Raw genomic sequence first — 57,671 nt, 5'->3', positions numbered from 1 at the left:
AACCAGATATTGCCTTGTTCATGGATTATTGCCCTGCTCCAGTTTCCAAAACTCAAAGAGATTTAACAAACCTTGCCGGAAAATTGGTAAAAACCCCGTCCACCCCCATATCTTTTAAATACCTTCCATCTTCCAGCTCATTCACGGTGAATACTAAAAATTTATACCCCTTTTCATGTGCAGACCGGACAAATTCAGAAGTGGTATTATCAATTTTCAAATTCAATGCCCAAAGATCCAATTTATCCGCCGGGATAACATCTGCATAATCCAACGGTGTGTGGGCCATCAGGGCTGCCAGACGGCACTGTTTATTGAATTTTCTAAAATTGAGCAGCTCATGATGATTAAAGGAACTGATCACAAAATCATCAAAGGTATACTTTCCCTTTTGAACATATCGGTTCAAAAGCTCTGCTGTTTTTTCACCGGTCCCTGCACTTTTTAATTCAATGTGAATGTCAATGCGATTATCCACCAGATCAAGCACCTCCCCAAGGGTGGGAATTTTTTCTTTATCTCCGGCATCAAGGAAACGCAGTTGAGATAAACTCATCCCGGAAACCAATCCATGGCCATTTGTGGTGCGATCCACCCGCATGTCATGTATGACAACCGGCTCGCCTGTTTTGCAAACCTGGACATCCAGTTCCAGGGCATCTGCCCCGGACAATACCGCTTCTTCAAAAGACTTAAGGGTGTTTTCCGGTGATGTTCCGGCAGACCCTCTATGACCGATTATCAGCATATCACATCCTTATTGAAGGGATAAGCACGAAATAACATTCCCATCTTAAAATCTACATGTTCCGTGGTTCAACAGATCTGTATTCTGAAATGGGTACGTTATTTAAGACCCATTCCTAAATCAGGCACCATGGCCTTATCTCTGCCATGAACGCACATCGGCATACAGATCATACCGGTAACTCTGCGCCGGGGGGCTTCCTTTTGAATCTTTAATTTAAGGAGGACTCGTAGGTATTGAGTTTTACATCAAAAACACCGCTACCATTGACACAATTAATAATTTAATAATTTAAATCCGTTTGAAAAACAATGTTTTTATAACTATCAAGACAAAAAAACACTTGACAGGCATATTGTGTGTAATATATCACATTCATAAAGCATTAAAAATTAGAGAGCCTTAATATTGCCTTAAAGGCCCGCTTATCTCCAGATTGGAAGAAAAGGCTGTCTCCAAGTTTATCTAAGGGGAGGGGCGGCGGTATAATACCATTTGGCTCCGCGTCTACGACCCTATATTTGTTGTGTCCGACAGTACATGCCCGTTTATATGAAACACGTCGCAGATCAGGAATGTATTTTAAGCTTTGTTGTGGGTAGAACGGGATAAAAATAATTCTGCCTGCGGCAGTTACAAACCGGCAAGGAAAACCCATGCTGAACGTTACGCCTTTAAATCAACCGGAATCCCTTTCAAAAATGGCTTACAATGCCATCCGACGATCCATTTTGTCCGGTGACATTAAAATCGACGAAATATACTATGAAGTTCATATAGCGAAAAACCTGGGCATTTCACGAACTCCTGTACGGGAAGCCCTTTTAGAGTTATCTTCCCAGGGACTGATATCTCTGCTGCCGCGTAAGGGATTTATTGTTAAAACATTTTCCAGAAAAGATATTGAAGAAATATTTGAAATCCGCAGTGCCATTGAACTTGCAACGGTGGAAAAAATCTCTCAAACATCTTCACTCCTTGAATTTAATACCCTGGACGACATTCTGACATCCCAGTGCCGTGCAGCAGCGGATAAAGCCCACAGTAAGTTTGTGAAACTTGATCGCTCATTCCATGTGGCTCTGGGTAAACTGACAAATAACAGCCGCATTGAAATTATCATGCAGAACATCAGAGATTTCATGCATCTCATGGGCTTACACGCAGTGGAACTCAGGGGACGTATGGATGCAGTGGTCAATGAACACAAAATGCTGCTGCACGCTGTTCGACAGGGTATGATCATGGAATCCAGGGTCTTGATGAACTATCATTTACAACAAAGTAGAAATGCTGTGCTGCAGACCTACGTCACTCCGTCTTCCCACAGCAAAGCATGAAAAAAGCAGTGCCTGCTCCACCAAGGGCATTAAACGGGGTACACATTTTAAAAAAGGAGAAGAAAAATGGGAAAATCGATTAAAACTTTTTTGGCAGGTTTATTGATTTTATTTTTCACCATACCGGCATTTGGCGAACATTTCAGAGTGGTGGGGAGCTGGGGTTTTCTTTCCATTCATAAAAATATTGAAGGCCCTTTCTGGTCCCAGGGCATTAAAGACCAAACCGATGGTAAACTGACTGCGGAAATTGTTTCCACCCTGGGGCAGATCAACGTCAACGGTGTTGGTTTGTTACGACAGATGGACAATGGTATTTTTGATGTGGGCCACACCTTAACCAATTATATTGTTTCCGATTGCCCAGAGCTGGCAGGCCTGGATATGCCGGCATTGTCATGGAATCTGGAAACCGCAAATAAGGTGGTCCAGGCGTATACACCGGTTATGGAGGAGGCTTTTAAACGCTGTTTCAATGTAAAATTACTGGGTATTACACCTTTTCCCGCCCAGATGGTTTTTTCCAAAGTCCCCATAAACGGCCTTGCAGATCTCAAGGGAAAAAAGGTGCGCGGCAGTGGTTGGACAACAGCGGCGTTTCTGGATGCACTGGGGGCAACCGGTGTTACTACAGAATTTTCAGAAGTTGTTCAAGCATTGAATCGCGGCGTTATTGATGCTGCCATTGCCGGGAGTTTGCCTGGTTATAATGCCGGATGGGGTGAGGTCACCGAATTTTTACAACCCATTCCTGTTGGCGGTTGGGCCCTCATGGCAGCCGTCATGAACATGGACACCTGGAATGGACTTGGGGATGAAAAACAGAAAATGTTCATGGAAATGTATGAAAAAAGTGTGATTAAACCGGCCTGGGCCGTGGCCGAAGCAGAAACCACAGAAGGCATTGAACGACTCACCGCCACCGGCGCATTTAAAGGAACAACCGCCCAGATGAAGGCCATTGCCGTTTCTGATGAAGACGTGGCCCTTTCCAAAAAAATATTAGAAGATTATGTCCTGCCCAAATATGCTGAACAGGTGGGCCCAAAAGCAGCTGAACGCTGGAACAACACCATTGGAAAGGTGGTTGGATTAAAGGCAGTGCCTAAAAAATAATGTACAAATGACAAATTGAGTTGTTTGTGCTGCAACAGGGTAATGGGGACTATGCAAGAGCCTCAGTTCATTATTGGCCCCCCATTACCCCACACATGCTTTGCAAAGTCCGAATGTGGCGGTTATCAGAAATAGATTGGTCTGCGCTATTTCTGCCCAGGTTATTTCATTTGCAGTTCTAAGAAGCGTAAAAAGGACATTTATGATGGGAATTGTAAAAAATCTTGAAAAAGTGTCGCATGGCTCTGTCATTGTATGCGGTTTTTTGTTGATGGGTATGTCTTTGTTCATTGCCCTTGAGGTTGTTTTAAGAAAATTTTTTTCCGTTTCAACCAAGGGGGCTGACGAATTATCCGCATATACATTTGCCATCATATGCGCATGGTCACTGTCCTATACGCTCATCAAAAAAGGACACATCCGAATTGATTTTTTATACACAAAACTGTCGTTGGGGCTCCAGCGACTTCTTGATGTGATCTCTTTTCTGGCCCTTGCCGCATTTGTATCCCCCATGACGTATTACACATTCAAAACCCTGAAAACATCAATAATAAGGCTCTCCAGGGCCAACACCCCCCTTCAGACCCCCATGTGGATACCCCAGATATTCTGGTTCTCGGGAATTTTGTTCTTTTTCATCGTGGTTATTGTGTTTACGGTGATACTTCTGAAAATGTCCTGGCAGCGACAATTTAAAGAAATTGCTGATTTTGCAGGTTGCCCGGTTCTGGATGAAGAGATCAAAGAAGAAAGCGGAATTGATATTAAAAAAGCTCAAGATCAGGGAGAGAACAAAAAATGATTTGGATTGTTACGCTTACCGTATTGATTCTGTTTTTACTTGCCAGTATGACGGTGGGAGCGGCAATGGGGAACCTGGGTTTTGTACTGACAAAGACATTTTCAACCCTGCCCTTTCATCGAGCCATGGGAGAGGTTATCTGGAATGTCAGCTCAAATTACAACCTTTTTGCCATTCCACTATATATAATGCTGGGACAGCTCCTGGTGAAATCGGGAATTGCCCAGAGAACATACAGAGCCATGGATAAATGGTTGTCATGGTTACCGGGGGGGCTTTTACACGCCAATATTGCATCCTCGGCTATATTTGCAGCCACATCAGGCTCAAGTGTGGCCACCGCTGCCACCATGGGAACCATCTCATTTCCCGAATGCAGACGATTTGGATACAATGAAGGCTTTTTTGCAGCATCCATTGCCGCCGGGGGAACCTTGGGTATTTTAATTCCCCCTTCAATAAATCTCATTGTATACGGTTTCTTGACCAACACCTCCATTCCAAAATTATTCGTGGCCGGAATTGTTCCCGGTGTCCTTCTTGCCGTTCTTTTCATGGTCATTATCTTTGTGGTCTGTATTCTCAACCCTTCCATAGGCAGCGACAGTACAAAAGCCACCATGGCAGAACGTCTGGAAAGCCTTAAAGACCTGATTCCCATTTTCATGGTTTTTATTGTTGTACTGGGCTCCATTTATACAGGACTTGCAACACCCACAGAATCAGCAGCCCTGGGGGTGCTTGTTTCAACCGCCATCACCGCTTATTACAAAAAATTAAATTGGAAAACATTTGTTGAGGCCACCGAAGGTACCGTAAGAACCACCGGTATGATAATGCTGATCTTATTTGCCGCATACTTTTTAAATTTTATTTTTCTCTCCCTTGGGGTCACCAAACAAATTACAGATTTCATTGACGCCCTTGGTTTTTCGCCATCCAACACACTGTTTGCCATTATCTGCATGTACATCATTCTGGGGGTTTTTATTGAAACCCTCTCCATGATGGCATTAACCATTCCTGTGGTTCACCCCATCATTGTAAGCCTGGGATACGATCCCATCTGGTTTGGTGTGGTGATGATTCTTTTGGTTGAAATGGCATTGATTACGCCCCCTGTGGGGTTAAATTTATATGTCACCCAGGGAGTTCGTGCAGGTGGGAGTATTAGAGATATTATTGTGTGGATTGTTCCCTTTGTGGTGGCAATTGTTTTAATGATTATGCTGTTAATTAAATTCCCGGCACTGGCTCTTATCCTGACTTGATTTTCTATTTTTTTTTATAAAATTGCCTTGACAGAGTGTATGTATGTAATATATCACTAATGAATATAATATATCACCAAGTTTTAGATTGGAGATGGCCAGACAGTACAATTTTTCAAGTTCTTTTCCCCAATGGTATAGGAACTGCTCCGCAGAACAGGGGCCTATTTCAAGCTTGGTTGTGGGCAAAATCGGGTCAGAATAAGGTTTGCCCCATGGCAGTTTATATGGAATACTCCGCAGACCCGGGGAATATTTTTGCCTTTTTTTGTGGATGGAACGAGGCCAGAATACGATTCGCCCGTGGCGGTTTATATACAATGCAGCCTCCAAGGCAACCTAAGCCCCCCGGGCAATAGGAACCGGACAATTGAGCTGTGTCCAGTTCCGGTCTGGACCCATTGTCCGTCGGGGGGCGGCGGTATAATACTATTTTCAATATTCGTTGTGTCCACCGGGGCATATGGGTTTATAAAAAAATGAAAAGACGACAAATGATTTTCCAACAATAAAATATAAGCAACGGAGCAACCGTTATGAAACCTTCCATAAGCTACTTGTCGCAAGAGGAAATCCTTTATATTCATAACCAATCCCTTTTAATGCTCAGGGAAATCGGTATGAAAATGCCCCACAAAGAAACATTGGCGCTCTTAAAAAGTGCCGGTGCAGAAATCGTGGACAATGATATCGTAAAAATACCGGAAAAAATGGTTGAGTCGGCCCTTGCCACCGTTCCTAAGCGAAATGAAGTGGTGCTCTATGCACGTGATCCATCACAGGATGTCACCTTTAACAAGCACGAACCCGGCCTTGCCTGCATGACCATGGCGGTGAACGTCATGGACCCCCTCACACAAGAAAAACGACCCGCCACCAATGAAGATCTTGCCGTTCTCACCCGCATGGCAGACCAGCTTGAAAACGTAACTGTAAACGGCGGACTGGTAACCCCCCAGGAAGTTCCCGGAGCCTATAACGACTGGTATACCTGGGCCACCACCATTAAAAATACCACAAAGCACATCACCGGCGGAATGTTTGGTGCAAAATGTGTTCAGGATGCCGCAAAAATGGCTTCCATTGCCGTGGGGGGAGAAGCTGAATTTCGTAAACGTCCCTTTATATCCGGATGGGTACTGACCCTGCCCCCCTTTGGCATCAGCACGGAAACCCTTGACTCCCTGGTGGAAATGAACAAATGGAATATCCCCTCCATCGTCAGTTCCGGTCCCATACTGGGCACCTCCTCTCCCATCACCATTGCCGGGACCGTTGCCCAGGCCCATGCGGAGATCCTGGCATGCATCGTGATCTCCCAGCTTGTGAATCCCGGCTGTCCCATTATCTATACCAGCTTTGCCCGGGGTATTGACATGAAAACCGGTAACATATCCATGGCATGCCCGGAATTTGGCATTCTTAAGGTGGCCATGTCCCAGATGGGCCGTCATTTTGATCTTCCCGTTCGCATGCCGTCTCTATTGAGGGATGCCAAGGTGATGGATGCCCAGGCAGGTTTTGAAACAGGCATGATCGGAACCATGGGGGGCATGGCTGCGGATCTCCTGGACTCCATGCAGCTGGATATGGACATGGTGGTGGACTTTGCAGATCTTGTTTTCTGTGATGACTGCATGGCGGGCATCAAGCGCGCCACAAGAGAACTTGTGGTGGATACGTCAACCATTGCCATGGATGTCATGAAAAATGTGGGACCCGGCGGTAACTTTCTGGCCCAGCCCCACACCTTTCAAAATTTTAGAAAAGAGCTGTGGCTTCCCGGCCTGCTGGAACGCCGCAACTGGGATCTCTGGGAACAGGACGGTGCCAAAGATATTTATACGGTGGCCCGGGAACGCATGCTGGAGATGATCCAGAAAACACCTGAAAATCGCCTCTCCCCATCTGCGGAAAAAGAGATTGATACCATTGTAGAGCAAGCACAGGTTTGAAATTAACTAATCTAAACCATTAAGAATTAATATTTAAAACGGTAAATATTCGTAAATATTCTGCCTGGGAATGTAAATGTTTGGGCAATGTCACATATTTGCCTGTTTGGGACTGCGTAGCATAACTATTGCCAAAACAGGTAAAGATGGGGTAGTGACCGAATATTTACCCCCAATGCGTCCTTTTAGAATGAATCATTTCAGTAAATCATGATTACTTTTGGTAAATTCTCAAGAAATCCGGGTATTCAGTGTTTTTTTGAATACCCAGCGGCGATCAAAGCTTTAAAAAGCTTTGAACACCCCGGATTATTGAAAACTTACTGCTTTTGATCCCTGACAAAAAAATTGTTATGGTCAAAAAAATATTGAACCCAATATAAGGAGGTAACAGTGGCAAACGAACAAAAAACTACATCAACGGGCATTGACTGGCCCGTGTTTGGATGGAGTGGGGGCATTGTGCTGGCATTTGTCGTGGCAGCCCTTGTAAACATTGATTTTGTATCGGGAATGGTCAATAAATCCTTTGGTTTTTCATGTAAATACTTTGGAGCCTACTGGCAGGTGCTGTTACTGCTGACATTTTTGATCAGCGTTGTACTGGCATGCACCAAATACGGCAGCATCAAACTGGGCAAAATTGACGAACCGGAAATGAGCACATTTCGCTGGATCGCCATCATCATGTGTACCCTGCTTGCCGGCGGCGGCGTATTTTGGTCAGCAGCTGAGCCCATGTATCACTTCACTTCCACGCCCCCGCTTTTCCAGGGCGTTGAATCTGCAACAAAAGCTGCTGTGGCACCGGCCCTGGCCCAAAGTTATCTTCACTGGGGTTTTCTTGCCTGGGCCATCCTTGGCACCTTAAGCGCTGTTGTGCTGATGTACAGCCATTACCACAAAGGGGTGGAGTTAAAACCAAGAGCCCTTCTCTATCCCCTTTTCGGTGAAAAAATCATGAACAACGGACTGGGGGTTGCCGTGGATGCCGCGTCCATCATTGCCGTGGCCGCCGGCACCATCGGTCCCATCGGTTTTCTGGGATTGCAGCTGAGTTTTTCCCTTCAGCAGCTTTTTGGTATTCCCGATGTTTACATGACCCAGCTGTGCATCATCATCGGTCTTGTGATCATCTACACCATTTCCGCTGTCAGCGGCCTTCAAAAAGGTATTCAAATATTAAGTCGGTTCAACGTCATTCTCACCATTATCCTCATCGCCATTATTCTGATTCTGGGACCCGGCGGATTTATCATGGACTCCTTTCTTACGGGGTTTGGTACCTATATCAAAGAATTTCCCCTGTTGACCCTTTACCGTGGGGATACGGGCTGGCTTGGCTGGTGGACGGTTTTTTTCTGGGGATGGTTTCTGGGATACGGTCCCATGATGGCTGTGTTCATCTCCCGAATTTCCCGGGGACGCTCCATTCGTGAAATCGTAATGGCCGTGGGTGTCATTGCGCCCATCGTCACCAATTTCTGGTTTTCCGTACTGGGCGGCTCAGGCATTTTTTATGAGCTTGCCAACCCCGGCTCTGTGTCCAAGGCTTTGAGTGATGCCGGTCTGCCAGCTGCCCTTCTTGCCATTGTCCAGCAGCTGCCATTGTCCTTTATCATGGTACCGGCGTTTCTGGTGCTCATTGTGATATTTCTCACCACCACCGGCGATTCCATGGCCCTGACCATCTCCATTGCCGTCACAGGTGAAGATGATCCCCCAACGGGAATGCGGGTATTCTGGGCCATCATGATGGGTGCTGTGGCCGCCGTACTCCTGGCCATCGGTCAGGGGGGCATCTCTGCCCTGCAGTCTTTTATCGTGGTAACGGCCGTGCCCGTTGGCTTTATTCTTCTGCCAAGCCTGTGGCTGGGTCCCCAGGTGGCAGCAAAACTTTATAAAGAACAGTTTCCAACTGAGAAATAACATATTATCATAACATAAACGAATAAAGGCCATGTCACCCCGGGTGACATGGCTTTTTCATCTAAAACGGACATCTCCTCACAAACACAACGAATGTTGAAAATGGAATAAAATTTCTATTTCCCAAATCCACAAATGGGAAATCTGCAATTTTTGCAATTGGAACAATAACCGCCATGGCCCATGCCTGCAATGGTCATGCGATCCACATTTTCCCCTGCCAGGAGCCGCGGCACAATGAGATCAAAAATGCTGGCCCTGTGGTACATGACACACCCGGGAAGACCAATGACGGGTATTTTGTCAAGAAAAGAGATCATGAACATGGCACCCGGAAGCACAGGCGCACCATAGGTGACCACATCTCCCCCGGCTGCACGGATGGAAGCGGGGGTCTGATCATCGGGATCAACGGACATACCGCCGGTGAGAGCAATCATCTGGGCACCATCCGCCACCAGCTCATGGATGGCGTTAACGGTCATTTCACGATCATCTGATACCAGAATTTCACGAAACACATCACTTCCCAGATCCTTGAATTTTTTCTTTACCACCGGACCGAATTTATCTTTTATTCTGCCACTGAACACCTCGCTGCCGGTGATGATCATTCCCACCTTAAGCGGGGCAAAGGGTTTTATTTCAATGATGGGAAAATGAGTCCGGCAGATCTCTTCCACTGCTTTTATTTTTTCATCTTCAATGGCCAGGGGAATAATGCGTGTACCTGCCAGATCCTGTTTTTCTTTAACAGTCTGGAGGGTATGAAGCGTTGCAAACATCACTTCATCAATGGCATTAATTTTTTCAAGGGCTTCAACGTTTATTTTTAAAAGTCCTTGATGCTGTGCCACAAAGGTGACCTTCCCCTCCACGGGTTGTGTCAATTCAATACCGCTTCCACTGGCTGCCAAAGCAATGCGCCGGGCCGCATCGTTTTCGTGTACCCGACCTTCAAAATCAGACACATAAATATGCCGTTTTCCAATATCCAGCATACGGGGAATATCTGCCGCCGTAATTACGTGGCCCTTTTTAAAGGCAGGACCTTTAAAGATATCAGGAACAATCTCCGTGATGTCATGGCACAGAATCATTCCAACTGCCTTTTCAACGGGAATACTTTTCATTTATTTTTTTCCTTTATGGATATCAATGTAACTGCCACGGGCGACCAAGTTCTGACCTTGGTCCACCCGCAACAAATATTGAAAATGCATGATGATCACAGGCAGGTCATATTCAGTTGCCCACAAAAAAATGATAATGGGAAATTACCGGGAATGGGGAACCGCTTGATGACTGACAGCAGCTTTACTTTGACTTAAATGATCTGAAAGAAGGGTTAATGCGGTGTCAACATCCCCTGCTTTAACAGCTTTTAGAATATTTTCATGTTCCAGCACCACCTGGTTCATGCGCCCTTCAACCACAAGGGCATAGCTGCCCATGATGTGAAGAATATCCCTGATGTTATCCATGATGGCAATAAGGCGCCGGTTTCCGGTCTGCCGGGCAAAAGCCATGTGAAAGGCACGATCTATCTCCATGAATTTGGCAATATCAGCGGATTCCATGGCAATACGGCGTTGATCGGCAAGACATTGGTCAATTTCAGTGAAATCAATTGTGGCGGATTGTGTACACACCATTTTAAACGTGTGGGTTTCAATAATTTGACGAAGTTCAAAAATCTCGTTGATATCCTGGGGTTTAAAACTATTTACCACCACCCCTTTTCGGGGGAGAAACTCAATGAGTCCCTGGGAAGAAAGCTCCAGCAGTGCCTCTCTCACCGGGGTTCGGGATATCCCAAGCTGCTGGGCCAGATTTTTTTCATTATAAATTGTACCGCTGGTAAGGGTGTTGGATAAAATTGACCCACGAAGGGCATTGTATGCCATTTTGGCCAGCGGTTCCGGTTTATTTAACTCAGTTAATTCCATCTTGCTCCTGATTCATCTTAATATTTTTTATATAATATATTGCACGTAACTTTAAATAGTGTCAAGACATAAGCCGTCACCGGACACAGAACAAAGCATAATATGGTTTAAAATCAATAGTTTATCGCTCCATCTTACGTTATCTTATACAGACAAATCACGCAACGCCACCCGGTCATCACCGGGCGTATCACTATATATCAGCCATAAAAAACTTGAACAAGCAATTAAAATCACTTGACATGGTTAATTACACATGTAATATATCACATTAAACATGCTAACAAAGGACAAACTCTGATATGGTACTGACAGATTTAGAGGGATTGGCTGAATTAAAAAAACCGGTACCTCTCACAAAAATGGCCTACGATGCCCTTCGCAGATCCATACTGACCAACCAATTGACGTCCGATGTGATTTACAATGAAAAAGGGCTTGCCCAGCAGCTTGGGATATCCCGAACCCCGGTGAGGGAAGCGTTGCTGGAACTTTCTTCCCAGGGACTGGTCTCCTTTTTGCCCCGAAAAGGGGTGGTGGTGAACAAGTTCACCCGGAAAGACATTGAAGAGATTTTTGAGCTTCGTTATCTCATTGAACTGGCATCGGTGAAAAAGATATGCCGCACCTGGACCGCCGACGATCTTTCCGGCATTGAACAATGCCTTGAAAAGCAGAAACAGCTTTTAAACCAGGCGGAAAATCCCATCACTTTCATGGAGATAGATCGTGACTTCCACGTGGCCATCAGCCAACTGACCGGTAACAAACGTCTGGTATCAATCATTCAAAATATCAGAGATATCCTGCAACTCATGGGCATTCGGGCACTTACCACCCGGGGACGAATGGAGAAAGTCATTCTTGAACACGCCAATATCCTTGGGGCAATAAAAAAACGAGATGTTGAAGAGGCACTTTTGCAGATGAGGGTCCACCTGGACCAGAGCAAAGATGCCGTTAAAATAATAAAATCTAAACAATAAAGGAAGGTTGTCATGGCAAAACCGGAAATAGAATTTATTGATTACGACACCGAGTATGAATGGAGACCAGTGGAAGGGGATACATTGGGTATCAAAGAAAAGATTTTAAGTCTTGACCCTGAAACCGGGGATTATACCCGAATGTTAAAATTTCCTCCGGGCATTGAGACCTCTGAAACCCTGGTCCACGAATTCTGGGAAGAGGTCCTTCTCATTGAAGGTACCCTCACCGACATCGCCAAAAAAGAGACCTATCTACCGGGATATTATGCCTGCCGTCCTCCGGGAATGCTCCACGGACCCTACAAAATCCCCAATGGCTGCGTCACCTTTGAGATCAGGTATCATAAAAAATAGACCTGAGCCCATGGCCCGTTTATGAACCGCCGTTCCCACGTTTTTGCCATCTATCCGGGAACGGTGGCAATATCAAGCCTGATTTTGTTGTTCAGGCTATTGAAACAAAAAGATAGCCTTACCTCCGGACATATTTTCATACTTTGTTGTGGGTGGAACCGAATCAAAATACGATCTGCCCGTGGCAGTTATTCAACATGAAATCGCCGGACAAAGATTTTACCGTCCATTGATCTGAATGCGATGGTTATAACTGCCATGGGCAGACCGTATGCTGATCCGGCTCTGCCCGCAACGAAACTTGAAATACGCTCCTGATTTCCGGCGTATTTCATATAAACTCTTTTTCACAGGGAGGACATTAATATTGGAAATAGATCTTACACTTGAAACCAAAGAAGGCACCGGGCCGTTGAAATTCAGCTACACCAAAATGGTCAATGCCGGTTTTACAGGAAAAAACCAGGAAGAAGTACGACACCATCTCACAGAACTTGCAGAAAAAGGTATTGAAGTACCGGACAGCACCCCGACCCTGTATCCGGTGGTGAGCCGTGCATTGTCCACGGAGGATGCCATGGAAGTGTTTGGCGACGAAACCTCCGGAGAACTTGAGTATGTATTGTTCATAAAAAATGAATCAGAAGTGTATGTGGGCGTGGGAAGTGACCACACCGATCGTAATCTGGAAGAATTTCATATTCCCCGATCCAAACAGATATGCCCCAATATCACATCTAAAACCGTGTGGCCCCTGGAAGAAATTAAAGAGCACTGGGACACATTAAGCATGCGATGCTCGGTGGTAAAAGATGGAGACACCATACTATACCAGGAAGGTGAGCTGGGCCTTCTTCTTAATCCGTCTGAATTAATGACCTTTGTTAAAGAAAAAATAGACGGTCCCCTGGACGGCACAGTGATCTATTCCGGTACCTTTAAAATGCTCACCGATGATTTTGTCTTTGCAGACAGTTTCTCAGGGGAGCTGGTGGACAGCAAACTAAATCGCAAGATTGAGTTTGCCTACGATGTCAAGCCCCTTGATTACATGGAAATCTAAATTGATGAAGTAAATATTCGATCAGCACCCCATCTTCACCTGTTTTGGATGACTCACCTGACACGTAGCATGCCACACAACCCACACAGACGAATGTGAGGCATGCCACAGACAGTTGCATTGCAAAACCGAATATTTACTTGATGAATCAGAGGAGAAAAAAATGAAAATCGCCTCCATTCAGATGTCGGTCATTGAAGGAGACAAGGCTGCAACCATTGAAAAGGCGGCAGCCCGGATTCAAACATGTGCAGATGCCGATCTTATCATGCTCCCGGAGATGTGGAATCTGGGTTTTCTAAGCTTTGACGCCTATGCAACAGAAGCCGAGGAAAAAAACGGTCCCACCCTGACCATGCTTTGTTCCATGGCTGAAAAAACAAATTCCTGGCTCCATTCCGGCAGTTTTGTGGAAAAAGAAGGCGCAAATCTTTACAACTCCAGTTATCTCATTTCTCCCCAGGGAAAAATCGCAGGCAGTTATCGTAAAATTCATCTGTTTGGATTCAATTCCAAAGAGACCCAGATTCTCACCCCCGGAGACGCCGTTTCCGTGGTGGATACCCCCCTGGGAAAAATAGGCATGGCCACCTGCTTTGACCTTCGATTTCCCGAACTGTTTCGAAAAATGGTGGACAAAGGAGCAGAACTTTTTCTGGTCTGTTCGGCATGGCCCTATCCAAGACTGGAAGCCTGGCAGATGCTAAACCGGGTCCGGGCCATGGAAAATCAATGTTTCCTTGTCTCCTCCAATTCTGTGGGCATGAACCGGGGTGTTCAATTTGTGGGCCACAGCATGGTGGCCGACCCATGGGGTGTTGTCATGGCTGGCGGCGGAGATGAAGAAACCGTTATCCGCACCGAGATTGATATTAAAAAAGTTGCCGCAGCCAGGGAAACATTCCCCGGTCTTGCTGGCAGGGTGGACTGGCTCAACTGACTCAATTGTCCCCCATTAAACCAGAAATCCAAAATGGAATTTTTTGGTTAAAACCCGACCTGGACAAACCGGAAGCAAAAAAAATTCCCGATTTTTTTGTCCCCAAAGTACAAAAATCGGGAACAAGATACAAAAATAAAAACCAACTATTTTAAGGATTATGAATAATGGCAAATTTAGGAATTGATTTTTGTGGTGTTCACTTTAAAAATCCCGTGGCTGCCGCATCGGCAGAACCCACATTGAACGCTGCAAACATGAAAAAATGTATTGATGCCGGAGCCGGTTCCGTTATAGCAAAAACCATGACAGACTCTTCGGACATGCGGGAGCTCACCACCCGGGCCAAATGGCGATTTCTCAACGAAAAACACGAAGTTTGCCATGGGAAAGTGCCCCGGGCCTTCAGCCTTTACAGCCGCAGCGGCCTTGCCCTGGAAACACCCAAAGAATTCATGAAGGAAATCCGGGAAACGGTGAAATATGCGGAACAAAATGACGCCGTGGTCATCGGCAGCATCGGCTCCACAGAGATAGACGGCTGGGTGGATCTGGGAAAACAGATGGAAGACGGCGGTGTTCCTCTCATTGAGTTGAATTTTGGCTGCCCCCATCCCAAACTGATGCCCGGAGTTCGCACAGGTATGAACGTTGGACAAGATTTCAACTATGCCAGCGAAATCACCAATGCCGTTGCCAATGCCGTAAAGGTTCCCATCATTATTAAGGTCACCCCCCAGGTCACCGATCTGGTCCAATTTTCCGGCATGCTCAAAGACGCCGGTGCCGGCGCTGTTACCCTGACCAACCGATTCATCGGATTTGTACCGGACATTGAAACAGGCAAGCCCCTGATTTACGGCAAAGCAGGCATTGGCGGTCCCTGGGTAAAACCCCTGACCCTGAGATGGATCAACGAAGTGCGCACCGCATTTGGTAAAGAACTTCCCATCACAGGTACCAACGGTGCCTATGACTGGCGCGACATTGTCATGTTCATCATGAGCGGTGCCAGTGTGGTTCAGATCTGTTCCGCCGTCATGTGTTATGGATATGAGTGGCTGGGCAAACAGGTGCGGGGTCTTGAAAAATTCATGGACGAAAAAGGCTATGCCACCATTGACGACATGCTGGGCATTGCCACGGACGCAGCCATTGAATATTCCCAGATGCCCCCGGAAAAAGCCCATGTTAATGAGGATATCTGCAAAGACTGCGGCATGTGCCTCAAAGCCTGTTTTTCCGATGCCATGCAGCAGGGCGACGGCCATGTATATGTTAAACAGGAAAATTGTGTGGGATGCGGCGGCTGTCTCTCTGTGTGCCCTGTGGACGGCTCCATAGAAATTGCACCCAACAAGTAAAATCCTGCAAGTGTGCCCATGGCAATGTTCATGAAAAATTAACAATGCAGGGGCAGAATCTCTTTCTACCCCCAGTTTTGCCCCTTGCCATGGTCACCATACAACCGCCACGGACGGACCGTGTTCTGATCCGGTTCCGCCCGCAACAAATCTTGAAGTACACCCCTGATCTGCGGAGTATTTCATATGAAAAAATGGGCCTTGAAGGGTTCGTTTTTCAATTTGCACAAAGGATGAGGAGGATAGTGTGGAAAACAGAGAAACAAGGTTAATTTCAGGAAAGGGCCAGTATGCCGATGACCTTGATTTTCCCGGCATGGCCCATCTGGTGTTTGTAGGGAGTCCCCACGCCCATGCCGTGATTAAACGGCTGGAAGTGGACAAGGCCCTCAAGGTTCCCGGTGTACTCACCGTGATCACTGGCCAAGAGATGGTGAAATACACCAACCCGCTGCCGGTGCAGGCCAATTTTAAAAGCAAGGGATGGACCTGGCGACTGGCCCATGTCTATGCCATGCCAAAGGATAAGGTCCGCTGGTATGGCGAGCCTGTGGCTGCGGTGGTGGCTGAAGATGAAAAAACAGCCCGGAAAGCCGCAGATCTTGTGGAAGTTGAATATGAACCCCTGGCAGTGACGGGCAATGCCCTGGAAGCCCTGGAACCGGATGCACCCAAACTTTACGATGACTGGGAAGACAACAAGCAGGTGCATCTGAAATTTGATTTTGGAGAGCCGGAGACAGCCTTTGAAGAAGCTGACCAGGTGATGCACATCAAAACACGGGAAGGACGTGTCACAGGTCTTCCCATTGAGGGCCGGGGCTGTGTGGCCAATTATAATCTTAAAAAAGATACCCTGGAAATGTGGGGATCGTTCCAGACCCCTTACCTTGCCCGGCACAACATTGCCGCCACACTGGGCATGCCCGAGGTAAAGGTAAAAATCAATGCCGTGGACATCGGCGGTGCATTTGGCCTTAAAATCCATGCCTGGAAAGAAAATGTGGTGGCCCTGGCATCCAAGCTCACCGGCCGCCATGTGAAATGGTTTGAACCCCAGAAGGATTTCATTGTCACAGGTCCCCACCAGCGGGATGTTTTCTGGGAAGGGGATGTGGCCTTTAAAAATGATGGCACCCTTTTGGGGGTAAAAGCCACTGTCACCCATGACCTGGGGGTGGAAAGTACCAACAAAGGTATTGCCGCATTAAGTATCTTTCCCGCCTGTTCTGCTGTACCCAACATGTACCGTTGGAAGGGGATGCACATTGAAGGGGTGGGCGCTGCCACCAACAAATCCTTTTATTGCGCCTACCGGGGTTATGGCAAAGACAAGGGCATCAAGTTCATTGAGCACGCCCTGAATCAGATCGCCCGGAAGCTTGGCATGACGCCTGAAGCCATTCGCCTGAAAAACTACATCCAGCCCGACGAATTTCCCTATCATCAGATTAACAGTTATGTCTACGACAGCGGCGATTATCCGGGCACCTTGAAAAAGGCCCTGGACATGGCCAATGTGGATGAAGTCCGGGCAAAAAAAGAGCAATATCTTAAAGAAGGAAAATATATCGGCGTGGGTGTCATATCCGCCATAGAACCGGCCGGCGTGGCTGTTCCCAATTGTCAGATGGGCGGCATCACCCAGGCCCGGGTACAGATCACCGCCGACGGCACCATTGAGGTACACAGCGATCGCACTGAAATCGGCCAGGGCAGTGAAGCAAGCCATGCCATTATTGTTTCCAATATTCTGGGATGTAACCGGGAGGATGTGCTTGTCAAACCGGTGACTTCAGATTACATCGGCCAGGGCCCCCTGTCCAGCCGTGGCGCTGTCTATCCGGCCAGTGCCGTTGCCAAGGCAGCCAAAATCTTAAAGAAAAAGGTATCCCAGTGTGCAGCGGCCTTTCTCAAGGTCGATGAAGCCAGCCTTGTTATGGAAGGCGGCTTGATTTTTTCCAGCAACAATCCCGACGAAAAACTCACCTACAAAGAACTTGCGGAAAAATCCTACTTTTTTCCCGGTCCCCGGGGACTTCCTCCGGAAATATTGAAAAACCATGATCATCTTTTGGACGTCACCACCACCTGGTACAGCCCCACCACCCCGGATTCAGGATCATCCTACACCAGTTTCTGCACCTCGGCGGACGTGGCCGTGGTGGAGGTGGACATTGACACCGGTGCCACAAAAATCATCAAATATGCCCATGTCCACGATGCCGGAACCATCATTGACAAACAGATTGTGGACGGACAGATCCACGGCGGTATTGTCCAGGGCATTGGCGAAGCCCTGTCAGAACGGCTGGATTACAACGAAAAAGGACAACTGATGACCTCGTCCTTTTCCACCTATCTCATTCCCACGGCAGTGGAGGCCCCGGACATTGAAGTGGCCCACCTGGAAACCCCGTCACCGTTTACGGAAACGGGCAGCAAAGGCATGGGGGAAGCCCCCATCATTGGCAGCAAAGCCGTGATTCTGGCAGCCATTGAAGATGCTCTGACCCCCTTTAACATAGAAGTAAATGAATCGCCTGCAACACCGGAACGGGTCAGAAGCTGGATTGTGGCAGCCCGCAAGGAACAGGAGGAATCCAAATGAAAATGCCGGTTACATTGAACATAAACAACACCACCTGGAACCTTGACATTGATGCCAATGCCACCCTGCTTGAGGTACTGCGAAACAACGTCCTTAACCAACAAAGTGTCCATAGAAGCTGTGAAGAAGGAGAGTGCGGTGCCTGCACCGTTCTCATGGACGGTAAGCCTGTGAACAGCTGTCTTGTCATGGCGGCATCGGCCCAGGGCTCAACCATTATCACCTCGGAAGGACTCATGAGAGGAGATGAACTGCATCCCCTGATGAAGGCATTTGTGGATGAACTGGGACTTCAATGCGGATTCTGCACCCCGGGTATGGTGATGTCTGCCTATGCCCTGATAAACCAGTGGGAAGACGAGGAACTTTCCGACATGGATATTCGCAAAGCCATTGAGGGGAACCTGTGTCGCTGCACTGGATATGTCAACATCGTTAACTCCATCCGCCGGGCCAAACAAGCCAAAGATGCAGGCAACTGGTGGTAATCCGGAATCCGGGATAAGGGCTTTTACGCAGGGTCAACCATCTTGCGGCGGTTGCCGATAAATGGGTTGAGAATCCCGTGCAAAAGCCCATGATAAAAAAAGGGGTATCACATGAAAAATTTTGTAGGTTCAAGGGCGCTGCCCGACCTGGTATACCATTGTCCTGAAAATATGAACGCGCTCATGGCGCTGTTTGACACCATCCAGGGGGAGTACAAAATCGTTGCCGGATGTACCGATTTTATTCCTGCTGTCCGGGGGGGGAGATGGTCTTTCAACGACGGCTTGTCGCTCATTGATATAAAAAAAATTGATGAATTAAATTTTATTAAAGAAACCGACGGCATCGTCACCATTGGTGCGGTGACCCCATTGTCCACCATCATGTCATCGGATATTGTTCAAAAACATGCCCCCGGGCTTTGCCATGCCATGTCCACCATGGCCTCACCCCAGGTGAGAAATGTGGGCACCATGGGGGGCAACATTGCCATGTCTTCTCCGGCCGGAGATACGGTTCCCTCCCTTCTTGCCCTGGGTGCATCCGTGATCATCAAAGGCAAACAAGAAGAAAAAAAAGTGGCTCTGGATCAATTTTTCACAGGTCCGGGGAAAAATATCATGGCATCCAACGAGGTGCTCAAAGCCATTGAGTTCCCCGCCCTTAAAGCTGATGAATCGGTTCATTTTCAAAAAATCGGTACCCGGGATGCCGTGATCATTTCCATTGTATCGGCAGCATCCTTTCTCAAGGTGGAAAACGGTGTATGTAAAGCGGCCCGCATTGCACTGGGCTCGGTGGCCCCCACACCCATAAGGGTTCCCAAGGCTGAAGCGTTTCTTAAAAATAAACCCGCCACCCGGGAAGTATTGGCACAATGTGCCGAACTGGTGGCCCGGGAAATTTCTCCCATCACCGACTTGAGAGCCAGTGCCGATTATCGAAGGGATCTGTCTGAAACCCTTTCCCGGCGTACACTCATGGCGTGCCTGGATGATTTAAACCCATAACGTCAACCTCTCCTCTTGAATCATGTATTCAAAAGGGGACACACTGATGAAAAACTTTAGCAGACTGTGGTCAGAACACGGTCTGCCCGTGGCAGTTATTTTAATCAACCGCTTTGATAAAGGAGAGTTCTATGAAGTATGCAAAAGCAGTCAAATGTATGATCGTTGCCATATCGTTTATTGCACTTTGCGGATTTATCTCGACCAGTGCAGTGGCCGCAGACAAAGTTTACAAATGGCGTGCCCAGACCTATGCCGTTCCCGGAAGTGTTGGATACAAAGCCCTTGAAACGTCCTTAAAAGATTTAAAAGCGGCATCCAACGGACGACTGGATATCAAACTTTACGGTGTCGGTTCCCTTGTGGGGCCCTTTGAGCAGCTGGATGCCATGGGCATGGGTATTTTTGAATGCGGTTTCAACGCCCCTGCCTATTATGCCGGTAAAGATCCCGCATTTGCCGCATTGTTCAGCCTCATGAGTATCTGGGAAAGTACAAGTGATGTTAAAATCTGGAGTTACTACTTTGGCGGTCTGGAACTTGCCCGGGAACTCTATGGAAAATATAAAGTTCACTATGTGGGACCGGCCCTTGTGGGTGCAGAACCCATCATGTCCAAAGTTCCCCTGAAACAACTGTCCGATTTCAACGGTATTAAAATCAGAACCGCCGGTGGGCTTACCTCGGAACTGTTTAAAAAACTGGGGGCATCTCCGGTAAAAATGGGCGGTGGAGAACTTTACACAGGCCTTGACACAGGGGTTGTGGATGCAGCAGAGTTTGTAAGTCTTGCAGAAAACCATGACATCGGTCTGCAAGAAGTAACAGAATATGTTCTTTATCCCTCCTTCCACGGCAATACTGCCACCTGCGATTTCACCGTTAATCAGAAAGCCTGGAACAAATTACCGGATGACCTTAAAGCCTTAATGGAATCCTGGGTGTTTGAACTGGATGCCCGGTTTGATTATCAGTCCGCAGCAGAAAGCGCCCGGGCACTACAGAAAATGAAAAAGAAAGGACTTGTTCACACCCAGCTTTCCAGTGAAGACATGGCCAAAGCAAGGCAAATTTCCCTTGACGTTGCCAATGAGTGGAAAAAGAAGAGCCCCATGTCTGCAAAAGTCATTGATTCTATCCTGGATTACCTTAAATTAACAGGCTCCATTAAATAAAATAAATCTCATCACAACATCGCCCCAGGGGATGATGTTGTGATGCAATTAAACCTCTCACCGTATCAAGTTTGGATGTGGCAATAATTTAGGCAATTGGCGGATAAAAATATATCGGGATGCGCAGAATTTTTATTCGTATTCAAGGCGGATCTTGCCATGCATAGTGGTTCTATGTATGCCAAAACCCAACGCAGAAAACGGATAAAAACACAAACAGGCCGGTATATTCTTTGACACAAATAGCCTTATGCCATGAACATATTAAGGAGATCTTATGGAGCCAGGATTATTAACCATATTGATGTTCAGTTCTTTTTTCGCGCTGCTGGCCCTGGGAATTCCCCTGGCATGGACCACCGGAAGTCTGGGACTGATATTTGCCTTTTTCCTGTGGGGACCGGATGCCATGTCCGTTGTGGTGCTTCGGGTATGGGATGTCATGGGAAGTTTCAGCATGATCGCCATCCCCCTTTTCGTCTTCATGGGCAACATGCTGCAAAAGTCCGGCATTGCCCATGATCTGTTCAAGGCCATCCAGGTCTGGGTGGGGGGGCTCCGGGGGGGCATTGCCGCAGCCACCATTTTACTTTGTACCGTACTGGCCGCCATGATTGGTACTGTGGGAGCAGATGTGACCATCACCGGCCTCATTGCCCTGCCCTTTATGTTCCAGCGGGGATATGACCGCCACATGGCCCTGGGCTCCATTGTGGCAGGCGGTGCACTGGGGGTATTGGTTCCCCCCAGCATCATGTTCATTGTTTACGGCGTCACCGTGGGAGAATCCATTGGTAAGCTGTTCATGGGCGGTGTGGGACCGGGATTGTTGTTTGGCGGTCTTTACATTGCTTATATCCTTATTAAATGTTATCTGGACCCGTCTGCCGGACCGGCGGCCCCTGAGGAAGAGCGCAATGTGCCGCTGATTCAGAAAATTGCTTTGTTCAAATCCCTTATTCTCCCCATTGGCTTGATTCTCGGGGTGATGGGTTCCATCTTCGGCGGCATTGCCACCCCGGGTGAAGCAGCCGGTGTGGGGGCCCTGGGTGCCATTTTATGTGCAGGCGTAAGAAAACAGTTAGACTGGAACAACTTAAGCGATTCCCTGTATGAAACCATGAAAACCGTGGGATTGATACTATGGATTGTCTTTGGTGCCATGGTGTTCATTGCCACCTATACACTGGGCGGCGGCGCTGAATTTGTAAAAACCGCTCTGGTGGCCCTGCCCCTTAACCCCTGGCTGGTGTTGATCATCATCCAGGTTATTCTGCTTTTCCTTGGCATGGTGCTGGATATTATCGGTATCACCGTTCTTCTGGCCCCGATCTTTGTACCGGTTATCACAGAGCTGGGGTTTGATCCATTATGGTTCGGCGTCATATTTAATCTTAATCTGCAGATTGCCTATCTCTCTCCGCCCTTTGGATACTCCATATTTTATCTCAAGGCTGTGGCACCGCCCGATGTTACCATGGCGGATCTTTATAAATCCGTCCTGCCCTATATGGCGCTTCAGATTGTGGGCATGATTCTGTGCATGGTGTTTCCCCAGATCATTCTCTGGCTTCCCAACCTGATGGTGCAATAAAAGGAGAAAACAATGACACAACAAAACTCTCAAACCATGGCGCAGGAGGCAGAGTTTGCCTACCTTACAAAAATCGCAGACTCCCTGGATCAAATCAGTGAATGGCAGGGCAAGGCTGTTTCTCTGCTGATCCTGGTGGCCACACTTCAAATCTGCTATGAACTGGTGATGCGGTATTTTTTCAATGCACCCACGGTGTGGGGACTTGAAATGACTGTGTACCTTTGCGGTACCACCTATGTGATGTCCGGGGCCTATGCAGAACGGTATGGTGCCCACATCCGGGTGGATGTTTTTTACAACAACTGGCGTCCCCGGACCCAGGCCTGGTTTGATCTTCTGGTGACAGATCTGTTTCTTTTTTTCTTCAGTGGTGCATTGCTGTGGCACGGCAGCATCTGGTTCTGGGAATCAGTGAACCAGGGATTGACCTCGGGCACCATCTGGGACCCCATCATCTGGCCCATGCGTCTTGTCATTGTGCTGGGTGCTCTGATGCTTATGGTATCTGGTATCCCTAAATTTTTGCGGGATCTGACCCGGGCGGTGTGGAACGTTAAGATTTAATTTTTACCGGTGGATTTCCTTGTTCATTTTTTATTCAGGGGGATTCACCGGCTTTTTATCCCTCTTTATTATCCCCATTCATCTATACATCCCAAATAAGATGAAACAGTTACAATCTGCTGGTTATATTCCAACGACCTGTTTTACCCTTCCCAAGACCTGCTGGACCGATAATTTCTATGCACCACAAGTAGAGGTTCAAAAAGCCTTCCAAAGAAAACATGCAAATAATGATGCCGCCCATGCCTTTATTGAAAACCAAAGGCATGAGCAACGGTTATATGAAAAATATAAAGAATACTATGGATATGTCTTTTATATCGTCAAAAAAAGACAATGATCTGAAATCCATGGTTCAGTGTGCCACCAAAAGCTTCCAGCAGCGGTGAATCTGCTTATGCTTTCGTCTGTAATCCTCGGGTATGGTGAAGCTGGTGATCTCCTTATGATTTTCCAGGGGCAGCAGATCCATGCGCGGGGTGAAATCTTGATGGTTGGTGGAAAAATAGATGACTCCCCCGGGGCGCATGACTTTAATCACCAGGTTGAGCAGATCGGGGTGATCCCTGTCAATATCAAAGTGATCCCCCTTACTTCTCCTTGTAAAAAATGAAGGCGGGTCCACCACGCAGATATCAAACATCTGACCTTCCCGGGCCGCCTCTTTTAAAAAATCAAAGGTGTCTGCCTGGATCAGGTGATTGTTCTCCAGGGAAATCTCATTTAAAATCATGTTTTCCCGGGCCCAGTCAATGGTGCTTTGGGAGCGATCCACAGACGTGGTGGTAACTGCCCCACCCCTGGCACCATAACAGGAAAAAGAAGCTGTATAGCAAAACAGATTCAACAACGCTTTTCCCGATACCGCCTCCCTGACCATCATCCGGGTATTTCGATGATCAGAAAAAAGCCCGGTGTCCACATAATCCCACAAATTAATATAAAAATTCAGGTCACGCTCCTGCATCACAATCTTTTTGTTGGTGGTGTCAAAGCGTTGGTAACGCTTGCCGTCCTGGTGTCCTGCCTGTCTCTGTTTTAAATGAATATGCTCCGGTGCCACACCCAGGGCCCGGCCCACGGCATCCCCCATCATGGGCAGCCACCGGGGATTGGAGTCCCTTCGGGTGTATTCGGCCACCACCACATGGCCCCCATACCAGTCCACAGCGGCCCGGATTTCCGGAATATCGCCGTCATAGAGCCGAAACACCTCAATGTTTTGCTTTGCAAAGCGTTTTTTCAGATGTTTATATTGCTTTTTAACACGGTTGGCCAGCATTTCAGCCTGTTTCACATATTTTGAGTCTGACGTTGTATACATTTATATCTAAAAATCCTTTGGATATTGGGTGCCTGGCAGCAGCTTTTGATCGTTGAATTTTTTTTTATATGAAATACCCCGCAAACCCGGGGAATATTTCCACCTTTGTTGTGGGCGGAACGAGGTCAGAATACGGTCCGCCCATTGCCCATCGGGGGGGGGCGGCGGTATAATACCATTTGGCTCCGCGTCTACGACCCTATATTTATTGTGTCCCACAGGGCATGCCCGGCCTTTTTTTACAACCCCTTCAGCACTTCCGGATTCACAACAGTGGGCATGGTACCGTTACGGTAAAATTCAATGATATTGGTGGCTGCCATAATGGACATGGTGTTTCGGGATTCCACAGTGGCAGAGCCGATGTGGGGCAACACACACACATTTTCCATGGACAGCAGCGAATTATCTTTATCCATGGGCTCGGGGTTGGTGACATCCAGCCCTGCCCCCCATATCTGTCCCGTTTCCAGGGCATGGATTAAATCTGTTTCATTGTGAACCATGCCCCTTGCGGTGTTAATAAAAATGGCAGAAGATTTCATCTTTTCAAAGGCTGCCCGGTTAAACATCTCCCTGGTTTCCGGGGTCAAGGCGCAATGAACAGAAACAATATCACTCTTGGCCAGCAACTGGTCAAATCCTGTCAAACGGGCATTAAATCGCTCCTGGGCCACAGGATTGGGGCTGCGGTTATGGTAAAGGATCTCCATGTCATAGGCCCCCCGACACCGTTTGGCCATTTCCATGCCAATGCGGCCCATTCCCACAATACCAAGGGTTTTATTCATCAGCTCCATACCCAAAAACGCCTTGGGTTGAAAGGTTTTCCACTGGTCTTTGGAGATTGTGTTATGGGTATAAAACATTTTCCGGGCCGTGGCGATCATCAAGCCAAAGGCAATATCTGCCGTGGCTTGGTTCATGGCATTGGGGGTGTATCCCACGGGAATCCCCCGGCGGGTGGCTTCAGAAATATCAATATTATCATACCCCACGGCAAACTGGGAAATAATCTCCAAATGCCTGCACTCGTTTAAAAAATGAGCATCAATCTTTTCCGTCATGGTACAGAAAACGGCGTTGTGCTTTTTTGCTTTTTCAATGAGTTCCGGCTGGGTCATGGGGATTTTACTGTCCCACAAGGTTATGCAAAACCCTTGCTCTTCAAGCATCTTAATACCGGCATCGGGAAAATTCCGGGTGATAAGAATTTTTTTACCTTTCATGAAATGGCTCTCTTTTTTAATCATTTAAAAATTCTCAAATAATACGGAGGACAAATATCGTTCTCCGGCATCGGGTAAAATTGTAACAATGAGTTTTCCCTTATTTTCGGGCAATCCCCCCACTTTCAAGGCACCGGCAACGGCGGCTCCGCTGGAGATACCGCAGGTGATCCCCTCTTCCTGATGAAGCCTTTTTGCCATGTCAATGGCTTCATCGCTGCCCACCGTCACCACCCCGTCAAGCAAATCCATATCCAGAATATCGGGTTTAAATCCCGCCCCAATGCCCTGGATTTTATTCACCCCGGGTCCCGGTGTAAAAGGTTGATTTCTCTTAATGGCACTTAAAACAGCGATGTGGACAGGCTCCACTGCAATGGCTCGGACACCTTGTCCTTTCTTTTCCTTTAAATACCTGGCAACCCCGGTGATGGTACCTCCGGTGCCCACACCGGCCACAAAGATATCAACGTCTGCACCGGTGTCTTCCAATATTTCAGGACCGGTGGTTTTATAATGAACGTCCGGATTGGCCGGATTACCAAACTGATTGGCCATGAGATATTTTTCCGGGGCTTTGGAAACGATCTCCCGGGTGCGGGCAATGGCCCCCTTCATTCCCTTGGCCCCATCGGTTAGGATCAACTGGGCCCCAAAGGCCTGAAGCATACGCCGCCGCTCCATGGACATGGTGTCGGGCATGGCAAGTATCAAGGGATATCCCTTTGCCGCACATACATAGGCAAGACCGATGCCGGTGTTTCCGCTGGTGGCTTCAATGACTGTGACATCCCTGGAGCCGGGAACCAGAATTCCCTTTTCTTCGGCATCCCATATGATGGCGGCCCCCACCCGGCACTTCACAGAATAGGCAGGATTGCGCCCTTCAATTTTGACGGCAACGGTGCAATGAAGGTCCTTTGTCACGCGGTTTAAACGCACCAGGGGAGTCCTGCCGATACTCATGCTGTTATCTTCAAAAATATTTTTCATTTTATCTCCTTCAGGATTCACCATGTTATGGAAAAATTATCTAAATCATTGAAGAATAATTATTTTATGTGCTATCCAGATGGAAATCAACTCTTTTCCCCGGCACAGGAAAGAGAACAAATCAAAATCTAAAGAGGATATGATGAAAATTACAATTCAAAAGAATTCAATGAACATATTATTTGACCTGGATGGCACCCTCACCGACTCTTTTGAAGGTATCACAAAATGTATTTTTCATGCCATGACACAACTTGGAAAACCTGTCCCGCCTCCAGAAACCCTTGGCCGATGCATTGGCCCTCCCCTGAAAAAAAGCTTTGCCCGGCTGCTGGATTCCCAGGATGATGGCCTGGCAGAACAGGCCCTTATCCTTTACCGGGAACGGTTTGCCTCTGTGGGGCTTTTTGAAAACAGGGTATATGATCACATCCCCCAGGTACTGGGGACTTTGAAAGGCAAGGGGCATAACCTCTATGTTGCCACAGCAAAACCAGAGATATATGCAAAGCGCATTATCCGCCATTTTGATCTGGATAAATATTTTAAGCACGTTTATGGCAGCGAGTTGGACGGCACCCGCACAGATAAAACAACCCTGATTGCACATATTCTTGACAAGGAAAGCCTTTCAGCTGATGAATCGGTGATGGTGGGGGATCGGGAACATGATATGGTGGGTGCCGGGAATAATGGTTTGCCCGGGCTTGGGGTGCTCTGGGGATATGGTACCCGGGAGGCTCTGGAAAATTCCGGGGCATATGCGTGCCTTGATGATCCCCGGGAATTGGTTGACAAGATCAGCTATATATAACAGAATAAATTCTCAAAAATTCAGATTACCCGGATCTGGGCCTCATATCCGGGGGAAATGTGCTGAAATTCTGTCTTAGAAAGATATTTTTATATAAACCCACATGTCCCGGCGGACACAACAAATATAGGGTCGTAGATGCGAAGCCAAATGGTATTATACCGCCGCCCCCCCCGATGGGCAATGGGCCCGGACCGGAACTGTAGACAGCTCAATTGTCCGGTTCCTATTACCCATCGGAGGGGCGGCTCTGCCTTAGCTTGCCCGGAAGTTTTATTTTCTAATAAAACAGTAGTTGCTGTGAACATCCAGCACCTAATACCCAGTACCCAGTACCGGCTTTTTCATATAAACCGCCACGGGTGTACCATATTCTGGCCTCGGCTCTGCCCACAACGAATATTGAACCAATCTTAATTTTGCCAATTTTTTCTTATTGAATACAAACATTATTAAATCAGAAATATTTACAATTGTTATGAGGGTCTAATGATTTCCAAACGGCATCATGATAATATCAAAACAAACTATCGAGCCGGAGACCAAGAGCCAACCCGGTTAAAAACAGGCATGAACGTTACAATCGGTATTGCTCTGCTTCTGGGCTTACTAATAGTCAGTCGCCACAATTATCTCCTTTTCCACTCCCTGGCAGAATTCTTTTCCATTGCAGTGGCATTTGCCCTTTTTATCGTGGTTTGGAACTCCCGCCAATTTGTTACAAATACGGCCTTTGTCTATATTGGTATTGCCTATCTGTTTATTGGAAGTCTCGATCTGATACATACCATTTCGTATAAAGGGATGGGGGTGATTAGTGAAACATGGGGGGCCAATCCGGCAACTCAATTGTGGATTGCCGCAAGATATATGGAAAGCATATCACTTTTTCTGTTTTTTGCTTTTTTTAAGAAACGTTTCCAGATTTATAAAACAATCATCATCTATTTTTTTATCAGTGCCTTTATTCTGTTTTCGATATTTTATTGGAAAAATTTCCCCGCCTGTTTTGTTGAGGAGACGGGACTGACGGACTTTAAAAAAATCAGTGAATATTTTATCTGCATCATTCTTTTTGTTACCCTGTCGCTGATATTGAAAAACAGATCTAATTTTGATCAGAAAATTTTAAAATTTTTCATAGCTTCCATTGTTTTAACTATTTTTGGAGAACTGGCATTTACCTTTTATGTCAGCGTTTATGGGCTTTCAAATCTCTTTGGCCATTATTTAAAAATTATCTCCTTTTTCCTTATCTATTCAGCCTTGGTTCGCTCCAGTCTAAAGGAGCCCTATAAAATTTTATTCCAGGATCTCAACTTCGAACGACATTGTTTGAAAAAAAGCAAAGATCTCCTTGATGCCGCCAGCCGCATGGCCAGAATAGGAGGATGGGAGTTGGACATCCATACACGGCAGGTGACCTGGTCCGAGGAAACCTACCGTATCCATGAAATGGATATGACTTACAAGCCATCATTACAAGAGGCTATCAACTTCTTTCATGTCAGGGACAGAGAAAGACTCCAGCTGGCCATTCAAAAATCATTGGACCACGGGGAACCGTACGACATGGAAATCCGTTTTATAACTGCCAAGGGAAATCAGCTATGGACACGCACCATATGCAAGCCGCAAATCGTTAATGGGAAAACCGTGAAACTCACCGGGGTCTTTCAGGACATAACCGAGCGTAAAAAGGCAGAGGAAGAACACGACAGATTGATTTCCGCAATCGAACAGGTTGGCGATGTGGTTGTCATTACCGATATTGACGGTGTTATCCAATATACGAATCCTGCGTTTATGGAAATCACCGGTTTCAGCAAAAAAGAGGCGTGGGGTAAAACACCGCGTTTTCTCAAAAGCGGTCAGCATGACAATCACTTTTATAAAACCCTGTGGAATACGATCCTGTCAGGGGAACAGTGGACCGGGCGTATTGTAAACAAGCGAAAAGATGGCACTTTGTACACGGGAGAATGTTCCATCTCCCCGGTGAACAATCAAGATGGTGATATTGCTAATTTTGTTTGGATCTCACGGGACATCACCAAACAACTGGAGATTGAACACCAGTCCCAACAAAACCAGAAACTCGAATCCATCGGCTCACTGGCCGGGGGCATTGCCCACGATTTTAACAATATTTTATCATCTGTCATTGGTTTCACCGAACTGGCCCTGGATGAAGTTGAAAAAGACACAACCATTGAAGACAGCCTTCAGGAGGTCTATGCGGCCGGAAAACGGGCCAAAGATCTTGTTGGACAAATTCTGGCATTTGCACGGCAATCAGAAGAAGAACTGAAACCTGTCCAGGTCAGTTCAATTGTTAAAGAAGTACTGAAATTTATGAGATCCTCCATACCCACAACAATAGAAATTCATCAATCCATTGAAAGTGACTCACTGATTATGGGCAATGCCACCCGGATTCACCAGGTGATGATGAATCTATGTACCAACGCAGCCCATGCAATGGATGAGATGACCGGGGTGTTGGAGATACGTCTGAAAGATGTTGCAATTAATGGAGATGTCAGCACAAAAACCTCAGAATTAAAGCCCGGGGATTACATTCAAATAACGGTTTCAGATACCGGAACGGGCATTGCCCCTGAAATTATTGGATCAATTTTTGAACCCTATTTCACCACCAAAGGCCCAGGAGAAGGAAGCGGCATGGGGCTTGCCATGGTGCATGGCATTATTGAGACATACGACGGTAAAATTACGGTCAACAGCCGTGTAGGCCAGGGAACTACCTTTACAATCTATCTGCCAATTACCGGGAAACGCCATGAGCGTCCCCCATATGAACAGGGGGATCTCCCTTCAGGTACCGAAAAAATACTATTTGTTGACGACGAGATCCCCATAGCCAAAATGGGAAGTCAGGTACTTGAACGCTTAGGGTATCAGGTAACCATCAAGACCAATAGTATTGAAGCTGTGGCGTTGTTTAAATCAAATCCCAATGCCTTTGATCTGGTTATCACAGATATGACCATGCCTGACATGACCGGTGACAGACTGGCCATTGAGTTAATGAAAATCCGACAGGGTATGCCGGTGATTTTATGCACTGGATACAGCAAGAAGATTTCTGATAAAATAAGCTCAGAAATCGGTATCAAAGCGTTTATATACAAACCGGTTGTCAAGGCGGAACTTGCTGAAACTGTGCGAAAAGTACTGGATGAAGCCGGTTAAGGTAAAACTATATATTCAAGATAATCCAACTTCGGCAAAAAACATATGCTTCAAAAATGGCATCCAGAGTATTGATAATTTTCCAAATCAATATTCATGGTTTCAACACCGTCATCCCAATGTTTGAAAAATCATATCTGGCTGGACAGAAGAATTCTTTACCATTTCAATGGTACTCACTCCAGTTAAAACCAATGCAGAACTATAGCCAAAATTCAAGGCTCCTTGAATATCTGACTTAATAAAGTCACCGGTCATCAGTACCCGCTCCCGGGGAATTTTTTTTCCAGATTTTTCCTCAAGTAGGTCGTGGGTTCTTTGAAATATGGGTGCAAAGGGCTTACCAAGATACAATGGTTTAATAAAAATACCGTAACTCCCCAGTACCCGGGAAATGAAGCGACCCACCCCGCCAGCGCCAATGCACAATTGCCCGGCATGGCCGGGATAATATTCATCCGGGTTGGGTACAATGAGCGGTGCCTGGGGTTTTTTCACAAAAAAATTCACCGCTGCATTGATTGTGGTTTCCCAGTCATACCCCCTTTCCCCCACAATAATGCCCTGGCAATCATTGATTTCCTCAAGGTTTCTCGTGGTTTTAAGGCCTGCTTCCCGGGCAAAGCAGGGAGTGCCCAGGTTACCCATGATAAAAAAAGGTCCTTGGGATATTTCATCTTCCGCAAACAAGCCCATCAGACCGTGGGCACAAGAAACAATTTCCCGGGGATGAACATCAATACCTGCGGTGTTGAGAATTTGTGATTTTTCCCGGGTGGAGTGATCTCCGTCATTGGTGAGAAGATAAAATGGGATCTGCTTCTTTCTAAGCATTGCCAACACATCCCGGCTACCCGATGCTGCCTTTCCTTTAACAAGAAGAACCCCGTCAATGTCAAACACAAGGGCATCCAGGCGGAAAGCATGGGATGAAAGCCATTTTTTAAGTGTGGATATTATTTTTATTTTCTGGGACATTTTATTTAAATTCCAAATTTATGCTTGGTGCAGTATAAGGGACTCAGACCTTATTGATTTACCATTTAACCATACCCAAATTGATATGTTTTATGGATGAGATTTCGGGTAAACGGTAAATTGAAAACTGCTGACACCCTAAATTAATACTTTGGCAAACCATCACCTTTTTTTCAACATGTTTTCATAAGAAACTGTAGCCCTAAACTATCCACAGCAGGCCCACGGCAAGACTCTAAAGCCGTTCTTTGTACTTTCGGTAAAGTCCCCGAAGTTGATCATAGCTAATCCCCAATTGATCTGCCGCCTTTTTCTGGTTGTATCGGTTGGATTCAAGGGCATTTCTGAGCATGAAAAGTTCCAGGGCCTTTCTTGCAGCAATCAATGATGTTTCCCCGGAAGGATCGTAATCTGCTTTAGATACCCTGCTAACACCGTCAAACGCCCCCTCCACTGTTTTCTTATGGGGAATGGCCCCATAGGGAGACACAAAGGGATCAAAAACAATGTCATGAATCACCCTGCCCCGGGCCCGGTAAACTGCGCGTTCCACAACATTTTTTAACTCCCGGACATTTCCATACCAGGGATAATGTTCCAGACCTTCCATGGCCGATGCGCTGAATTCGGGAACCGCATCAATGCCAAGTTCATAGGCCATGCGCATGGCAAAATGCCGGGCCAGCAAAGAAATATCCCCTTTTCGCTCCCGCAACGGAGGGACAAACAACACTTCAAAGGATAGGCGATCCAGCAGATCTTCTTTGAACCTGCCCTGGCGGGCCATGGTGGGAAGATCTGCATTGGTGGCACTGATAATGCGAACATCCACCTCCATGGGCAGCGAACCTCCCACCCGCTCAAACACACCATACTCCACCACCCGTAAAATTTTTTCCTGGACCTCCATGGGCACGGTGCCGATTTCATCCAGAAACAACGTTCCCCGGTGTGCCGCCTCAAACCGTCCGGTGCGACGATGGGCAGCCCCTGTGAACGCACCTTTTTCATGACCGAACAATTCTGTTTCCACCAGGGTGGGGGCAAGGGAGGCACAATTGAGGGTAACCAGCGGTTTTTCCCATCGGTGGGACAAAAAATGCAGCCGGGATGCAGCAAGTTCCTTGCCGGTGCCGCGCTCCCCAAGGATGAGAACAGGGCGCTCTATGGGGGCCACCCGGGACAATCGCTCCTGGAAATCGAGAAACACCTCGGACTGCCCCAGGGCTTCAGGTACAATTGAATGTTGGACACAGGGATGTCGAGCCATGGTTATTTTCACCATTATATGGTTAAATTCCTCAATATATCAGATAAAGACCTAACACGCTTATTTTTTAATTTCAAGGGCTCAAATCATAACCATCTGTTAATATTAATTAAAAAGATTATTATGAACATGGCACAGTTTCTGCAATTCATTTTATCAGAATAGGGACGACCCGTTTTTATATAACCGCCACGGGTGGACCGTATTCTGATCCGGCTCTGCCCACAACGAAGTTTGAAATACTCCCCTGATTGGCGGAGTATTTCATATAAACTGCCATATCCTGTGGGACACAACAAATATAGGGTCGTAGACGCGGAGCCAAATGCTATTATACCGCCGCCCCCCGATGGGCAATGGGCCCGGACCGGAACTGTAGACAGCCCAATTGTCCGGTTCCTATTCCCCATCGGGGGGCGGCTCTGCTGAGGTTGCCTTGGAGGCTACCTTTTCATATAAAAACTGCCACGGGCAGAGCAGGCTCAAAATACACTCTGCCCGTGGCAGTTATAAAATACTCACAAAGGAGAATGATCATGGGTATATTCACACGCTTTAAAGATATCATCACAGCCAACATGAATTCCATGCTGGACAAGGCAGAAGATCCGGAAAAAATGATTAAAATGATGATCCGGGAAATAGAAGACACCCTGGTGGAGCTCAAGACCTCCTGTGCCGGAGCCATTGCCAGCCAGAAAAAAGTTCAGCGTAATCTGGACAATGTACGGGAACGCCTCAATCAATGGAACACCCGGGCCGAACTTGCCGTGATCAAGGGGCGGGATGACCTTGCCCGGGAAGCATTAATGGAAAAAAAACGTTTTTCAGGCAAAATTGACATTCTGGAGGAGGAATTCACCCAACACGGTGCCTTGGTGGAACAATATCAGGAAGAGATCAGACAGCTGGAAGACAAACTGAAAACCTCCCGGGAAAAACAACGCATGCTGGTTCAACGCCAGATCCATGCCCGGCGCAAAAAACAGGCAGGAGAGGATATTCGACGCATGGACAACCACGAAACCCTTGCACGCTTTGATAAAATGGAAAGCCGCATTGAACAGATGGAGGCAGAGGCAGACCTGGTGAACTATGGCGTAAAATCAAGCCTTGACGAACAATTTGAAGAGATTATCATGGATGATGACATTGAACAGGAACTGCAACGGTTAAAGTCCGCCCGTACCAAGGGCGACATCCGGCAGGATTAATCCATCAAAGACCCGGGGATAGAAACAATAAAACCCCGCCCCGGGTATTGATATTAAAGGAGATCGGCTTTTGATGAAAAGCGTTTTTATTGCAGGCATTGTTTTCACCGGCATTTTTCTGGTGCTGCTCGTTGTTGCTGCCATTTTTTTCATGATCTTCAAGATGCGCCAGGGAGGTGCACAGGATCGCAGCAAACAAAATGAGGAGGCCACCATGATACAGGAAATATACACAGGACTATCCAGAATGGAACAACGGGTGGAAGCCCTTGAAACCATTCTCATGGAACAAAAAAAAGGGAATAACACATGAGAAAAGGATATAAACAAAGACAATGGCACCGCCAAAGACATCCCCGGGGATTTCGTGCCGGACACTCTTCCAGATTTGGGAAGGCTGCTTCCCAGGGGATATTTCGTTCCCGCCACGGCATCATCATGGGGGTTTGCAAGGGCATCAGTGAATCCTTTAATTTTTCGGTTTTCTGGGTCCGGGTAATTTTTGTGATTACCTTTTTTTTCAGTGGTCTTTGGCCCGTCATCGGTATCTATCTTGCCGGTGCATTTCTCATGAAACCCCGACCGGTGAAACCCCTTGAAACCGAAGAAGAAAAAGATTTCTATAACAATTATGTCAACTCCAGAGCCGGCGCCGTCAGGACATTAAAAAGCCGGTTTGACTCATTGGAAAGGCGCATTCGGCGCATGGAAGATACAGTGACCACCAGAGAATTTGAATGGGACCGAAAAATGTCCGGCGAACAGTATTGATGGAAAAAGCCATAATTGATTCACCATAAAAATACCGGCATCTTTCATACAACTTCAAAAGTAGTTTACACTTTTCCATCAAGTTTTCCCGGGAAATGGGTATATCTTTTTGCAAAATGTAAACTGGAAAATGAAGCATGCCAAAATACCGTTAATTTTCATCATAGTGCATAATCAAAACTAAGATTTAGGATGATACACCTCCCAGACCAGTACTGCTCTTGCCTGTTCAGGAATAGTTATCCTAAAATTAAGCACTGACATTACAATAGTGCCCCATGGCATACCATAGAAAGAATTAACCTCCGGCCAGGGGCCCAAAAACAGTCACTGTTTCATCTTTATCAAGGGTTGTTCGAAGATCAACTTTTTGATTACCGATGCTCACCATGGGGGCAAGCAGGGGATTGATCCTTTCCATCAAGAGCAACTCCCGAATGGTGGTTCCCTTTTTCACTTTCAGGGTGCTGATCTCCGGTTTAATATTATTCACATCTTTTAATATGCACAAAAGACTTGCGGAAAGTTTTAATTTTATATTGATCATCCCGAGAACCTCGTCAGTCCCAAATTTTCTGTATATTTTTTTTATATGACTCAACTTTCGGTGTTCGCATTTCGTGGTGGGGTCAGGCTTTCGTTATTGACATTATCGAGGCTTTTTTCGTTGGCAAAGGCCTTGGTCGATAACATCAATAACAAAAGCCTGACCCCGTCGGTACATTTTAAAATGCCGGCTTTGAAATGAAGCCCGAAAGTTGAGTATATGAAAAGGCAGCCTCCAAGGCAACCTCAGCAGAGCCGCCCCCCCGATGGGTAATAGGAACCGGACAATTGAGCTGTCTACAGTTCCGGTCCGGGCCCATTGCCCATCGGGGGGGGCGGCGGTATCATACCATTTGGCTCCGCGTCTACGACCCTATATTTGTTGTGTCCCACAGGAGATGCCCGTTATATCAAATGCCTCGCAGATCTGGGATGTATTTCAAGCTTTGTTGCGGGCAGACCGAGGCCAGAATAAGGCCTGCCCATGGCAGTTATACGGTCAAATTATGCTTTTCCAGGGTTGCCTGGGTGGGAATACCGTTTTCATCCCAGCCCCTGGCCTCATAATAGGTATCCAGCATTTCTTCGATAACCCCAAGATCCATCACATGGCCTTTATTGGGACCGTTGGGGATTTTTTCCTCATAAAACCGTGCCGGGGGATAATCATATTTTCTGCCGAAATCGGAAATTTCCCTTTTGTTAAACATCCGGTTCAAATGCCATATTTTCTCAGAAAGAAGCAGCAGATCTTTATTAAAATCCATCTTTTTACCTGTGGCATAATAATAAAGTTCTTCGTAATATTCGGTCTCAAGACCGATCTCCATGTACTGGAGCCGACAGGTACCAAGAATATCAAAGGCAGGTCGTAAATGCTGGGATTTCAACACCAGAGGCACCACATTTTTATGATCTGCCTTGGGAATGGTATCAAAGTCAGAATCACCGGAGATCAGATCATGCACCGTGGCATTTTTATCGCCTCCCACGGCCGTTGCCACATCAGATCCCAACACCCAGCAGCGACCGTGGTGGGCACCAATGTCCGATGTCATGTAACCCAACATCATGCCGGGGGCATTACGGGATTCATAACCGGTCCACTCCAGCCCTTTTACATGGATGGCAAATTTACTGCTGTCATATCCAATCTTTTCAGCAGCGCCCTGTACACCCAGGGCCAAAGTATCGCCAATACCTTCTCTCTTGGCAATGATGTTCAAAATATGGACAATGGAGTCAAGATCCCCCCATTTCACATCCATGCCCATCTCTTCTTTTGAAATATAGCCTTTTTCATAACACTCCAGGGCAAAACTGACAACGGCACCGGCAGAGCAGGTGTCAATGCCCACCTCGTCACAGATATAGTTGGTATAGGCGATGCCGTGGATGTCATCCAGCTCACAGTTACTACCCAGAAGAGACAAGGTCTCATACTCCGGACCTTCCACATACACATTGCCCCGTTTTGTTTTGGCATGGCCGTACTTGCCACAGGGGATGGGACAGGCAAAACAGCCCTTATCTGTGATTTTAAGCTCTTTTAAGATGGCTTTCCCGTTGATCTTATCGGCATAGTCGCAGTGGGAGGTCTGGAAGTTCCGGGTGGGAAGGGCACCCACATCATTACACCAGTTGGTGATACCGGCAGTTCCCTCCGGGGTCCAACCTTTAAAACCGGGTTTTTCCCGGCAGGCGGCATAGGTTTCTTTTCCTTTTTTTAAAAGCCCCTTGGGATCAAACACCGGTATGCTCTTGGTTCCCCTTGCCACAATGGCTTTAATATTTTTAGAACCCAGTACCGCCCCAATGCCGATACGACCGGCCTGGCGACCAAAATCATGGGAAATACAGGCAAAATTAACCAGATTTTCACCAGCTTCACCAATGGTCAGAATCTGGTACTCTTCCCCCAGCTCCTCTTTCATGGCGCTTTCCACCTCTGTGGACCCTTTACCCCAATATTGCCCGGCAGGTCTGATTTCCACAGTATCATTGTCTATGAATATATATGAAGGCTCCTTGGCCTTGCCTTTAATAATGGTCACATCGTAACCGGCGTACTTCATGTTAACACCAAAATGCCCCCCCATATTGCTGTCACCATATCCACCGGTGGCCGGAGATTTGGTGCAGAAATGGGTTTTTCCACTGGCAGGTAGAAACAGACCGCTCAAGGGGCCCATGGCAATGATGAATCTATTTTCAGGGTCAAAGGGTTCTACATTGGGGGGATTCTCATCATATAAAATTTTTGATGTGAATCCACGTCCACCGATGAACTCGTCCACCCACTCTTTTTTCAGGGGTTCTTTCTCTACTTTTCCGGCGCTCAAATCAATTCTGAGGGTGTTGCCTGCATATCCGTATAACATGTTATCCTCCAGACTATTTACATGGAACCCTGATCAACATATTGCATATCATAGGGTTTCAAACTTTATTGTAACAAGTGAGCCTGCCATGGCCACTGTTTAAGTGTGGGTTCAATCACCTGTATTCTTATTGATCGTGAATGGATTTAATTTAATCAACACAGGCAATCTATCAAGGCCACTATTCAAATGTTAACGCATCCCTTGGACAGACAGTGACACACTGTTTGCAATTAATGCATTTATAAGGATACCCATCGTCATCAACCTTCACCAGATTCACCGGGCAGGCAGGCACACATGCCATGCACTTGTCGCATTTATCCTTATTGATGCGATAGGTCTGTCCCTTAAGCTCAATGGCGTCCTGGGGGCAGGCCTCGGCACAGGCTCCGCACTGATCACAGATGTCCACATAATATTTGCCAGGGTCTGGAAATTTTCCATATACATGCAACATTGCCTTGGAAGGATTGATTTCCTTCAGGTTCTGCAGGGTACAGACAAGCTCACAGGCCTTGCAGCCTGAGCAGGTTTCATTGTTGAAAATAAGTCCCATGTTTTATTCCTCATACGGTTACTGTTTGTTTTTAACTGTTACCTGTGTAATTCTGCAAATCCACCATCAATACAAAAAAAGAAGCGCAGTTTCAGTTGTTTGAATTGCAAAATCAGTTGTTATTTTTTGTAAGCCATTGGCAGTATTTTTTAGCAAAAATCGTACCACGATATTATATTATTTCATTTTTCAAATATTCAGAATATCAACAGGACATACCCGTTATTAAGGCAATAAAATTCCATTATTGAAAATCAGTATTAAAAGAAAAATTTTTTTAATTTTAAAAAAATTTTTTCATTTTGCGCCATCAAAATAAATACAAAATTGCAACAGGCATACTTTGCATGCTAATGAGATTTTGGATATGCGGGGACACCTTAAAAAAACATCCCTGTCCATATCAAAAAACCGGATACAAACAGGGATGTCATCTGCTTTAAGCTTACGATTTTATTAGATCCGCAAGATCAACTGACTTTTTCTTTCACCGCCTCAAGGGCCGGAATGATATTCTCAAATCCTCCCTTGCTGTCAATGATTTCCATGGCAAGGGCATTGAGCCCGCCAGGGGTCATACACTCTTTTTTCAGGGTGGCAAGATCGCCGTCTGCCCGGGATTGAGCAATCACAGACAATGCACCAAACATGGAGGCGGTGTAGCTGGCGGCATCCTTACGGTCAATGCCCTGTTTTTCACCCCAGTTCACCACCGTTTCCACCATGGCATAATAGGGAGCAAGCAAGGCCGTAATAATGGCCAGGGTTTCCAGCTTGGCTTCCTCATCCACGGCAATTACCGTTCCCAGAGGATCAAAAAGCGAAGAGACCACCTCATGATCCGGAAAAACAGCAATGGGCCCCACATGTATGGCAGTACAGGGCAAAGGAACAGCCCTGACAATACGCCAGGCCGGTTTTACCAGGGGAACCATCTCCGGAATGGTGGTTCCGGCCAGCAGATGCACAACAATGTGATCCTCCCGAAATACCAGCGAGGGCAAAATCTCCTCTTTGTGCTGGGGAAGGATGGCCAGAAACACCACATCGCAGTTATCCAGCACGGTTTGGTTGGCGTTTGCCACATTCACCACACCACGATAATTTGATGCAAGGCTGTCAGCTTTTTCCCTGTTGCGGGGGGAGACCCATATTTCTCCCGGTGGAGTGGATGATGTGCAAAGACCGGTGACAATGGCCTCTGTAATATTTCCTGTCCCAACAAATCCCAAACGCATGTTCACCTCCATTGTCAATAGTTTTCTACGCTCTTATTTCTGCCGTTATGGCTTTTAAAAATGACCAGATCATAAACAACATCAATATCATAAACGGCAGGGAAAAAATAAAAGAAACCGTCTGAACCGCTTTTAATCCACCGGTTAAGAGCAGCATGGCTGCGATGGTACTGCACAAAATCCCCCAGCCCACTTTAAGACCGTTTTTGGGATTAATATCTCCTCCGGAACTCATGACGCCAATAACATACGTGGCTGAATCCGCAGACGTGATAAAAAAGATGCACACAATAATCATGGTTATCAGGGAAATAATGGAACTTAAAGGAAGATAATCATAGAGCTGAAAAACGGCAGATGTAGGATCTGCAAGGGCCGCCGCAGCAATGCCGGGGCTTTCCACCATGGTCATCTCCATGAACAATGCCGTTCCCCCAAGGATACTGAACCAGACAGCACATAACAAAGTGGGTGCAAGCAAAGATCCAAACACAAATTCCCGGATGGTACGGCCCTTGGAAATCCGGGCAATAAACGCCCCCACAAAAGGAGCCCACACCAACCACCATGCCCAGTAAAAAATGGTCCAGCTGCCCATCCAGTCATATCCCACATGCTCTTCCACCACCTTGGTGGTATCCAGAAAAAAACTGAATTTGATAACACTCTGAAAATAATCGCCCAGGCCTTGGATGAGAGACTCCAGAATAAAAATGGTGGGACCGCAAACAAGTATCAACGCCATGAGCCCAAAGGCCATGACCATATTAATGCTGCTCAGGGTTTTAATGCCTTTATCAACACCGGTCACTGCGGAAAAAATATAAAGAACCGTAACCACAACAATAATAAGTATGGCAACGGTGGTACTGTTGGGAACACCGTAAAGTTTATTTAAGCCGGTGCACACCTGCAAAGCCCCCAGCCCCAGGGAATTGGCCACACCAAAAAGGGTCACCACCACAGCCAGTGCATCAATGGTTTTACCAAGTCCGCCTTTAACCCGCTCTGCGCCAACGAGGGGCTCAAGGGTCCAGCTCAACAACCCGGGTTTATCTTTTCTAAATTGAAAATAGGCCAGCACCATTGCCACCACGGCATACCCTGCCCAGGGATGAAGTCCCCAGTGAAAAAAAGCAATGCGCATGGCATCGGCGGCAGCCTGGGGGGATTTGGGTTCTGCAAAGGGAGGGGTTGCATAATGAAACATGGGTTCTGCCACCCCCCAGAACACCAGGCCAATGCCCATTCCTGCAGCAAATAACATGGAAAACCATGCCGGTAAACTGAACTCCGGGGGCTCATCATCCTTTCCCAGGCGAATATCACCAAATCGAGTCAGGGCCATGGTAAAGCAAAACAGTACAAACCCGGCAACTATGAGCAAATAAGCCCATCCGAAATTACCGATAAAAAACTTAAAAACTTTATCAAACACCTCTTTTACCATGTCTGCTGAAAACAGGGTTGCCACAATAAAAATAGAACAGACAACCACTGATCCAATGGTGATTGACTTATCAATTCCGCCTTTGCTTTCCTCCATGCTACCGCTCCTCAAAAAGTTGATTCATTAATAATTATTTCCGTGAATTAAATCACACCAAACCAGATCCCATTTTCGTGGCACAAACTTGAAAATGAAATATTGATCACGACAACTTTAATGCCCCCTTAACACTTGTTTGAAAACAGATAAATCAGCTGCAATCCCATGGAAACAACCCCTATTTTTTCATTTTTTTCAACAAGCTGTTAAAAAGCTTACCCATGGTGTTCTTTACCACTTCCCATATGGATGTAAGGGAATTAGCAGCTTTCAATTTATCGCTTATCCAATATGCCACTCATAAAATATGGTGGTCTGAGTTTTGTAAATGGTAAATCAATAAGATCTGACTCCCTAAGTCAGATTTACCCACAATGGGATATCGTAAAAAATCGATATTCAAACTTTTCGCAGGGGCATCAAATTTAATTCTTCGCAATCTTTATTATATTTACGCAAACATTGTGCCAGGGGAGGCAAAATCAGCGCATGAGTCGGTTAACCACTTGAAAGAATATATTATTTTGATTTCAACCCCAACCTGTGATATTAAATAAAAGAAAAAAACAACGGGATTTTAAAATTTTCTTTATTTTAATTCAGAAAAAAAAGAAAAAACACCAGAAAACATCACCCCGGGGGAAAAACAATATCCCCCGGATCCAATGGAACAAAAGCGCCGGGAGCGTTCACATGGCAGCAACAACACCGTTTTTCATTGAAAAAGCCCTGGAATTCACAGGCATGGATTTTCTGACAACATTGTCCCAGTTGGACGAAGGGGTATTAATCGTGGATGTCAACGGCACCATCATATTTTACAACAGGCTCCACGGCATCATTGACGGGATCTCTCCCCAACAGGTTCTGGGGAAAAAAATCACTGAAGTGTATAACCTTTCCTCTGAAGAGAGTTTAACTTTAAGATGCTTAAAAAACGGTCGTCCCATCCTCCAGGAATATATCATATATAAACCCCGGAAAGGGGTGGTGGTCAACAGCATCAACAGTGTTTATCCAATCAAAAAAAATGAAAAAATTGTCGCCTGCATCAGTTTTTTGAAAGATTATAAAATTTTAAAAACCCTCATATCACCGGAAGAAACGGCATCACAGCAAAACGCCGTCAAAAAAACAAGACATTACACATTCAATCACATTAAAGGCGCTGCCCAAAAACTGCTCATGGCCGTCACAACGGCCAAGAAGTCCAGTAATTCCCCCTCTCCCATCATGCTTTACGGAGAGACAGGAACAGGCAAGGAGATGTTTGCCCAGTCCATTCATCACAGCAGTCACCGCAGTGATAATCCCTATGTGGCCATCAACTGCGCATCCATTCCAGACAATTTATTTGAAAGTATTTTGTTTGGTACCCGCAAAGGCTCTTTCACCGGGGCCATGGATCAGAAAGGCTTATTTGAACAGGCCAGCGGGGGGACACTTTTTCTGGATGAAATTGACTCCATGCCCCCAGCCTTACAGACAAAAATGTTAAGGGCCCTTCAGGAAAAAAAAATTCGTCGGGTGGGAGATCTGGAGGAAATTCCCGTTAACATCAAAGTGATCAGCTCCACCAGCACTTCCCCCCGGCACTTTCTGAAAAATGAATCACAATTTAGAAAGGATCTTTTCTATCGCCTGGCTGTTGTTCTCATTGAGATTCCCCCTTTAAGAAAAAGAGAACAGGATATCAGCCGGTTAACGCAACATTTTTTGAAAAATTTTAACAGCAGCATGAAAAGAAGGGTCCATTCCGTTTCCAGGGAAGTCATGGCGCTTTTTTATAATTATAACTGGCCCGGCAATGTCAGGGAGCTGGAACATGTTATTGAAGGCGCAATGAATATAGTGGAGAACGACAGCATCATTGATATTTACCATATTGCCCCTTATTTCAAAAATATGTGCCCCTTGTTTCTGGCATCCCAGAGACAGCCCACTCCTGTGTCCCTGTCCTGCGCTGAAAAAAAAGAAGGCAACGGAGAACCAAACATCTCCTTAGAGGATACAAAAAGTCCTGAAAATAACAACAATGAAAAAAAAATGATGGAACAGCTTCTGATGGAGTGTAACGGCAAGGTGACAGTGGCCGCAAAAAAAATGGGCATCTCCCGCCAGCTTTTCCACTATCGCATGAAAAAACATGGACTGGTCAGACAAACCATTGTAAAGCAATGCGAAAAACAAGCCCTTGAACAGGCTTTGGATGCATGCCGGGGGAATTTAACACAAACAGCAAAAAAACTGGGAATTTCATTACAGTTGCTTAACTATAAAATGAAAAATTTTCTTTAACAAAGTCACAGCCTGACAGCAGATTGCCATCCGGCCAAATGGAACCATATGTTTAAATTCAAGCAAATGCAAGCACCCTTGCAAAAACGGATACGATCTTTCATATGGGAGCAAAATCCCCTTGAACTGGGCCTTGTCCACCGGATCGTACTGCGACAAATCCAGACTGTCATCGTTGTGATCCGGGATTTTGACACCAATAATTGCCTGTTGCGGGCATCGGCTTTGACCTACTACACCATGCTCTCCCTGGTGCCCCTGCTGGGGCTGACCTTTGCGCTTCTCAAAGCATTTGGGGTACAAAATCTTCTTCAACCCTGGATCATTGAAAAACTCAATGTGGGGGATGAACAAATAAGCAATGCCATTCTGGGCTATATCAACAACACCCAGATGACCCAGATAGGTGCCTTTGGCCTTATTTTTCTCATCATTGCCGTGGTCTCCCTTTTAACCAATGTTGAAAAAACCTTTAACCATATCTGGGGGGTTGAAACGGTGCGGCCCCTGTTGCGACGTTTTTCCGATTATCTGTCCGTGGTACTCATCGGCCCGGTATTGATTATCAGTGCCATTTCCATGACCTCCTCCCTGGCCAGCAACAATGTGGTTCAAAAACTGATGACACTGCAATGGGTGGGCAATTCCATATTTCTTTTTTTTAAGCTGCTTCCCTTTTTGTTCATGTGGCTGGCATTTACCGGACTCTATGTTTTCATGTCCAACATCAAGGTGGAATGGCAGGCTGCTTTTGTGGGAGGTGTTGTGGGGGGGACTTTGTGGCAGCTTGCCCAGGTGGGGTATATCCATTTTCAGGTGGGCGTTGGTCGCTACAATGCCATATACGGCACCATGGCGGCCCTGCCCATTTTCATGGTGTGGCTCTATATTTCCTGGGTCATTGTTCTGTTTGGTTTAGGGGTCTGCTATGCCCGGCAGAACCTTAGAACCACCGGGCGGGACCTGCGGCTGTCCCAGGTCAGCCGCAGCAGCTTTGAACAGATGGCCCTGGCCCTTATGATCACCCTGGCCGATAATTTCCATAGGGGAAAACCGGCACTGAGCCACACACAACTCTCCCAGCGGCTGGGCATTCCCCCCCGGCTGTGCAGACAGATCATTCATATTCTTGAAAAAATCAACTTTGTGTCGGAACACTGCACCACCGGGGGGCAATGTGTCTATCAACCGGCACGCGATTCTGAAACCCTCACCGTTGCTGAAATCTTTACGAAAATGCATCACATGGGAAACGCGGCAACCCACTTGCCTGCCCATGTTCACAACATGACAGCTATGGATATCTGCCGACAAACCGGCATTTTCATGGAAAAGGGTTTAAAGGGAATGACCCTTAAAGATATCGTCTTAAATTCTCAGAACTCCGGGGAAAACCAATCTCGTAAGGTAACGGATGCCACCCATTGAAATTATCTGGAACCGCCCCCTCCCATTCCTCCTCCTTGACCGCCTCCACCCCCCATACCCCGGCCTCCGCCACCGCCCATACCACGACCACCGCCGGCCATCCCCCGTCCTCTTCCACCACCACCCATGCCGCGACCGCCACCGGCCATCCCCCGGCCCCTTGCGCCACCGCCCATGCCGCGACCACCACCGGCAATGCCCCGTCCCAACCGTTGACCCTGCCCGGTGGAAGCCCCTGCAGACCCACCGCTCCGGGCCTGACCATAAATCCCCTGTTTAAATTTGTTCAAGGCTTCCTGCACCGCGTCCTGGGGAGCCGCCCCTTCAATAAGACGCACACCACCTGTTTCAAAGACATCGGTGGCATTGGGCCCGACACTTCCGGTGAGCACAGCATCAACATTTTTATCACACATAAGCTTGGCAGCTGCAATTCCTGCGCCCTGGGCCTGGGTTGCAGCTGTATTTTCAACCGCCTCAATGACAGCACCTGTGTCTGTGTCAATAATCATAAACCAAGGTGCCCTGCCAAATCTGGCATCAAGGATTGCGTCAAGGGTGTTTCCTGTTGCTGTTATACAAAGTTTCATTTCATCCTCCTGTGATGTTGGAACCACGAGCTACATTTTAATATTTGTAACCGGCTCAATTTTAATATCTCATTGCTATTTAATTGTTACGCCTGGAAAGCAAATAAGTCAATGCCCATAAAATCTCAATAAGTCCAATTCGATCAAAACAACACCCCACCCATCAATGCGGGAAGTAACTCCAGGAGTCAATTAGAATGGTCAAGTCAATTTGATGCTCAAGGTCTTCCAGAAGAGGAGGCTCATAACGCCATTACCGGTATTTATCAAATGGGTTTTGACGGCCTATCCAAACTATTCAGGTAGAAATCACATACAACCGTCATTGCCTGAACCATTGGCGGTTGTAAATCTGGCGAGTCCCCGCCAGAGTGATACAATATTTCTCAGATGCTCACCCCCCGGGCCGTCCAGCACAATTCCCCGGGGATGATTTTTAGCAAGGGCTCTAAAGGGATTATCCTGAAGATTGATATCAATGAGAATGGCCTGGGGGTTTTCTGCCACCATACGACCGATTTGCATGGGCAGATTAGTAGCTCCGGCGGTGCCCACCACCATCAGCAAATCTGTTGCCCCGGCCCATTTAAGGGCCGTCTGGGCTTGAAAAAACCTTTCGTCATAATATTCATCAAACCACAACACATGGGGCCGGGCAAGCCCATGGCACCGGGGACATTTAAGAAGATTTTTTTCCATTTCCGAGACCTTCTGATCCCTCTCCTTGTCACCTATCCCGGCGGGAAATGGAAAAAGATCATGGGAACAGCGGTTGGCACATCGCATGAAATGAAGATTGCCGTGGATTTGAAAGGTTCGAAAATTACTGTTTCCCGCCTGAAGATGCAGCCCGTCAACATTCTGGGTAATCAGACGAAATTCATCATTGAACAATGATTCCATTTCCACAACGGCTTTATGCCCATCATTGGGACCGGCATTTCTACAAACGGTACGGCGATACAGATACCAGGCCCACACCTCCCAGGGATTTTTTTCAAACATGGCCCGGGTGGCCATCTCTTCCGGGCGATACTCTGTGGAACCCACTGTCCAGTAACCCTCCGGCCCTCTAAAGGTGGGGATACCGCTTTCCGCCGAGATTCCCGCTCCGGTCAATACCGTTAATCGACCGCCGCTTTCCCTGAACTCTTTTAACAAATTTTCCTGTACCATATAAAAAAACTCCATCCTGATAATTGATTCAACCCCAACGCTCTTTTCCCGTTTAAAGGCCATTCTGGGCATTGACATCAAGGAGATGAAATGCCTTGCCTCCGAAAATTTTTTGATAAACAGAACAAAAAATGAAGTAAGACAAAACCCATTCCACCTCCAATTTAACTGGGGGGGATATCTCCCCGGTTAAATTGATTTCCCAGCAATGCTGCACCAAGTTTCGTTTTGCGGATCTGGGCAGGCATCAGGATTCCACAGCTGAAGAAACTCAAGCACACATGTAAACAAAGTGACACCAAGGCATATGGGAAAAATGGATTTACGATCTGGAAACGCCCGGAAAATCACAAATCACTCAAAAAGTTTGGGTTCCAGAAGCCTCCGCTGGATCTGCCCTCTTGTGACAGGAAATTTTCTCAACAATTTTTCCAAAGTTTTGCGGGATACCATCTGAACCCCATAAGTTTCCGCTTCTTTTAAAACCCTTTTTGAATATCCATCGGCATTGGTCGCAGCGATCAACGTCTGGAAATTTTTATTCATTTTCTCTTCGTAGCCGGGTTTTGAAAAATAGACATCTTTAATGGAATTAAGGCTGTTATATTGTTTCTGGGATGTTGCTTTGCATTGGATCAGCACATTTTCCCGCCCCAGAACAACCACATCCGCACCATGATCTTTTGGGGGAGTCAATGCTGCGGTTCCTTCATAATATTGTCGGTATAATTCTGCACAAAAGGCTTCAAACTCCTGCCAGCTCAAAAGTTTCAGGCTGTTGCCGTCCAAAGGCTCATCACTGCCCCAATCTACGCCGTCAAAGTTGATGAAATTAAATCGGCTCATCTCTTCACCGCTGACTTCCTCGGGGGTTACCACGGCATCTTTTAAAATAGTTTTTTTGGACAATAAGCCATGCAGATTGACATCAAAGGAATTAATCTGTGGATGTTTCAAGATGGGCAGATAAACATTCACATCCCGTTGCTGTCCGATCCTGTACACACGATCCGTGGCCTGATCTTCCTTGGCCGGATTCCAATGCCGTTCCAGATGGATCACATTGTTGGCGGCAACAATGGTAAAGATGGAAGTCCTTCAATATTATCCTCTTTCAATCTTCGCAGCATCAAAGCGCCTGTCTCTTTTCTCAGCTTTCTTCCCACATCAAGTCGTACCTGGAAAACCTCTGACCCAGCTGCCTGTCGAATGGGATTAATATAGGTTTCACGAAAGGACTGATAGGCCCCCAGGGTGCCGGGGCTTGCCGTATCCATGAGACACCAGAAGTCGCCCAGATGATTTTCCACAGGCGTACCCGTGGCCAGCAGTTTAAACTGGGCTTTCAATCCCTTGGCCGCCCGGGTGGCCAAGGTGTTGGGATTCTTGATGTGCTGGGCTTCATCAAAGATCACAAAGGACCAGTCAATGCGACACAAAGAGAACTGATAATCCCTCAATGTCTGGTAGGTGGTGATCACAAGGCACCTGTCCATGTCCAGTCTATGACTGCCAAAGGCGTTCCCCACTTTCAGCGCATATCGGATGCCGTTGTTTTCCTCGTCTTTTTTATCATGGGCATTTTCACAAGCATCCGGGTTATCTGCTGGCAGGGGAGCATCGACATTTTGTCGAATTTCAATGCCGGCTCCCTGTAACTTGAATTCCTGTAGATCTCCTGCGGCCTGTAAAATCACAATATCCCGAAAAGGACTTTCAGCAAATGTTTCATGGACCTCATCCTGCCAGTTTTCCAGAATAGGGCTTGATCACAAGATGGGCAATTCCAGACATCTGTTTGATTTATAAAAGCATCAAACATCATTGGTTAAATACTCGGTGGCCCATGTTATGACCAAACCCCACAAATTTATACCAGGCAATATCATTTGCATGATGTGGGTCGAGACTGATAGGCCTATATCAAGGATGTCATCTTTCTCATGGTGAAACTCATCATGGTTTTCATTAATAATATTGTTGATCTGTCCCGAGGAAATATCAAATCCGATATCACGCAATTGCTCCAACAATATGGGTTGAGTTACATGCCCATGATAATACTGGTAAAGTATAAACCGTTTGAGATTTACATCGAAATGAGATCCTTTCAGCTCAGTAGGAAGTTTTCCAGTAAAAAGGAGGCCATCAGGAGATTCCCATCTTTCCAGGCGGTAGCGGATGTTAAGCGTTCTCATCTCAAGCCCTTGTACAATAAAATCATTATACCCTTTAAATATGCTGCCAGAAGGAAGATCTAAAGGAGGAATCTTGATGGTTTTATGTATCTCAAGAGCTTGGGTTTTAGGGCGTTTGGCTGAACCTGGGCGTTTTTTGAAGAGTCTGGTTTGGTTTTGCGACGACCTTCAAGACTGGATGGCTTAATTTTCGGTTTGGCTTTTTCACCTTTAAGGATGGCAATTTCATCACGGAGGGCCTTATTTTCTTCGGCAAGTGCATTGAGGGATTCCAGTAACGTTAAAACCAGAGGACTCTGCTCTTCTATAGGGATTTCATCAATTTTGGGGATTTTAACAGCCATATCAATCTCCGGCACTCAACGTGATTAAATTGAAATTTACTATAAATTTAAAATAAGAAGAAAAGTGTCTTATTGCAAGGCCCAACTATTTCAAAAATTAACAATCACACTGACTTATTGAGAACTTACCTATTATCTGCTGGGTGCTACCCAAAGTGGGGCAACTTAGAACCAAGTCCATTTTAGGTGTAAACCTCTATTTTGCCCATGGACATAGCATGGACACCATGCTATCATGCACACATGATACGGTCATTTAAAAATCAGGCCACTGAAGATCTTTTCGATGGGAAAAACAGCAAAGCTGCCCGAAAGTCATGTCCACGGCATATATGGAAGATTGTCATCCGAAAGCTTGAACAGATTGATTCTGCAATGGATCTTGACGATTTAAAAATTCCCCCGGGAAATCGTTTGGAAGCGCTGTCCGGCAGTCGAGAAGGACAGCATAGTATTCGAATCAATGATCAGTATCGAGTCTGTTTTGAATGGAATTCTGATAATGCAGACAATGTTGAAATTGTCGATTATCATTAATGATATAGGGAGTACAAGTATTATGGTTAGAGTGCCGAAATTCAGGGAACCTACTCATCCCGGAAAAATGCTGATGGAGGAGTTTTTGATTCCAATGTCAATAACCCAGCGTGATTTGTCCAAGGCAATTCATGTTCCTTACCAGCGAATTAATGAAATTATTAATGGACGACGGGGTATTACTCCCAGTACAGCTTTACGTTTGGCAAAATTCTTTAGTATGTCGGAAGGTTTCTGGATGAATTTGCAACTTCGTTGGGATTTGTATCGTACAAAGTTTTCAGAAGAGCAACAGTTGCAAATGATCAAACCTTACACATCTTCTGAACATAGCGCTCATCTTTAAAAAAATGGAGACAGATCAAACTATTGTTTGGCTTGCTTTTATCTCAATCTTTTGTGAGTTTAAGTTTTTTTTAACCCGGAGTTCAATGATTTACGGGGCAGAAGTTGCTGAGTTCCCTAAAACCATTGAAAAAAATTGTTATTGATCCGTAAAAATTAAAATTTACCATCAATCAAAGATTGCAGGGTGCTGCACCGGTTGGGGTAAGAAGCCAGACAACCCCATCACAAGCCAGAAAAGCAGGCCTCAATCGTGAAAGCCTTTATAAATCACTGTCTGGTGAGGGCAATCCAGCCTTTTCTACCATCAAAAAAATAACCAAGGTTCTTGGTATCCATCTGGTGGCGCAACCCGCACAATAAAATAAGAAACCTCGGGCTTGGTTCTAACTTCGCCCACTGGTTATATACTAAATAGCCAATCCTTAAATATTGTTATAAATTTCAACTATTTAAAGATTGCTATATGGTCGGTTTTACCCAAAGTGGGCCAATTTAGAACCAAGCCTGAAACCTCCTATTTTCTTAAAACAATTTAAAAGATGTAAAGTTTTCAAAATTATGCAAAGTGTGTGATTTTTACTTTGGAGATGCTCGACAATCAGAATCAAATCACAAGGTTTATAAAACGCCATGGAAAGGTGACCCACGTGTCAATATTCAGAAATCCATCGTTCTCTTACCATGAAAGCTGCAGAAGCCGGTGTCAGTCTTATTCGCCTGTAATAATAGCCTGACCGCGCGAGGTAAAAGAAATGCCCTGCCCGGATTTTGCACCAATCATTATTGATTCAACAATGGGGGGATTAACAGATTTGCCAGATTTCCATTTAACTATAAAATTAGCCCCGGAACCGCCTGCTTTATCTTTTTCCGGGATCACATAGCGTATGGCTCCCAACGGTTTTAAAATAACCGGTGTTTCCATAAATTGTGTCAGCAGATTGCCCTGGGTTTCGTAATAATCCACAGACATAATTGTAATAGATTGCCCGGGATCAATATTTCTGATGCTGACGGTTACAGTCAATAAAAAGGGCCTTTCTTGATTTCCACTGTAAATATGGGAATATGCGGGGACATAAATTGTCTGTCCCTTTGATAAACCTGTTGTTTCGCCGGCGTAGACAGAAGTGGGAATTTGGCTCAAGATAAAGCACACAAGCAAAACCGGTGAAAAATATATTTTTTTCATAAAATTCCCCTCCTTGTCAAAACTTTCGGTTTAGAGAAAAGCGTTCTCAAACTTGTGGTAACATAAAAAAAGGTGTTTGCAAAGGCCGACGTATAACCTTTGAAAACACCCTTTTTAATTTTCACGACAACTCTGTTGACGGCATTGGGTTCTATATTCGTGAACACCGGCAACGATAAAGAGACCGGCCCCGCATCTCCCAAAATTTTATTCAAACATGGCCCGGCTGCCCATCTCTTCCGGACGAGATTCCCTGATATACAAAAATGGTCAATGTAACAAAATCAAACACAGGTCGCCCTGTAACTTTCCGAATCCCATGGGCAAAGGGAGGCAAATCCGTACATTCCAATACAAAGGCACCGATATCTGTCTCCTTCATCATTGAGCGTGCAGTGGAGATAACATCTTTTTCCACAATATCCATATCAATATCCTCATCAGGGGAAAAAAATATCTTATTCCACTCCAGACAATCCTCCAGCCCTTTGATCTGAATTGACATCAGGTCATGGATACCGGCATTTTCCAAACAAACCCGCTTGACAGATCCAATATTCACCAAATGGAGCGGTTGAACAGACGCTGTCAGTATGGATCAATCAGAAGAACACTTTTCATGGGCAAGGACGGCCAAAGCCAGATCCAGAACAGAAAAGCCGATACTTTCATAAATGGTAATGTCGCTATCTGATCCCCTGCCCTTTTGCTGCCCCCCCATGATGGCATCAAGGGGTACAATATCACTTTTATCGGCCAGACACACCAGATCTCCGGCCTCAGCAGCTGTATCTTCGGGTATGTCCGTGGCAATAAGTGCCGCTCTTTTAACGGTTTTTTCGTCCAGTTCCTGCATGTCAATCTTGTAAGAACCCATGGCATTGATGTGACAGCCCGGTAACAGATCATCCCCATCAAGCACCGGTCTGGGGCTGGTGGTACAGGTGCAAAGGATGTGGGAATTTCGAACACATTCCCGGCTGGAACCTGCCACCTCACATCTCACATTAAGAGATTTTCTGGCATGGGCTGCAAACGCCTTTGCCTGCTCTTCATTAAGATCAAACACCTTGACCTCTTTTATTTCCCGGACCTGACAAATGGCCGCCAAAACAGATCGGGACAAGGTGCCACTGCCGATGACGCCCACCACATGGGCATGGGGTAAAGCCAGATATTTGGTGGCAATGGCCGCAGCAGCCCCTGTCTTAAAGTTGGTCATGTCCAGGAAATCCATGATGGAAAGCAGCTCTCCTGTGACATTGCTGTAAAGAAGATACTGGCTGAGCACCGTGGGCAGGCCCTTTTGGGTATTTCCGGCAAAGGTGGTGGCCTGTTTGAATCCGTAGTATTGTTTTCCGGTGTGGGTGGCGGGCAAAATCAAAGAAGAGTCCCCGGGTTGTCCACAGGGGGCCGTTAATCGTCCGCCAAGCACAATGTCGCCTTGATTATAATCATAGAAAGCTGCTTCCACGGCCTCAACGGTATTTTTTAAAGTGATGACCCGGGCCAGATCTTCTGCTGAAAAAATTTCCATATTACTCTCCTTTATGCAGGTATGTGTGGGGTGTCAGACCTGGTTGAATGCCCGTAGTGTATTACCTGTGGGGAAAAGTTCAACAACTTTCTTTCCTTCAAGTCCGGCATAATCTTCCGGTGAAAGGTTGATCACCGGTAATAATTGATCATGGAAATGTTTGCTGATCAGGGGGCCCGTTAAAATAACAGGATCCGTTCGAATATTGATGATGGCGGCAGGGGCGGTTTTCAATCGTTCCATCTCCATCAGCACAAGCCCTGCCCCGCTGCTTCCCTTTCCAAAGGGAAAGGCAAAGGCTTTATCGGTCATGGAGTGCTGATAATTACCGTGGCGATAATCCAGGACCCGACCATCGGCGGCATTGACACCGCCAAAAAAACTGATGGGATCATGGGAAAATAAAAGTTCCACCCGCATGGGTTCCCGGGGGGCAATGACGTAGGTACAGGTTAGTTCCACCATGGTTTTTTCTCCCGTATGACTTTACCTTGCACCGCACTTTCGGCACATTCAAAAATAGTTCCCAAAAAAGGGTGACTCTCTGTCAACCCAAAGCAATAGGTGCCAAACTTACCGGAATTTGACATGAATGTTTTGGTTCCCCACTTTTGGGTGGGATGCTGTAGGCAACATCCGTCCACAAACACTTCAACCCCCAGGTTTGACAACCTGTGCAGCTGACCACTGTCTTTGAGCATGGCCCGGGTGGTCCGGCCGGTGAACACCCACAACAGCGTGTTGGCATGTACTTTTCTTCCCCCCAGGGCTTGTTCCAGTTGTAGAAATTCGGCACAGGAAAAATGGGGGCAACCCAGGGTGACAAGATCAAGGTCGCACCCTGTATCCCCGTTGCACAACTGGGTTTCGGCATTTTCAATGCTCTTTCGCGTCAACGTGACAACCTCTTTGGGCTGCTCTCCCTGGAAAGCCATTTCCAATGTTTGGGCTTCCGGTGTAATGCCCACCAGGTGAAAAAGCGCAATACCGCCGGAAGAGGCCATGGTGGCACTCATGTTTTTAAGATTATCCATGCTGATGTAAGGGGGCAAACCATCCATTGCCCACACCCGATCCCCCACAATGTCCCCATAGGCATAGGCTGCAAGGGTATAAAAATCATCAAACTCAAACATATCAGGTGTAATGTCATCACCCAGTGTAATAAGTCCCCGGGCCTTGCGGTTTTCAGTGACATGGAGTCCGAAATAGGGTACCCGCCCGGTAATTCCGGCCAAAAGTTCCAGGGGACCGGCATAGCGATTGGTGCGGGCTCCCACAATGGAGTTGACAAAGGCAATGACATTGGATTCTGCACAGGCCACCTGCTGCCCAAATGCCGGAGAAAATCCCGCCTGATAAGGCGCACAGGTCCAGCTGGCAATGGCCCCCAGGGCCAGATGGGCCGCCTCAATGCGCCGGGTGGCTGTCATCAATCCCACATCGTGTTTTTGCCTGGCAAAACGTTTCATGTCCAATGCACAGGCATTGGTGGTGGTGGGCACACAGAACCGTGCCCCCAATTCCACCAGATGCTCTGCAAAGGCCACCTGGGCTTCTCCCAGATAAACCGTGCTGTCATCATGGCAGGCACTGATTTCCACAAAATGCTCAACACCGTAATGCTTTCCAAGATCGTAAAGAACCCCCATGGCAAGTTGCATGGCATCACCATGGGTACCGTCAAGCAGTTCTTTTTCATAGTCAGTCAGATACATAAACTTCCGCCATTTAAATAATTTAAATTTTAATGATCACACCGTTCCCGGAATATGTTTTCCTGCCGCAGAATCGTTAAGATAAAAGTTGATTCCAAACGAAATGGAATTATTCAAAAATATCGCCCGGGCATCAACGTCTGGACATGGTCACCATTCCCTGGGTCACACGGTCAAAAATAATGGCCAGGATAACGATGGCAAGCCCGGATCTAACCCCCACGCCAATCATCATGCGGGTCAAGCCCCGGACCACTTCTCCCCCCAGACCTCCGGCACCGATCAGACCCGCCAGCACCACCATGGAAAGGGACATCATGATACATTGATTAACACCTGCCATGATGCTGGGCAGGGCCGCCGGAATCTGTATTTTCCAGATCACCTGACTGTGGGAGGCCCCAAAAGCTTTGCCCACCTCCAGCTGATCTGAAGGCACGCCTTTAATTCCAAGACTTGTCAATCGCAAGGCCGGGGGAATGGCAAACACCGCAGTTGCAATAACAGCGGGCGCACGGCCAAGACTGAACAAAATAACTGCAGGAATGAGATATACCCAGGGTGGAAGGGTCTGCATCAAGTCCATGATGGGCCGGGTGATGTTGTCCACGGTCTTGTTTGTGGCCGACCATATTCCCAAAGGAATGGCCACCAAAAGAGCAGCAGCTGTGGAAACCATAACCAGGGCCGTGGTGAGCATGGTCGCCTTCCACAAGTTCATTGCAAAACAGAAAAGAAGCCCCAAAAAAGTTATCCCTGCAACCTTTCCACCGGCAATTTTCCACGCGGCAAGGGAAAAAACAATCATAATGATGGATGCATGGGGAGTAATCAACAACATTTCCAAAAACTTGACACACCCCTCCATGGCGGCGCTTAACAATTCAAAAGGCACCGGATAATTGACGTTGAGCCAGTCCACCAAGGTGGCAATATACTTGCCAATTGAAAAATATGCAGATTCCATGGTTAATTTCCTTCCTTCGTCATCATGTTCACAGCCCCCTGGGAAATACGATCCAGAATAATGGCCAGAATAACAATGCTGATACCGGCATCAAATGCCTTGCCCACCTCCAAAACCCGAATGGCACGATAGACCTCTTTTCCCAATCCCCCGGCACCAATGATACCGGCAATCACAGCCATACTCAAAGCCAGCATAAGACTCTGGTTCACGCCGGCCATGATGGATGGCAAAGCAAAGGGCAGTTTTATCTTAAAAAGAGCCTGGGCCGGAGTGGCACCAAAGGCCTGTCCCACCTCCACATGGGCCAGTGGCACCTGCCGAATGCCAAGACTTGTGAGGCGCACAGCCGGTGCAAAGGCGACAATGGAAGTGGATACAACCGCAGGGCTGGCACCAAACCCCAATATGGCAATGGCAGGAATCAAATAAACATAAGGAGGCATGGTCTGTAGAAAATCCATCAACACCCGGGTCACATCACTGACCTTCCGGTTGGACCCGGCGACAACCCCCAGGGGAATGGCAACAATCAAAGTGAATATCACAGATGTTACTACCAGGGCCATGGTTATCATGGTTTCGTCCCAGAGATTCATGGCATGGCAGAGGTAGAAACCCACCACTGTGAATAAGGCCATTCCTTTGCCTGCTGTCTTCCATGCCAGAATCCCCAAAAAAATAATGAACAGATAAAATGGAGGAAAAAGAAAAAGCGCTTCAATACCGTTGAGGACTCCTTCTATCATATCACTGATCACATTGAATGCAGTATCAAATGTGATGCTTATATACTCGACAAACTGCTCAACCGCATTGTCAAAATTTGCCGCAAGATTTTTCGTTTTCATTGACCAAAGCCCCCTGTCGATTTTCTATTTGAGCCCACCCAGGTATAATCTTCATCAAAATCACATCGTCATTTAAAGTGGTTCCGGCGTATTGATCATAGTCAATTTCACATAACTTGATATTTTTACAGAGTAACAAAACAAGTCGTTTAAATCACCGTCGCAGGAGAACCTTATTTTGACCCGGGTCTACCCACAACAAATCATGAAAGCGTCTTAGAGATATCTACGATTTCATACAATAATAGACTTGTAAACTGTAAATAAGTCATATAAAATATGCTATAATCGCTGCGGGCGGACCACAAATATTGATCTTGGTCCACCCACAACAAAGCTTTAAAAAAACCGAAGACTTGCACGGTTTTTTTCCATTAAAAGGCGATATTAATACATCGGCAACTGCTATTGGCCCAGATTCATCCAACGTTCTGTGACCATCTGATTCTCATCCAGCCACCTTTCAACGGCTTTGTCCGCAGCAAGACCTTCTTTAATATATCCGGTCATCTTCACGTTTTCTTCAAGGGGAACGAAAACACCGGCCATGATTTCCCGGGCTTTGGGGAATTCCTTGGCAAAACCTTTTCGGCCGACCCAGTAGTAGGACTGGGAGGGTTGCTGGATACCTTTGGGATCTTTCAGAAATTTTATGTCAAACGCCTGGGTCATCCAGGAGGGGGTCCACATAACTGTGGCAAACCACTGTTTTTTTGCCATGGAAGATTTCACGGCAGCAGTCATGGCGGCGGTGCTGCCATCCACCAGTTCAAAATCAAGATCATAGGCTTCAATGACCTGATGGGTCTGACGCATGAGGCCGGCACCCGGTTCAATACCGATTATTTTTTTACCAAATTTGTCTTTATTTTCATTGAGTTGATCAATGGAGTCAATGGGAATGTAAGAGGGAACCACGATGCCTTGAAAAAGTCCATGGGATGAAGCGCTGAGTTTTTCAAGTTTTTTGTTGTAGCGCGTCCAGTAATCATGGGCGGCAAAATCAATCTGGGACATTAATAAATCCACATCTCCCTTGGCAAGGGTGGCAAAGGCAATGCCCCATTCAAAGAATTCCACCACTTCGATCTCATAGCCATAATTTTTTTCCATGAGTTTTTTAGTGACAAGACTGG

General features: G+C 46.5%; 57 protein-coding genes (1 of these 57 cut by a window edge). 29 read left to right on the top strand and 28 right to left on the bottom strand.

Translation table 11 applies throughout. The annotated features are described in order from the left end of the window. Positions 1-52: 52 nt before the first annotated feature. Positions 53-748 carry a glycerophosphodiester phosphodiesterase gene (locus B9A32_RS07505; protein ID WP_084068103.1) on the bottom strand — a complete coding sequence of 232 codons (696 nt, stop codon included), beginning with the start codon at positions 746-748 and terminating at the stop codon, positions 53-55. A 656-nt stretch (positions 749-1,404) separates the two neighbouring features. Here B9A32_RS07505 and B9A32_RS07495 point away from each other — a divergent pair. From B9A32_RS07495 to B9A32_RS07465, 7 genes are all read left to right on the top strand, one after another. Continuing rightward, positions 1,405-2,088 (top strand): GntR family transcriptional regulator, encoded by a 684-nt coding sequence (locus B9A32_RS07495; RefSeq protein WP_084068098.1) that lies wholly within the window; start codon positions 1,405-1,407, stop codon positions 2,086-2,088. 66 nt (positions 2,089-2,154) lie between these two features. Further along, entirely contained in the window at positions 2,155-3,204 is a 1,050-nt protein-coding gene (locus B9A32_RS07490) for a TRAP transporter substrate-binding protein (RefSeq protein WP_084068095.1), read from the top strand. A 202-nt stretch (positions 3,205-3,406) separates the two neighbouring features. Then, a complete protein-coding gene (locus B9A32_RS07485) occupies positions 3,407-4,009 on the top strand; it encodes a TRAP transporter small permease subunit (RefSeq protein ID WP_084068092.1) in 603 nt (200 codons plus the stop codon). Beyond that, positions 4,006-5,280 carry a TRAP transporter large permease gene (locus B9A32_RS07480; RefSeq protein WP_084068090.1) on the top strand — a complete coding sequence of 425 codons (1,275 nt, stop codon included), beginning with the start codon at positions 4,006-4,008 and terminating at the stop codon, positions 5,278-5,280. Before B9A32_RS07485 ends, B9A32_RS07480 begins: the two co-directional genes overlap by 4 nt. 227 nt (positions 5,281-5,507) lie before the next feature. Next, entirely contained in the window at positions 5,508-5,639 is a 132-nt protein-coding gene (locus B9A32_RS22305) for a hypothetical protein (protein ID WP_269749005.1), read from the top strand. A 177-nt stretch (positions 5,640-5,816) separates the two neighbouring features. After that, entirely contained in the window at positions 5,817-7,235 is a 1,419-nt protein-coding gene (locus tag B9A32_RS07470; protein ID WP_084068084.1) for a trimethylamine methyltransferase family protein, read from the top strand. 393 nt (positions 7,236-7,628) lie between these two features. Then, on the top strand, positions 7,629-9,164 hold the full coding sequence (locus B9A32_RS07465) for a BCCT family transporter (protein WP_212637853.1): 1,536 nt from the start codon (positions 7,629-7,631) through the stop codon (positions 9,162-9,164). A 116-nt stretch (positions 9,165-9,280) separates the two neighbouring features. On the opposite strand, the gene B9A32_RS07460 is transcribed toward B9A32_RS07465, so the two are convergent. Together B9A32_RS07460 and B9A32_RS07455 are read right to left on the bottom strand one after the other, a co-directional pair. Next, a complete protein-coding gene (locus B9A32_RS07460) occupies positions 9,281-10,297 on the bottom strand; it encodes a molybdopterin-binding protein (protein ID WP_084068083.1) in 1,017 nt (338 codons plus the stop codon). A gap of 144 nt (positions 10,298-10,441) precedes the next feature. Beyond that, the gene (locus tag B9A32_RS07455; RefSeq protein WP_084068082.1) at positions 10,442-11,113 is read right to left on the bottom strand and encodes a GntR family transcriptional regulator; all 672 of its coding nucleotides are present in this window, start codon (positions 11,111-11,113) and stop codon (positions 10,442-10,444) included. Between the two features lie 302 nt (positions 11,114-11,415). On the opposite strand from B9A32_RS07455, the gene B9A32_RS07450 reads away from it, so the two are divergent. After that, positions 11,416-12,099: a GntR family transcriptional regulator gene (locus B9A32_RS07450; RefSeq protein WP_084068081.1), complete on the top strand. Its 684-nt coding sequence runs from the start codon at positions 11,416-11,418 to the stop codon at positions 12,097-12,099. Positions 12,100-12,111: 12 nt separating this feature from the next. Then, positions 12,112-12,456: a cupin domain-containing protein gene (locus tag B9A32_RS07445; protein WP_084068080.1), complete on the top strand. Its 345-nt coding sequence runs from the start codon at positions 12,112-12,114 to the stop codon at positions 12,454-12,456. A 188-nt stretch (positions 12,457-12,644) separates the two neighbouring features. Here the strand turns inward: B9A32_RS07445 and B9A32_RS21320 are convergent, their stop codons facing one another. After that, positions 12,645-12,791, bottom strand: coding sequence for a hypothetical protein (locus tag B9A32_RS21320; protein ID WP_170923749.1), 147 nt, complete (start codon positions 12,789-12,791; stop codon positions 12,645-12,647). Positions 12,792-12,823: 32 nt separating this feature from the next. On the opposite strand from B9A32_RS21320, the gene B9A32_RS07440 reads away from it, so the two are divergent. From B9A32_RS07440 to B9A32_RS07390, 10 genes are all read left to right on the top strand, one after another. Beyond that, positions 12,824-13,519: a DUF2848 family protein gene (locus tag B9A32_RS07440; RefSeq protein WP_170923748.1), complete on the top strand. Its 696-nt coding sequence runs from the start codon at positions 12,824-12,826 to the stop codon at positions 13,517-13,519. A 163-nt stretch (positions 13,520-13,682) separates the two neighbouring features. Further along, positions 13,683-14,459, top strand: a complete 777-nt coding sequence (locus B9A32_RS07435) for a carbon-nitrogen family hydrolase (protein ID WP_084068078.1) — start codon at positions 13,683-13,685, stop codon at positions 14,457-14,459. A gap of 167 nt (positions 14,460-14,626) precedes the next feature. Next, complete coding sequence (locus B9A32_RS07430) at positions 14,627-15,823, top strand: 4Fe-4S dicluster-binding protein (protein ID WP_084068077.1); 1,197 nt, start codon at positions 14,627-14,629, stop codon at positions 15,821-15,823. Between the two features lie 247 nt (positions 15,824-16,070). After that, the gene (locus B9A32_RS07420; RefSeq protein WP_084068073.1) at positions 16,071-18,434 is read left to right on the top strand and encodes a xanthine dehydrogenase family protein molybdopterin-binding subunit; all 2,364 of its coding nucleotides are present in this window, start codon (positions 16,071-16,073) and stop codon (positions 18,432-18,434) included. Next, the gene (locus B9A32_RS07415; protein WP_084068071.1) at positions 18,431-18,922 is read left to right on the top strand and encodes a (2Fe-2S)-binding protein; all 492 of its coding nucleotides are present in this window, start codon (positions 18,431-18,433) and stop codon (positions 18,920-18,922) included. Before B9A32_RS07420 ends, B9A32_RS07415 begins: the two co-directional genes overlap by 4 nt. 111 nt (positions 18,923-19,033) lie before the next feature. After that, the gene (locus B9A32_RS07410; protein ID WP_084068069.1) at positions 19,034-19,933 is read left to right on the top strand and encodes an FAD binding domain-containing protein; all 900 of its coding nucleotides are present in this window, start codon (positions 19,034-19,036) and stop codon (positions 19,931-19,933) included. A gap of 131 nt (positions 19,934-20,064) precedes the next feature. Beyond that, positions 20,065-21,108 carry a TRAP transporter substrate-binding protein DctP gene (gene dctP / locus B9A32_RS07405; protein WP_084068067.1) on the top strand — a complete coding sequence of 348 codons (1,044 nt, stop codon included), beginning with the start codon at positions 20,065-20,067 and terminating at the stop codon, positions 21,106-21,108. A 277-nt stretch (positions 21,109-21,385) separates the two neighbouring features. Beyond that, positions 21,386-22,702 (top strand): TRAP transporter large permease, encoded by a 1,317-nt coding sequence (locus tag B9A32_RS07400; protein WP_084068065.1) that lies wholly within the window; start codon positions 21,386-21,388, stop codon positions 22,700-22,702. Positions 22,703-22,714: 12 nt separating this feature from the next. Continuing rightward, positions 22,715-23,269: a TRAP transporter small permease subunit gene (locus B9A32_RS07395; RefSeq protein ID WP_084068063.1), complete on the top strand. Its 555-nt coding sequence runs from the start codon at positions 22,715-22,717 to the stop codon at positions 23,267-23,269. 100 nt (positions 23,270-23,369) lie between these two features. Then, positions 23,370-23,609 (top strand): hypothetical protein, encoded by a 240-nt coding sequence (locus B9A32_RS07390; protein ID WP_084068228.1) that lies wholly within the window; start codon positions 23,370-23,372, stop codon positions 23,607-23,609. A gap of 15 nt (positions 23,610-23,624) precedes the next feature. Here the strand turns inward: B9A32_RS07390 and B9A32_RS07385 are convergent, their stop codons facing one another. The 3 genes from B9A32_RS07385 to cysK all read right to left on the bottom strand — a co-directional run bounded on the left by B9A32_RS07385 (position 23,625) and on the right by cysK (position 26,815). Further along, on the bottom strand, positions 23,625-24,593 hold the full coding sequence (locus B9A32_RS07385) for a class I SAM-dependent methyltransferase (RefSeq protein ID WP_084068061.1): 969 nt from the start codon (positions 24,591-24,593) through the stop codon (positions 23,625-23,627). A 239-nt stretch (positions 24,594-24,832) separates the two neighbouring features. After that, the gene (locus tag B9A32_RS07380; protein WP_139795749.1) at positions 24,833-25,822 is read right to left on the bottom strand and encodes a 2-hydroxyacid dehydrogenase; all 990 of its coding nucleotides are present in this window, start codon (positions 25,820-25,822) and stop codon (positions 24,833-24,835) included. A gap of 24 nt (positions 25,823-25,846) precedes the next feature. Beyond that, positions 25,847-26,815: a cysteine synthase A gene (gene cysK / locus B9A32_RS07375; protein WP_084068056.1), complete on the bottom strand. Its 969-nt coding sequence runs from the start codon at positions 26,813-26,815 to the stop codon at positions 25,847-25,849. A 169-nt stretch (positions 26,816-26,984) separates the two neighbouring features. On the opposite strand from cysK, the gene B9A32_RS07370 reads away from it, so the two are divergent. Next, a complete protein-coding gene (locus tag B9A32_RS07370; protein ID WP_084068227.1) occupies positions 26,985-27,629 on the top strand; it encodes an HAD hydrolase-like protein in 645 nt (214 codons plus the stop codon). A gap of 570 nt (positions 27,630-28,199) precedes the next feature. Next, positions 28,200-30,845, top strand: a complete 2,646-nt coding sequence (locus tag B9A32_RS07365) for an MASE3 domain-containing protein (RefSeq protein WP_212637852.1) — start codon at positions 28,200-28,202, stop codon at positions 30,843-30,845. A 111-nt stretch (positions 30,846-30,956) separates the two neighbouring features. Here B9A32_RS07365 and B9A32_RS07360 read toward each other — a convergent pair whose 3' ends face one another. Both B9A32_RS07360 and pspF read right to left on the bottom strand, forming a co-directional pair. Further along, positions 30,957-31,823, bottom strand: a complete 867-nt coding sequence (locus B9A32_RS07360) for an HAD-IIA family hydrolase (RefSeq protein ID WP_084068051.1) — start codon at positions 31,821-31,823, stop codon at positions 30,957-30,959. A 235-nt stretch (positions 31,824-32,058) separates the two neighbouring features. Beyond that, on the bottom strand, positions 32,059-33,108 hold the full coding sequence (pspF, locus tag B9A32_RS07355; protein ID WP_232367076.1) for a phage shock protein operon transcriptional activator: 1,050 nt from the start codon (positions 33,106-33,108) through the stop codon (positions 32,059-32,061). Between the two features lie 521 nt (positions 33,109-33,629). On the opposite strand from pspF, the gene B9A32_RS07350 reads away from it, so the two are divergent. From B9A32_RS07350 to pspC, 3 genes are all read left to right on the top strand, one after another. Then, entirely contained in the window at positions 33,630-34,307 is a 678-nt protein-coding gene (locus tag B9A32_RS07350) for a PspA/IM30 family protein (RefSeq protein WP_084068049.1), read from the top strand. A gap of 73 nt (positions 34,308-34,380) precedes the next feature. Beyond that, positions 34,381-34,620, top strand: coding sequence for a hypothetical protein (locus B9A32_RS07345; RefSeq protein WP_084068047.1), 240 nt, complete (start codon positions 34,381-34,383; stop codon positions 34,618-34,620). Then, positions 34,617-35,078: an envelope stress response membrane protein PspC gene (gene pspC / locus B9A32_RS07340; protein ID WP_084068044.1), complete on the top strand. Its 462-nt coding sequence runs from the start codon at positions 34,617-34,619 to the stop codon at positions 35,076-35,078. The genes B9A32_RS07345 and pspC overlap by 4 nt, the downstream gene beginning before the upstream one ends. Positions 35,079-35,376: 298 nt before the next feature. On the opposite strand, the gene B9A32_RS07335 is transcribed toward pspC, so the two are convergent. The 5 genes from B9A32_RS07335 to B9A32_RS07315 all read right to left on the bottom strand — a co-directional run bounded on the left by B9A32_RS07335 (position 35,377) and on the right by B9A32_RS07315 (position 41,348). Next, the gene (locus B9A32_RS07335) at positions 35,377-35,625 is read right to left on the bottom strand and encodes a ubiquitin family protein (RefSeq protein WP_084068042.1); all 249 of its coding nucleotides are present in this window, start codon (positions 35,623-35,625) and stop codon (positions 35,377-35,379) included. Between the two features lie 490 nt (positions 35,626-36,115). Beyond that, positions 36,116-38,005: an aldehyde ferredoxin oxidoreductase family protein gene (locus B9A32_RS07330; protein ID WP_084068040.1), complete on the bottom strand. Its 1,890-nt coding sequence runs from the start codon at positions 38,003-38,005 to the stop codon at positions 36,116-36,118. Between the two features lie 181 nt (positions 38,006-38,186). After that, the gene (locus tag B9A32_RS07325; protein ID WP_084068037.1) at positions 38,187-38,564 is read right to left on the bottom strand and encodes a 4Fe-4S binding protein; all 378 of its coding nucleotides are present in this window, start codon (positions 38,562-38,564) and stop codon (positions 38,187-38,189) included. Positions 38,565-39,034: 470 nt separating this feature from the next. Next, the gene (locus B9A32_RS07320; protein WP_170923747.1) at positions 39,035-39,802 is read right to left on the bottom strand and encodes a pyrroline-5-carboxylate reductase; all 768 of its coding nucleotides are present in this window, start codon (positions 39,800-39,802) and stop codon (positions 39,035-39,037) included. Between the two features lie 25 nt (positions 39,803-39,827). After that, the gene (locus B9A32_RS07315; protein WP_084068032.1) at positions 39,828-41,348 is read right to left on the bottom strand and encodes a BCCT family transporter; all 1,521 of its coding nucleotides are present in this window, start codon (positions 41,346-41,348) and stop codon (positions 39,828-39,830) included. Positions 41,349-42,044: 696 nt separating this feature from the next. Here B9A32_RS07315 and B9A32_RS07310 point away from each other — a divergent pair. Both B9A32_RS07310 and B9A32_RS07305 read left to right on the top strand, forming a co-directional pair. Next, positions 42,045-43,649 (top strand): sigma 54-interacting transcriptional regulator, encoded by a 1,605-nt coding sequence (locus B9A32_RS07310; protein WP_139795748.1) that lies wholly within the window; start codon positions 42,045-42,047, stop codon positions 43,647-43,649. A gap of 78 nt (positions 43,650-43,727) precedes the next feature. Then, positions 43,728-45,077, top strand: coding sequence for a YhjD/YihY/BrkB family envelope integrity protein (locus B9A32_RS07305; RefSeq protein WP_170923746.1), 1,350 nt, complete (start codon positions 43,728-43,730; stop codon positions 45,075-45,077). A gap of 2 nt (positions 45,078-45,079) precedes the next feature. On the opposite strand, the gene B9A32_RS07300 is transcribed toward B9A32_RS07305, so the two are convergent. The 6 genes from B9A32_RS07300 to B9A32_RS21610 form a co-directional block, all read right to left on the bottom strand. Further along, on the bottom strand, positions 45,080-45,667 hold the full coding sequence (locus B9A32_RS07300; RefSeq protein WP_084068025.1) for a NifB/NifX family molybdenum-iron cluster-binding protein: 588 nt from the start codon (positions 45,665-45,667) through the stop codon (positions 45,080-45,082). A 309-nt stretch (positions 45,668-45,976) separates the two neighbouring features. Next, complete coding sequence (locus B9A32_RS07295; protein ID WP_084068225.1) at positions 45,977-46,843, bottom strand: SIR2 family NAD-dependent protein deacylase; 867 nt, start codon at positions 46,841-46,843, stop codon at positions 45,977-45,979. Between the two features lie 354 nt (positions 46,844-47,197). After that, positions 47,198-47,905 carry a restriction endonuclease gene (locus B9A32_RS21625; protein ID WP_212637851.1) on the bottom strand — a complete coding sequence of 236 codons (708 nt, stop codon included), beginning with the start codon at positions 47,903-47,905 and terminating at the stop codon, positions 47,198-47,200. Further along, positions 47,902-48,543 (bottom strand): SNF2-related protein, encoded by a 642-nt coding sequence (locus B9A32_RS21620; protein WP_232367079.1) that lies wholly within the window; start codon positions 48,541-48,543, stop codon positions 47,902-47,904. Before B9A32_RS21620 ends, B9A32_RS21625 begins: the two co-directional genes overlap by 4 nt. A 114-nt stretch (positions 48,544-48,657) precedes the next feature. Next, a complete protein-coding gene (locus B9A32_RS21615) occupies positions 48,658-49,041 on the bottom strand; it encodes a hypothetical protein (protein WP_212637850.1) in 384 nt (127 codons plus the stop codon). A gap of 59 nt (positions 49,042-49,100) precedes the next feature. Further along, positions 49,101-49,385, bottom strand: coding sequence for a hypothetical protein (locus B9A32_RS21610; protein ID WP_212637849.1), 285 nt, complete (start codon positions 49,383-49,385; stop codon positions 49,101-49,103). A 243-nt stretch (positions 49,386-49,628) separates the two neighbouring features. Between B9A32_RS21610 and B9A32_RS07280 the strand changes: the two genes are divergently transcribed. The 3 genes from B9A32_RS07280 (at position 49,629) to B9A32_RS22465 (ending at position 50,630) form a co-directional block, all read left to right on the top strand. After that, positions 49,629-49,922 carry a type II toxin-antitoxin system RelE/ParE family toxin gene (locus tag B9A32_RS07280; RefSeq protein WP_084068023.1) on the top strand — a complete coding sequence of 98 codons (294 nt, stop codon included), beginning with the start codon at positions 49,629-49,631 and terminating at the stop codon, positions 49,920-49,922. 22 nt (positions 49,923-49,944) lie between these two features. Then, entirely contained in the window at positions 49,945-50,268 is a 324-nt protein-coding gene (locus B9A32_RS07275; protein ID WP_084068224.1) for a HigA family addiction module antitoxin, read from the top strand. 179 nt (positions 50,269-50,447) lie between these two features. Next, positions 50,448-50,630 (top strand): helix-turn-helix domain-containing transcriptional regulator, encoded by a 183-nt coding sequence (locus tag B9A32_RS22465; protein WP_084068021.1) that lies wholly within the window; start codon positions 50,448-50,450, stop codon positions 50,628-50,630. Positions 50,631-50,979: 349 nt separating this feature from the next. Here B9A32_RS22465 and B9A32_RS07265 read toward each other — a convergent pair whose 3' ends face one another. From B9A32_RS07265 to B9A32_RS07230, 8 genes are all read right to left on the bottom strand, one after another. Then, on the bottom strand, positions 50,980-51,462 hold the full coding sequence (locus tag B9A32_RS07265) for a DUF3124 domain-containing protein (protein WP_084068019.1): 483 nt from the start codon (positions 51,460-51,462) through the stop codon (positions 50,980-50,982). Between the two features lie 211 nt (positions 51,463-51,673). Next, a complete protein-coding gene (locus tag B9A32_RS07260) occupies positions 51,674-51,967 on the bottom strand; it encodes an aspartate/glutamate racemase family protein (protein ID WP_212637848.1) in 294 nt (97 codons plus the stop codon). Positions 51,968-52,060: 93 nt separating this feature from the next. After that, the gene (locus B9A32_RS07255; protein ID WP_084068014.1) at positions 52,061-52,999 is read right to left on the bottom strand and encodes an ornithine cyclodeaminase family protein; all 939 of its coding nucleotides are present in this window, start codon (positions 52,997-52,999) and stop codon (positions 52,061-52,063) included. Between the two features lie 33 nt (positions 53,000-53,032). Continuing rightward, positions 53,033-53,464 carry an aconitase X swivel domain-containing protein gene (locus B9A32_RS07250; RefSeq protein ID WP_084068011.1) on the bottom strand — a complete coding sequence of 144 codons (432 nt, stop codon included), beginning with the start codon at positions 53,462-53,464 and terminating at the stop codon, positions 53,033-53,035. Beyond that, entirely contained in the window at positions 53,452-54,717 is a 1,266-nt protein-coding gene (locus B9A32_RS07245; protein WP_084068009.1) for an aconitase X catalytic domain-containing protein, read from the bottom strand. Before B9A32_RS07245 ends, B9A32_RS07250 begins: the two co-directional genes overlap by 13 nt. 133 nt (positions 54,718-54,850) lie before the next feature. Then, positions 54,851-55,684 (bottom strand): ABC transporter permease, encoded by an 834-nt coding sequence (locus B9A32_RS07240; RefSeq protein WP_084068006.1) that lies wholly within the window; start codon positions 55,682-55,684, stop codon positions 54,851-54,853. A 2-nt stretch (positions 55,685-55,686) separates the two neighbouring features. Continuing rightward, positions 55,687-56,535 (bottom strand): ABC transporter permease, encoded by an 849-nt coding sequence (locus tag B9A32_RS07235; protein ID WP_084068004.1) that lies wholly within the window; start codon positions 56,533-56,535, stop codon positions 55,687-55,689. Between the two features lie 405 nt (positions 56,536-56,940). Continuing rightward, a protein-coding gene (locus tag B9A32_RS07230) for a glycine betaine ABC transporter substrate-binding protein (RefSeq protein WP_084068001.1) crosses the window boundary here: on the bottom strand, positions 56,941-57,671 show its 3' portion. Its footprint extends 124 nt past the window's final position; only the last 731 of its 855 coding nucleotides appear in the window; its start codon lies beyond the right edge, outside the window; it ends in the stop codon at positions 56,941-56,943.

The sequence above is a fragment of the Desulfocicer vacuolatum DSM 3385 genome (assembly GCF_900176365.1).
Taxonomy (GTDB): Bacteria; Desulfobacterota; Desulfobacteria; order Desulfobacterales; family Desulfobacteraceae; genus Desulfocicer; species Desulfocicer vacuolatum.
Note: the sequence above shows the minus strand (reverse complement) of the source record. Positions and strands in the feature narration are given on the sequence as shown.

Excerpts from the sequence above, each read along its gene's own strand:
- B9A32_RS07295 (WP_084068225.1), bottom strand. The coding sequence starts at position 46,843 with ATGGTACAGGAAAATTTGTTAAAAGAGTTCAGGGAAAGCGGCGGTCGA.
- B9A32_RS07265 (WP_084068019.1), bottom strand. The coding sequence starts at position 51,462 with ATGAAAAAAATATATTTTTCACCGGTTTTGCTTGTGTGCTTTATCTTG.
- B9A32_RS07315 (WP_084068032.1), bottom strand. The coding sequence starts at position 41,348 with ATGGAGGAAAGCAAAGGCGGAATTGATAAGTCAATCACCATTGGATCA.
- B9A32_RS07410 (WP_084068069.1), top strand. The coding sequence starts at position 19,034 with ATGAAAAATTTTGTAGGTTCAAGGGCGCTGCCCGACCTGGTATACCAT.
- B9A32_RS07445 (WP_084068080.1), top strand. The coding sequence starts at position 12,112 with ATGGCAAAACCGGAAATAGAATTTATTGATTACGACACCGAGTATGAA.
- B9A32_RS07345 (WP_084068047.1), top strand. The coding sequence starts at position 34,381 with ATGAAAAGCGTTTTTATTGCAGGCATTGTTTTCACCGGCATTTTTCTG.
- B9A32_RS07380 (WP_139795749.1), bottom strand. The coding sequence starts at position 25,822 with ATGAAAGGTAAAAAAATTCTTATCACCCGGAATTTTCCCGATGCCGGT.
- B9A32_RS07260 (WP_212637848.1), bottom strand. The coding sequence starts at position 51,967 with ATGTCAATTCAGATCAAAGGGCTGGAGGATTGTCTGGAGTGGAATAAG.
- pspC (WP_084068044.1), top strand. The coding sequence starts at position 34,617 with ATGAGAAAAGGATATAAACAAAGACAATGGCACCGCCAAAGACATCCC.
- B9A32_RS21610 (WP_212637849.1), bottom strand. The coding sequence starts at position 49,385 with ATGGCTGTTAAAATCCCCAAAATTGATGAAATCCCTATAGAAGAGCAG.
- cysK (WP_084068056.1), bottom strand. The coding sequence starts at position 26,815 with ATGAAAAATATTTTTGAAGATAACAGCATGAGTATCGGCAGGACTCCC.
- B9A32_RS07280 (WP_084068023.1), top strand. The coding sequence starts at position 49,629 with ATGATACGGTCATTTAAAAATCAGGCCACTGAAGATCTTTTCGATGGG.
- B9A32_RS07330 (WP_084068040.1), bottom strand. The coding sequence starts at position 38,005 with ATGTTATACGGATATGCAGGCAACACCCTCAGAATTGATTTGAGCGCC.
- B9A32_RS07455 (WP_084068082.1), bottom strand. The coding sequence starts at position 11,113 with ATGGAATTAACTGAGTTAAATAAACCGGAACCGCTGGCCAAAATGGCA.
- B9A32_RS07250 (WP_084068011.1), bottom strand. The coding sequence starts at position 53,464 with ATGGTGGAACTAACCTGTACCTACGTCATTGCCCCCCGGGAACCCATG.
- B9A32_RS07370 (WP_084068227.1), top strand. The coding sequence starts at position 26,985 with ATGAACATATTATTTGACCTGGATGGCACCCTCACCGACTCTTTTGAA.
- B9A32_RS21320 (WP_170923749.1), bottom strand. The coding sequence starts at position 12,791 with ATGAAATACGCCGGAAATCAGGAGCGTATTTCAAGTTTCGTTGCGGGC.
- B9A32_RS07320 (WP_170923747.1), bottom strand. The coding sequence starts at position 39,802 with ATGCGTTTGGGATTTGTTGGGACAGGAAATATTACAGAGGCCATTGTC.
- B9A32_RS07470 (WP_084068084.1), top strand. The coding sequence starts at position 5,817 with ATGAAACCTTCCATAAGCTACTTGTCGCAAGAGGAAATCCTTTATATT.
- B9A32_RS07415 (WP_084068071.1), top strand. The coding sequence starts at position 18,431 with ATGAAAATGCCGGTTACATTGAACATAAACAACACCACCTGGAACCTT.
- B9A32_RS07435 (WP_084068078.1), top strand. The coding sequence starts at position 13,683 with ATGAAAATCGCCTCCATTCAGATGTCGGTCATTGAAGGAGACAAGGCT.
- B9A32_RS07490 (WP_084068095.1), top strand. The coding sequence starts at position 2,155 with ATGGGAAAATCGATTAAAACTTTTTTGGCAGGTTTATTGATTTTATTT.
- B9A32_RS21615 (WP_212637850.1), bottom strand. The coding sequence starts at position 49,041 with ATGAGAACGCTTAACATCCGCTACCGCCTGGAAAGATGGGAATCTCCT.
- B9A32_RS07395 (WP_084068063.1), top strand. The coding sequence starts at position 22,715 with ATGACACAACAAAACTCTCAAACCATGGCGCAGGAGGCAGAGTTTGCC.
- B9A32_RS22305 (WP_269749005.1), top strand. The coding sequence starts at position 5,508 with ATGGAATACTCCGCAGACCCGGGGAATATTTTTGCCTTTTTTTGTGGA.
- B9A32_RS07325 (WP_084068037.1), bottom strand. The coding sequence starts at position 38,564 with ATGGGACTTATTTTCAACAATGAAACCTGCTCAGGCTGCAAGGCCTGT.
- B9A32_RS07480 (WP_084068090.1), top strand. The coding sequence starts at position 4,006 with ATGATTTGGATTGTTACGCTTACCGTATTGATTCTGTTTTTACTTGCC.
- B9A32_RS07505 (WP_084068103.1), bottom strand. The coding sequence starts at position 748 with ATGCTGATAATCGGTCATAGAGGGTCTGCCGGAACATCACCGGAAAAC.
- B9A32_RS07460 (WP_084068083.1), bottom strand. The coding sequence starts at position 10,297 with ATGAAAAGTATTCCCGTTGAAAAGGCAGTTGGAATGATTCTGTGCCAT.
- B9A32_RS07390 (WP_084068228.1), top strand. The coding sequence starts at position 23,370 with ATGAAACAGTTACAATCTGCTGGTTATATTCCAACGACCTGTTTTACC.
- B9A32_RS07450 (WP_084068081.1), top strand. The coding sequence starts at position 11,416 with ATGGTACTGACAGATTTAGAGGGATTGGCTGAATTAAAAAAACCGGTA.
- B9A32_RS07255 (WP_084068014.1), bottom strand. The coding sequence starts at position 52,999 with ATGGAAATTTTTTCAGCAGAAGATCTGGCCCGGGTCATCACTTTAAAA.
- B9A32_RS07240 (WP_084068006.1), bottom strand. The coding sequence starts at position 55,684 with ATGGAATCTGCATATTTTTCAATTGGCAAGTATATTGCCACCTTGGTG.
- B9A32_RS07360 (WP_084068051.1), bottom strand. The coding sequence starts at position 31,823 with ATGTCCCAGAAAATAAAAATAATATCCACACTTAAAAAATGGCTTTCA.
- B9A32_RS07495 (WP_084068098.1), top strand. The coding sequence starts at position 1,405 with ATGCTGAACGTTACGCCTTTAAATCAACCGGAATCCCTTTCAAAAATG.
- dctP (WP_084068067.1), top strand. The coding sequence starts at position 20,065 with ATGAAGTATGCAAAAGCAGTCAAATGTATGATCGTTGCCATATCGTTT.
- B9A32_RS07310 (WP_139795748.1), top strand. The coding sequence starts at position 42,045 with ATGGCAGCAACAACACCGTTTTTCATTGAAAAAGCCCTGGAATTCACA.
- B9A32_RS07385 (WP_084068061.1), bottom strand. The coding sequence starts at position 24,593 with ATGTATACAACGTCAGACTCAAAATATGTGAAACAGGCTGAAATGCTG.
- B9A32_RS07430 (WP_084068077.1), top strand. The coding sequence starts at position 14,627 with ATGGCAAATTTAGGAATTGATTTTTGTGGTGTTCACTTTAAAAATCCC.
- B9A32_RS07365 (WP_212637852.1), top strand. The coding sequence starts at position 28,200 with ATGAACGTTACAATCGGTATTGCTCTGCTTCTGGGCTTACTAATAGTC.
- B9A32_RS07300 (WP_084068025.1), bottom strand. The coding sequence starts at position 45,667 with ATGAAACTTTGTATAACAGCAACAGGAAACACCCTTGACGCAATCCTT.
- B9A32_RS07235 (WP_084068004.1), bottom strand. The coding sequence starts at position 56,535 with ATGAAAACGAAAAATCTTGCGGCAAATTTTGACAATGCGGTTGAGCAG.
- B9A32_RS07335 (WP_084068042.1), bottom strand. The coding sequence starts at position 35,625 with ATGATCAATATAAAATTAAAACTTTCCGCAAGTCTTTTGTGCATATTA.
- B9A32_RS07485 (WP_084068092.1), top strand. The coding sequence starts at position 3,407 with ATGATGGGAATTGTAAAAAATCTTGAAAAAGTGTCGCATGGCTCTGTC.
- B9A32_RS07245 (WP_084068009.1), bottom strand. The coding sequence starts at position 54,717 with ATGTATCTGACTGACTATGAAAAAGAACTGCTTGACGGTACCCATGGT.
- B9A32_RS07275 (WP_084068224.1), top strand. The coding sequence starts at position 49,945 with ATGGTTAGAGTGCCGAAATTCAGGGAACCTACTCATCCCGGAAAAATG.
- B9A32_RS07400 (WP_084068065.1), top strand. The coding sequence starts at position 21,386 with ATGGAGCCAGGATTATTAACCATATTGATGTTCAGTTCTTTTTTCGCG.
- B9A32_RS07350 (WP_084068049.1), top strand. The coding sequence starts at position 33,630 with ATGGGTATATTCACACGCTTTAAAGATATCATCACAGCCAACATGAAT.
- pspF (WP_232367076.1), bottom strand. The coding sequence starts at position 33,108 with ATGGTGAAAATAACCATGGCTCGACATCCCTGTGTCCAACATTCAATT.